Source organism: Thalassolituus sp. (genome assembly GCF_984348125.1).
In genome coordinates, this window is the sequence record NZ_CFHJLR010000001.1 from 230,687 (window position 1) to 288,357 (window position 57,671).

The window sequence follows — 57,671 nt, forward strand, 5'->3', positions numbered from 1 at the left end:
GCTGAAGTCAGCGCTGGACCTGCGCCAGAGTAATTTATGCTCGAGTCGTTAAGCACCCGATGTTCCACCGCGCTTTTGGCGGTGGGGCTGACGTTCGGGGTGTCTGCGAGCGCAGGCGACCAGAAAGCGTTAAGCTTAATGTCAGACATGAGTGAGGCTGTTCGCTCTCAGAGTTATTCAGGCAGCGTAATGTTTGGGTCTCCCGCTCGCTGGGAGTCGGCCCGAATCCAGCAAACCTATCGGAACCAGGGATTGGTGCAAAGGACAGACTATCTGACTGGCCTCGAGCGCTCTCAGATTCGTGCCCACGATGAAATCGTATGTATTCACGAGGGCCAGCATCAATCGGGTATGACGCCCGACGTCATGAAGCCGTTCGGTCATAATTTCCCTTCATCTCTTTCAGCGCTCGATCAGAGCTACGATTTTGCCCTCGCCGATCTTCAATCAGAGCGTGTCGCGGGTCGCCAGACGGTTTCTATCTGGATAACCCCTGAGCGTCCTGACCGTTATGCTTACCAGATCTGGTTGGACAAGGCCTCTAAGCTACCGTTAAAAGCTGAAATGACGAATGAACAGGGTAGAGTGCTGCGACGCTATCAGTTTGTGAGTCTGGATACAGAATTTACCATGCCAGACAACGAGTCTAGGGCTGCTGATGTCGGGCACACCCTCCAATTCAGTAAGAAAAATAGCGTTGATGTGAGTCCTGAGTCGGACTGGTTCCCATCCTGGTTGCCCAAGGGGTTTCACATCCAGCAGGCGATCGAGTCTGAGGATAATATTCGCATGACCTTCTCTGACGGGCTGGCTTCATTCTCTCTGTTCGTTGATCGTGTCGGGCAAGGCAGGTCGTCCTCATCCCGTGTCAGTCGACAGTGGGGCCCGGTTTCGGCTACCGTAGAAGATATTCTTACGCAGGATGGACAGCGCGTTCGCCTGAGCGTCGTTGGGGAGCTCCCTCCCATGACGCTCGATAAAGTATTGGATTCTGCGATTCCTTCGTACTCTCTCAGTATGAAGTGAAACACGCGACTGCGGCCTCGTCCGGCGTCCTCCCGATTGTAGAAAGCTGTAAAGTAAGGTCATAAATGTGAGTCAGGAAGTTGTTCAGGTCGTCGGAACAGGTGACGATGGTATCTGGGTAGAAGGTGTTCAGCAGAGCGCCTGTGGTGCGTGCAGTGCGCGCGCTGGATGCGGACAGCATACGCTCAGTAAAATGGGCAAGCCTGTTCGCTTGTGGGTGCGTACGAACGACTCTTTCAAGGTCGGAGATCAGGTCACGGTTGTGCTTCCCTCCGGGTCTCTCGCCATCAGCGCTCTGGCTATGTACGGATTACCACTATTGGGACTTATTCTGGGGGCCGTTATCGGATTTCAGGGTGGTTCTGAGCCGCAGTCGCTTCTCGCCGGGGGGTTGGGGCTGATCCTTGGGTTGCTCGCCGCACGCCAGCTTGGCAGGAAAATGCAATCTGAGTGGCAGCCAACCGTATTGAAAAAAACACACTCTACCGCAATAAATATAAACGGAGTTTCTGAATAGCGGAGATAGCCCTCGATGAAAATGACATTGGCGATTAAACATTCGCTGAGCCTTCTGACTTTCTTTTTAGCGGTGTCGTGGACTTCGGCACATGCAGACCTTCCGGATTTCCGTGATCTGGTGAAGGAGACCTCGCCCGCGGTGGTAAACATCAGCACCGTCCAACATGCCCAACAGAAAAGTGCGTTATCCGGGCAATATGGTATGCCAGACGATATGCCAGAAATATTCAGGCATTTTTTCGGACGTCAGTTCCCTCAGGGGCCTGTGCCGCGCCGTGACAGCAACTCCCTGGGGTCTGGCTTTATCGTCTCTGAGGACGGTTATATCCTCACCAACAACCATGTTGTCCAGGGTGCCGATGAAATCATCGTACGCCTGAATGACCGTCGAGAACTTGAGGCCGTACTAATTGGTGCTGACCCAAGCTCTGATCTCGCTGTGCTGAAAGTAGATGCCGATGATCTGCCGACGGTAGAGCTTGGTGATTCCGATAAGCTTGATGTCGGTGAATGGGTTGTCGCCATTGGTTCACCTTTTGGGTTTGATTATTCTGTGACTGCCGGCATTGTCAGTGCCAAAGGGCGAAGCTTGCCCAACGAAAACTACGTGCCCTTTATTCAGACTGATGTTGCCATTAATCCGGGGAACTCTGGTGGTCCTCTCTTTAATCTTGAGGGGCAGGTCGTAGGCATTAACTCCCAGATATACACGCGCTCGGGCGGCTTTATGGGTGTGTCATTTGCGATCCCGATTAATGTTGCAATGGATGTCGCAGAGCAGCTCAAGAGCAAAGGTAAGGTCAGTCGTGGTTGGCTCGGTGTGGTCATTCAGGAGGTCAATAAGGATCTGGCTGAATCGTTCGGACTTGATCGTGCTGCTGGTGCTCTCGTCGTTCAGGTAGTGGACGGTAGTCCGGCCGAGAGTTCGGGCCTGGTCAGTGGCGATATTATCGTGAAGGTGAACGGTAAGGACGTTCAGCTTTCGTCAGACCTGCCACATCTTATCGGTCGTTTACGGGCCGGTGATACCGCGAAACTCTCGGTGGTTCGTGCGGGCAAGAGAAAGACCATTGATGTTGAAATTGGTGCGCTACCGGAGTCTGATGATATTCAATTGTCATCGAATACCCCACCTGCAGAGCGCAAGAGCAACCGGTTAGGGCTCGTCGTCAGTGACATTCCTGCCGGTAAGAGTAACGAGCAGGGCGTTGTCGTCACTGATGTGAATCGTGGTCCGGCGTCCATGTCGGGCGTGGTCCGCGGTGATGTTATTACCATGATCAATGGTCAGCGCATCAGTTCGGTGGCGGATTTTGAGCGTGTCGTTAAAGACCTGCCAAGCAATCGCAGCGTGCCGATGCGTATTGTTCGCCGGGGTCAGGCCTCCTTCATACCGCTTCGGGTGAACTGACCCGCGCATGATAGACAGGGCAGGGGCTGACAGGCCCCCGTCATTCATAGCCTTAACCCGGTCCTTCAGGTAAAATCATCCGATTGAATTCACAACCGGATGATTATTCTGTGAGCCAGCTGGACCACATTCGCAACTTCTCCATCATTGCCCACATCGACCACGGCAAATCTACTCTGTCTGACCGCTTTATTCAGGTATGCGGCGGCCTCTCCGATCGCGAAATGCAGGAGCAGGTTCTGGACTCCATGGATATTGAGCGCGAACGTGGCATCACTATTAAGGCACAGAGCGTCACCCTGAACTACACCGCACGGAACGGTGAGACGTATCAGCTCAACTTTATCGATACCCCAGGACACGTCGACTTCAGTTATGAAGTGAGCCGCTCACTGTCTGCCTGTGAAGGTGCTCTTCTGGTGGTTGATGCAGCACAGGGTGTTGAGGCTCAGTCCGTTGCCAACTGTTACACCGCGATTGAACAGGGATTGGAAGTCCGCCCGGTACTGAACAAGATGGATCTCCCGCAGGCCGACCCGGATGCCGTGGCTCAGGAAATCGAAGACATTATCGGCATTGATGCGACCGACGCAGTGCGTTGTTCAGCTAAGAGTGGTCTTAACGTCGAAGACGTGCTCGAAGACCTGGTCGCCAACATCCCTGCTCCCGAAGGGGATCCGGATGCACCGCTGCAGGCTTTGATCATCGACTCATGGTTTGACCCATACCTGGGCGTTGTATCGCTTATCCGTGTCAAGAATGGCTCAATCAAGAAAGGTGACAAAATTCGCCTGAAGTCGACCGGTAAAGACCATATTGTTGATGATGTAGGTTACTTTACGCCGAAGATGACCAAGCGCCCCGAGCTGAATACCGGTGAGGTGGGTTACCTCTGCGCCAGCATTAAAGATATTCATGGGGCGCCCGTCGGTGACACGATTGTGTCTACCAAAAACCCGGACGTTGATGCCCTTCCGGGTTTCCAGAAGGTTAAGCCGCAGGTATATGCGGGTCTATTCCCTGTGTCGTCGGACGACTACGAAGCCTTCCGTGTTGCGCTTGATAAGCTCTCACTGAATGACGCTTCGCTGTTCTTTGAACCTGAAAATTCTGATGCGCTGGGCTTCGGTTTCCGCTGTGGCTTCCTGGGTATGCTGCACATGGAAATTATTCAGGAGCGCCTCGAACGTGAGTACGATCTGGACCTTATCACTACTGCGCCGACGGTAATCTACGAAGTCGTTACCCGTAAGGGCGACGTCGTCAATGTGGATAACCCATCGAAACTACCTGATATTGGCTCCATCGATGAAATGCGTGAGCCGATCGCCGAGTGTAATATTCTGGTTCCGCAGGAATACCTGGGTAACGTCATTTCTCTGTGTGTCGACAAGCGCGGCGTACAGGTCGATATGCAGTACACCGGGAGTCAGGTGTCATTACGTTACGAAATTCCTATGGCTGAAGTGGTCATGGATTTCTTTGATCGTCTTAAATCAGCGAGCCGTGGTTTTGCTTCTCTGGATTACAGTTTCCTGCGTTTTCAGGAAGCACCACTGGTTCGTCTGGACGTTCTGGTAAACGGTGATCGTGTGGATGCACTGGCAGTGATTATGCACAAAGACAGCGTGCGTCGCCGTGGTAACCTCCTGACTGAGAAAATGAAAGAACTGATCCCTCGTCAGATGTTCGACGTAGCGATTCAGGCCGCTGTAGGCAACCAGGTGGTTGCACGTACGACTGTAAAAGCACTGAGAAAAAACGTGACGGCCAAGTGTTACGGTGGTGACGTGAGTCGTAAGAAAAAACTGCTGCAGAAGCAGAAAGAAGGTAAAAAACGGATGAAACAGATCGGCAGTGTAGAGATTCCGCAATCGGCGTTTCTTGCTGTCCTCAAAGTGGACGATTAAATATGAAACGAAACCAGCACGGTATGACAACAGCGACTGCGCTATTATTAATTCTGATTGGCATCGTATTGCTGCGTGCCGTGATGGTCATCGTTCCTATCTATTTTGATGATACCGAAATCGGTATCGTTCTGGACAATATGGAAGAGAGCGGCAAAGTGAACGCGCGCAGCTCTGAGCGCTCAGTGAAAGATGAACTTGAGCGACGCCTCCGTAATAATAATATTCAGGTTACGACGGACAAACTGATCGTTAAACGTAACCGGAATACTCTGACCATCGACTGGACTTACGAAAACCGAGGCCACTTCCTGGCGAATATCGATTTCGTACTTACCTTCCAGCACCAGAAAGTTATCACCAGTGAATAATCCCCTGTTAAAACTCTCTCAGCGCCTCGGCTATACCTTCAGTGACGAGGCGCTGATTAACTTAGCGTTAACCCACAGAAGCCTGTCGGGAACCAACAACGAACGTCTGGAATTCCTCGGTGATTCCATCCTGAATTTTGTTATTGCCGAAGCACTGTTCCGTAAATTTCCTCATGCGAAAGAGGGCAAGTTGAGCCGCCTGCGCGCGAGACTGGTAAAAGGTGACACGCTGGCGGAGATCGCGAAAGAATTCGACCTTGGTGAATTTTTACTTCTGGGTTCTGGCGAAATGAAAAGTGGTGGTCACCGCCGTGATTCGATTCTCGCTGATGCAGTGGAGGCAATTATTGGCGCTATTTATCTGGACTCAGGGCAGACGTCTGCATCAGAACGTATTCTGGCGTGGTATGAGTCGCGGCTGAATGCACTGACTCTCGAAGACCCGATTAAAGACCCTAAGACCCGCCTTCAGGAGCATCAGCAGGCCAACCGTCTGAGTTTGCCGAAGTACACTGTAGTCAGTGTCGGTGGGCCCGGTAATGAACAGGTATTCACGGTCAGCTGTCGCATTCCACAGCAGGAAGATGTTGTCACGGCAGAAGGCTCAAGTCGCCGAGCTGCTGAGCAGGCTGCTGCTCAGGTATTTCTGAAACGTCTTGGGCTTGAGGAGTCTGCATCATGAGCACACGCACTGGTTTTGTGGCGATTGTTGGTCGTCCGAATGTTGGCAAATCAACGCTGATGAACCGTATTCTCGGCCAGAAGCTTTCTATTACATCCCGTAAGCCGCAAACGACTCGTCACCAGATTCTGGGTATTCTCACAGAAGAAGATACTCAGATCGTTTTTGTTGATACTCCCGGGATTCATAAAGCGCACGATAAGGCGATTAACCGCTACATGAACCGTGCGGCTACAACGGCGGTAAAAGACGTTGATTTAGTGGTGATGGTTGTCGACCGGATGCGCTGGACGGATGAAGATGAAATGGTGCTCCAGACCATTAAGCAGCAGCGTGCGCCGGTGATTCTGGTCGTGAATAAAATCGATTTTGTACGAGATAAAGACGAGCTGCTTCCTTACCTCGAAGAGCTTGCTGGCAGGCACCCGTTTGATCAGATCATTCCTCTGAGCGCGAAGACAGGCCATAACGTCGAACGTATTGAACACCTTATTCGCAGCTATCTGCCTGAAAATCCATATTTTTACCCTGAAGATCAGATTACTGACCGCAGTTCACGTTTTCTTGCCGCCGAATTGGTTCGCGAGAAAATCATGCGACAACTGGGGGATGAGTTACCGTACGAAATGACGGTCGAGATTGAAGAATTTGCGCACACAGGAACGCTGATCGAAATCAGTGCGCTGATCATGGTCGAGCGTCAGTCGCAGAAGCGCATTGTGATTGGTGATGCAGGTTACCGCATAAAACAGATTGGCATCGAAGCACGCAAAGATATGGAATCACTGTTTGACTGTAAGGTCATGCTGAATCTTTGGGTAAAAGTGAAATCAAACTGGTCTGACGATGAGCGGGCCTTGCGAAGTCTGGGGTACGACGACAGAGAAATATGAGGCACTGGTGGCTACTGAGACGCGAGCCGCTCGGTGGTGGCTCGGACTGGCTTTGTACCTTATTCACGAGACATAGTGGGCTGGTCAAGGTCGTATGTCGCGATGGGCAGATCCCGGAGATGCATCAGCGATGCCGTGGCGACTGGTCCATGCGTGGCGACCTTGCGCGGCTTAAAGTCAGTGAGGCGGAGCCTGCGTTGCATTTGTCTGGCGAAGCACTCGTCTGTGCTTTGTACATGGATGAATTGCTGACAACGATCCTCCCTTTAAACGACCCTTCAAGCGAATTATTTGATTTATATTCGACCATACTGACGACTCTGAGAGAAAACGAACGGGTTGATATCTGGCTTCGCATGTTCGAGCAACGCCTTCTCACTCATTGTGGGCAAGGTATACACTGGACTCAGACCGCTCATGGTGCGCCCGTGCTTGCCGGGACACATTATCTTTTTCGCGGTGGGGAAGGCCTGATCGAAGACCCGGATGGGTGGAATGGTGAAGTGTTACTTGCCATTGATGCCGGGGAGTTCCGAGTGCCAGGGGCACTGACGGTTGCTCGCCAGGTGTTGCGTATCGCAATCGACTTTGCAGCTTCAAGGCCGCTTATCAGCCGTGAACTTTTAATACATCGCTCCTGAAACAGGAAAGAAATATGACTAATACACGCGTACTGCTTGGCGTTAATATCGACCATGTTGCGACACTCAGACAGGCTCGGGGAACCCGCTACCCAGACCCGGTTCAGGCCGCTTTTATAGCTGAGCAGGCGGGCGCGGATGGTATTACGATTCATCCTCGAGAAGATGCCCGTCATATTCAGGTTCGTGATGTCAGGATGCTCGCGGATACGCTTCAGACCCGGATGAATCTTGAGATGGCGGTTACTGAAGCCATGATTCAGCTGGCAGAAGAAGTAAAGCCCGAAGCCTGTTGTCTGGTGCCAGAGAAGCGGGAAGAACTGACCACCGAGGGTGGGCTGGACGTTCTTGCCCAGGAGGACACGATCAAGAATGCGGTCGCGCGCCTCGCCGCCGTGGGGGCTGAAGTTTCGCTCTTTATTGATGCTGATTACGAACAGATTGATGCGACGGTTCGTACCGGTGCTCCGGTGATCGAGTTACATACCGGCGGTTATGCTGATGCTGAGACTCCTGCGGAGCAGGCCCGGGAGCTTGAACGTATCCGCGATGCAGCGGCGTACGCTGCAGGTAAAGGGCTGATCGTTAATGCCGGGCATGGATTGCATTATCACAATGTCGAAGCCATCGCGCAGATCCCGCAGATGAATGAGCTGAATATTGGCCACGCGATCATCGCTCAGGCGCTTTTCAGCGGTCTGGAAGGTGCGGTGCGCGACATGAAGCAACTGCTCGTTGAGGCGCGTGCCTGAGTGGTTGATCGCCCTGTAACCGGTTGTACTGCGCCCGGATTTTCTGTAGCAGGGAGAGATACTCTGCTTACAGCCGCTGGCGTAGGTACTGATTTACTCGCTGTGGGCCGAATTAAAGAGGCCTATGAACGACACTCCGAGCGGCTTGTAAAACGGTTATTGACGCCTGCCGAACAGCAGGTATTTTCAGAACATCCTGATCCCATAAATTATCTGGCTAAAGCGTTCTCTGCAAAGGAAGCATTGGCCAAGGCATTGGGAACGGGTATTGCCTCTGGTGTCAGTTTTCAGGATTTTTCTATTCAGCGTGATCGCGCTGGCAAACCACTGGTGCACGTCAGCGGTCGTGCTGAAGAGATTATGCGATCAGTCGACGAACGGGCCCAATTATTATTGAGTCTGAGTGACGACGATGGCTGGGTTCAGGCATTTTCAGTATTGGCTTTGGTACCAGACGCATCTTCAAACTGAGCTTGCCAGTCATTGTCTCCGGCCCATTTTAATAAGCGTTCCGTTTCGGTCATCAGCACCCTGAGAAGTTCTGGATACGCTTCAGAGTTCTGTTCTTTCAGACAGGTTTCAAATGCTTCCAGTGCTGATCTCAATGCGGGGACGCCACAGTAACGTGCTGCACCGTGTAGCTTGTGAGTTGCCTCCAGAAGCTCGGGCATTTTTTCTTCTTCCCATAGCTCCAGAATCACGTCTTTTTCTTTACGCAGCATATCGATCAGCATGCTGAACATATCGGTTGCTAATCCGGGGTTTCCGTTAGCTTGATGCAAGGCCAGTTCTGTATTAAAAATGCCGGTTGCTGCCGGAGCTTCATGTCGAAGTGGCGGGCTCTCTTCGCTGTCTGCTTTAAAACCGGTCCAGCGCTCAATAATCCGTGCCAGTTGTTCCATGGATACTGGTTTCGTCTGGTAATCGCTGAAGCCGTTCGCAATTAATGCCTGACGTTCGTCGGACATCGCGTGGGCGGTGAGCGCAACGATAGGTAGATTGCGTTTACCCGGTAGCTTCCGGATGCGGGCGGTTGCTTCATTGCCTGACATCCCTGGCATCTGAATGTCCATCAGAATCAAATCCGGACAGTCACGGGTTGCCATGGCAACTGCATCAAAACCGGAGGGTGCCTGAAGAGTATTTACGCCGAGCTCATTCAGTAATGTCACTGCTAGTTTGAGGTTTGCTTCGTTGTCATCGACGGCCAGCACTGTCGGAACTTCTTGAGGTGCTGGTGTATCGGGCGCCGCCAGTGGCTCGACATTATGCCCGCATAACTGCAACACCTGTCTGACCAGTTGTGTCTGGGTGTAGGGTGCAGTGAGCAGAGGTGTCGTTACTGTGGCGCGCATACGTTCAGGCAGAGCGTTCCTGCTGATATTCAGAACGGGAATCCCCTTACCGGAACAAATTGTCAACCACTCGTCCATTCCTCCCTGGCTGATCATATGGCGATCGCAAAAAATGATCGCGACATCCGTCTTTTTTTCACCACAGGTAACAGGAACTTCGGCAGGACTATGATATTCCTTCAGGGTTGCACCGCGTTTTTCCAGCAGCTCAATCGTATCTCGTGATGGTGCGCCGTTCGGGTTGATCAGGGCAATTTTGCAATCGGCCAGCGATTGAGGAAGTTGGGCATTTTCTTCATCAATTTCGGCTTCGATAGTAAATGAGAAGGTCGAGCCTGCACCTTCGTCACTGTGTACCCGTATATCGCCGCCCATAGCTTCGACCAGAGCGCGTGAGATAATCAGCCCAAGACCTGTTCCGCCATACTGACGGGCAATGCCAGGGTCCGCCTGAGAAAATGCCTGAAACAGGCGCGCCTGTTGTTCTGAGCTGATACCAATACCTGTATCTGCAACATCGAACTGGATACTGATATGACCGTTTTTCTGTTGAATCGGAACGACACTGATCGACACGCCGCCTTCGTGAGTAAATTTCACGGCGTTACTGCAAAGGTTGGTGAGTACCTGCTTGAGACGTAACCGGTCAGAAACGATCAGGTCAGGCATATCTGGCGAAATATACTGGTAAACCTCAATGCCTTTCGAATAAGCATTCGGTGTTAGAACCTGAAGTACCTCTTCAACGAGATCGCGGAGGTCGAAGTTTTCTGCCTCCAGAATCAATTTTCCGGCATCAATTTTGGAGAGGTCGAGAATATCGTTAATGATGTTGAGCAGGTCTTCTGAGGATCGACGAATCGTATCAACGTACTCGCCCTGGCGCTCATTTACCTGAGTTCGGGCAAGCAGGTCGGAGAAGCCAATGATGCCGTTAAGTGGCGTTCTGATTTCATGGGATACGTTGGCCAGAAACTCGGATTTTGTGCGGCTTGATTCAAGCGCATTGCGGTGCTCAATCATCAATTCGTGGTTGCGGATTTCCAGCTCATCAATGGTTTCCTGACTTTCGCGTGCAGACTGCTCCATCGAGTGTTGGTGCTCAATATTGGCTCGCTGAATGGCGGCAGCCATCGCATTGACGCCTGCGGCGAGATCCTGCAGTTCACCGGTAGAGTTAACGTGAATTCGGGTATCGAGTTTACCGCCTCGAATTTCGTTCAGGGCGTTCAGGATGTCCTGTACCGGGCCTGAGATATTACGGCTGATCCGTATGGCGAAAAACGATCCTAACAGCAGAACAACCGCGATAATTGAAAACGAGGATGCAAGGAGCTGGTATTGCATCAACCGGGTATTGCTGTTCGACAGTTCTATTTCTGCCCAGCCCAGAAGGCGCAATTCGGTATCCTGAGCCTGAGCATAAAATTGCTCTGTGAGCTGATCTGAGATCACCAGATTCTGGGCAAATATGGGAGCTTTTACCCTGACAGAGCCTGTTGTTCTGGCAAGCTGTAGCTGATTTTCCTTCAGCTCTGTGGCACTTATCCGGTCAGTTATCATACGTGGCCCCGAGTGAGCCAGTAGGTTCATCTCTTGGTCAAACATATTGACGGCACGTACGTCCCTTTCTTCGAGCATATTGTTAGCAATGTTCTGGAGAATACCCGTGTTCCCGGTCATAACACCGTACTCACAGGTGGGAGCAAGTTGTTTGCCCATGGCCAGGGCGCGCGCTTCGAGAAGGTCACTGAGGTCGGATGCTCGCCCGACGATAAAGAACATCCCAAGTACCAGCGAAACCATGACACCGGGTAGTAGTGCCATCAGAAGGATGCGATTGCGGATGCTCCAGTTATTCATAAGGACGGGTCTGATAAAAATCCCAGAATATAGGTCGGGCTGTCGTGGTGCAAATCTGACATGCACTACCTTCGGCTCTTGGTTAGAATAGCGCGCCATATGCATACGCCTGATTTCCGGAGTACCTATGACTGATCCTGTTTACCCTACTATCGCAGATTGCGTTGGTCAGACTCCGCTGGTGCGGTTGCAGCGGATGCTCGAAGCCGATAACGGCAGTCAGGTTTTGCTGAAACTTGAAGGGAACAATCCCGCGGGCTCAGTTAAAGACCGACCGGCGCTGTCGATGATCCAGCAGGCCCAGGCGCGCGGGGATATTAGCCCGGGCGATACCCTGATTGAAGCAACAAGCGGCAACACTGGTATTGCGCTGGCCATGGCTGCCGCCATCATGGGATATCGGATGATTCTCATCATGCCAGACAACGCCACGATGGAGCGTCGTTGGTCGATGGAGGCTTATGGCGCTGAGCTGATACTGGTGTCCAAAGAGGAGGGCATGGAAGGTGCCCGCGATCTTGCTCTACGGATGGAGAGCGACGGACAAGGGGTGGTGCTGAACCAATTCGGTAATCTGGATAACCCTGAGGCGCATTACCTTGGAACCGGCCCAGAAATCTGGCAGCAGACCCATGGACGTGTCACCCACTTCGTCAGCTCCATGGGTACAACCGGAACAATTATGGGGACGTCGCGTTACCTCAAGGAACAGAATCCGGACGTGCAGATCATTGGCCTGCAACCATCCGACGGTGCGGCGATTCCGGGAATACGCCGCTGGCCCCAGGAATATCTACCGACGATTTTTGACAGTCAGCGCGTCGATACCGTGAAAGATATCAGTCAGGATCTCGCCGAGAATACGATGCGCGAACTGGCGCGTCGCGAAGGTATCTTCTGTGGCGTTTCATCAGGCGGCGCAGTCGCTGCCGCGATTGATATTGCTCGTTCAAACCCAGGGGCAACCGTGGTGGCGATTGTCTGTGATCGCGGTGATCGTTATCTGTCATCCGGTGTCTTTGCGACATCTTGAATCGAAGAAAAATGCCCCAATTTAGTGCTTCACGAGATTATCTGCCTCAGGCATTGAAGCGGTTTTACTGAATAAACTATAACGGATGGAAGACGCGTGAAGCAGTCAGGAAAAGGCCGTGAACTCAGCTTGGTCATCGACAATCTGAATTCTGAAGGGCAGGGAGTTGCCCGCTCTGGGCGCGATGTCTATTTTGTGCCAGGCGCACTGGTCGGAGAAAAAGTCCGGGTGCGTATGCTCGAGCGTAGTAAGAAAATCTGGCATACGCAGCTGCTGGAAATTGAGTCTGAGGAAGCTGTATCCCGTCGTACGCCGGACTGCCCACACTATCAGCGCTGTGGCGGTTGTGACCTCCAGCATATGCAGTATGACGCTCAGGTTCTTTTCAAACAGGGCCGGGTTGAGCGCGAGTTCGGGCGCCAGAAGGTCCCAGTCGATAGCTGGGCAGCCCCCCTTACCAGTGATGAGTGGCATTACCGGCGTAAAGCGCGTCTGGGCGTGCGCTTCAGTAAAGAGCAGCAAAAGAACTTTATTGGTTTCCGCGAGGCTGCCAGTTCCCACCTTACCGACATAGACCGCTGCTTTGTGCTGCCTGACCACCCTGCACTGGACTGGTCCGAGTGGCGTCAGGTTATCAGTTCACTTGAGGCTGCCTCTCTGATTACGCAGATTGAGCCGCTCTGGGCAGACAGTGCACTGGTATTTATCCTTCGGGCGCTGAAGCCGCTTTCTGGCAATGATCATCAGGTTCTGGTTCAGACATTTGAGCGTTGGCAGGCAGGCTCTGACTTGCCTCTGCAATTATGGGTACGCACAGAGAAACATGCTTCACCTGTGGCGTTATGGCCGGATAACCCCGACGAAATATGGCATGAAGTTGATGGTCTGAAGCTGCGCATTCAGGCCGACGACTTTATTCAGGTTAACCGTAGTATCAACCAAAGCATGGTGGCTCAGGCGCTGGAGTGGTTGGAGCCAGCGGAAAATGAACAGATCTGGGACTTATTTGCCGGGCACGGAAACTTCTCAATGCCCCTGGCAAAGCGTTGCAAACAGGTTATTGCCGTTGAGGGCCAACAGGCTATGACGGACAGCCTTCAGGCACAAGCGGAAAACTTGGCCCTTTCTTTGCAAACTAAGTGTGCTGATTTATCGGCATCAGGCACCCTTGAGTCACTACCTGAGCCTGATGCTGTGTTACTCGACCCGCCGCGCGCTGGTGCAGACACGGTCATGACGGAGCTGATTCGACGAAAAGTTGGCAGGATTCTTTATGTATCCTGTGATCCGGCAACTCTGGCGCGGGATCTTGCACAACTGGTGCCCGCGGGCTATGAGGTTATTAAGGCAGGAATTATGGATATGTTCCCGCAGACGCATCATGTCGAAACCATGGTGCTACTGAAGTATCGGGGAAAATAATGGTTAAGGTACGCGAAGATCATCCACTGTTACATGATGGTTCACTGGATATAGATCGCTGGTTAGAGGAAATTTCTCATACTTCTGATCTGCACAATCCCGAGGAATTGCGTGAAGCACTGGAGCTGGCAAAGAAATTGTCAGACGAAGCGATTGCAAACCGCACATACTGGTCGATTGACAGCGTCCAGATGGGTATCGAAATGGCGCAGACATTAATCGATCTGCGCCTCGATAATGCGTCGATCATTGCGGCGATTCTTTATCGTGCTGTCCGAGAAGGCCGTCTGGCACTCCAGAAAGTGGAGCGACAGTTTGGCCAGGAGGTCGCAAAATTAATTGAGGGTGTTCTACGGATGGCTGCTATCAGTGCTATCCAGAATTCCAGCGATGAAGTGGTACTCGGTCAGCGTCAGGCGCAGGTAGACAATCTGCGTAAGATGCTGGTGGCTATGATTGATGATGTTCGTGTCGCACTGATTAAGCTGGCAGAAAGAACATCAGCCATTCGTGCTGTAAAAGATGCGCCCGAAGAAAAGCGACGCAAAGTTGCAGAAGAGGTTTTCAATATATATGCCCCCCTTGCACATCGTCTTGGTATTGGTCATTTAAAGTGGGAGCTCGAAGATCTTTCTTTTCGTTACTTACAGCCGGACGCCTATAAAAAAATTGCCTCGTTAATCGATGAAAAACGACTCGCGCGACAGGACTACATTGATAGTGTTGTTAAAACTTTACGTGATGAGCTGACTGCTGCTGACATTCACTGCGATGTCTATGGTCGGGCTAAACATATCTACAGTATCTGGCGTAAGATGAGCCGGAAGAATCTCGATTTTTCCAAAATCTATGATATTCGTGCGGTGCGAATTCTGGTTCCAGAGCTCCGGGATTGCTATGCAACCCTGGGGATTGTGCACTCACTATGGCGGCATATTCCGAACGAATTTGATGACTATATCGCGAATCCCAAAGAAAATGGATATCGCTCCTTGCATACTGCTGTGATCGGGCCTGAAGGCAAAGTCCTTGAAGTCCAGATCCGCACGAATGCGATGCACGAAGATGCAGAGTTGGGTGTTTGTGCACACTGGTTATATAAGGGCACAGACATCAGTGCAAAAGACCAGGGCTATGAGCAGAAAATTGCCTGGCTTAGACAGGTACTTGAATGGCAGGAAGATCTGGATGATTTACCGCGATTCTTTGGTGAATTGCGCAGTGATATCAACCCTGACCGCATTTATGTATTTACCCCGGACGGTCACGTCGTTGACTTACCGACTGCGGCTACCCCGGTCGATTTCGCCTATCGGGTTCATACTGAAGTAGGTAACAAATGTCGGGGCGCGAAGGTCGATGGCCGTATCGTTCCTCTCACCTATCGACTGAATACGGGCGAGCAGGTAGAAATTCTTACACATCCAGCAGCACATCCAAGCCGGGATTGGTTATATCCGGACTCAGGGTATATTCATACAGCGAGAGCCCGGGCAAAAGTAGCGCACTGGTTCAAACTTCAGGACCGCGACAAAAATATCGAAGAAGGGCGCCAGCTTGTCCTGCATGAAATGGATCGTCTGGATCTCGTCGATGAACCTCTGCACGATGTCGCACGCCAACTTAATATGAAGGCCGTGGAAGACATGTTTGCTGCAGTCGGTGCGGGTGATCTGCGTCTTGGTCAGATTATTCATCAGTTGCTCAAGCAAGCGGATACAAATACGCATCGCCAGCAGGAGTTACCACTGCTGCGTCGTCACGAAGCCTCAAAGTCAGATGCGGCAGACGATGTATTCATTGAGGGTGTGGGTAACCTCATGACACAGATGGCGCAGTGCTGTCATCCTGTGCCCGGCGATGATATCCGCGGCTATGTGACCATAGGTCGCGGGGTCACGGTACACCGTAGTGACTGCGAAAACCTGCTGCATCTTGCAGCGGTAGAATCGCGTCGCGTACTGCAGGTGAGCTGGGGGCGTCGTCCTGGCAAGCTGTACCCGGTTGAGATGGTAATCAGCGCTTATGACCGGACTGGCCTGCTCAGTGATGTCAGTGCGTTGCTTGCAAACGAAAAAGTGAACGTTGTTGCGGTGAATACGCGCTCGGATCAGGGTGATAATACTGCCTCCATGAGCCTGACTGTCGAAGTGGATAGTCTCGAGCGACTCGCACGGGTCATGAATAAAATTGAGCAACTTCCGAATGTAGTGAAAACCCGTCGCGTGCGGGCAGGAAGCTGAAATGGCCTTTTCTGTAAGAGACCTGACTTACGTAATGAGTCGTCTGCGTGATCCTGACACGGGTTGTCCCTGGGATATTAAACAGGATTTCGCCTCCATCCTTCCGCATACACTGGAAGAAGCGTATGAAGTTGCTGATGCCATTGAACGTGAAGATTGGCCGCATCTGGAAGAAGAGTTAGGGGACCTACTGTTTCAGGTCATCTTTTATGGTCAGATGGGCAGTGAAAAACAATACTTCAACCTGGAAAGTATTGTTGATCGTCTTGTTGCTAAGTTAATCCGTCGCCACCCGCATGTTTTCCCAGAGGGGACCATCGACAGTCAGCGAGCGCCAGGCGAGGACCCGGATGAAGAATGGATTAATCAGCGTTGGGATGAAATAAAAGCGGAAGAAAAGGCTCACGCTCCGCAGGCTATAGACAAAACTTTGCTATCAGACATACCTGTTACTCTGCCTGCAATCACACGTGCTGTTAAACTTCAGAAGAAAGCATCGTCGGTAGGATTTGACTGGCCCCAGAAAGATCCGGGGGTTGTCAATAAAATCCGGGAAGAGCTTGATGAAGTTATCGTCGAATTAGAGGCGGGTAATAACGCATTGCTGGAGAAAGAGATCGGCGATCTTCTGTTTGCTGTTGTGAATCTTGCACGTCATCACAAAATCAATCCTGAGGTTGCACTGCGTGGCACTAACGAAAGATTTCAGAAACGATTTGACGTTGTTGAACAGGCTTCCAGCAGCGCCGGTGGTTGGGAGAATATGACCCCCGACAGCATGGAATCCGCCTGGCAGAAGGCCAAGCGACTTACTGATTGAATTTACTCAAAGCACAGAAGGCAGCTGTCAGCTGCTCTCTCTTCTGTACTTAATTTGAAGCCTGATTAATGTCTGTCTTCAGACAGCACTTCCCGGTACTTGCGTGCTAACTCAAGAAAGCGAGGGGTCAGCCCAATATCTTCATACAGAGGAAAGCCATCCTCGTCTTCAGCAACCACCTTGTCCCCCGCGATGTAAGGAAAGCCCGACGCCATGTCATCCAGTGCAGCGCTGATCAGGTCCCGCAGAATCTGTTCCTTCGACATTGAAGGGAACATTTCAGCCAGCGCCTCAATACGGGCAGCGTCATTAACACTTAACGGCAAAGAGTAGCTTTCCTCGGTCAGTTCAGCTCCAAACTCAGAAGCCCAGTGTTGCATTAGTTCATTCACTTTCACGTCATACTCCTCACGCTATTGCCTATACTGTTCTGGCAATAAAGTTATGGCAAAAGTTTCTGTTTTTTTCATCCTCTTCTGGAAACTTTGGCAGGGAAATAAATCTGAGCGATGGCGAGCGACCGCAGTGGCCTTGAGTTTCCGCGGATTTAGCGCACACTGAAGTATCCACTTTTTACAATCTACTTACGCCGTCAGGGCAAATCAGAACCGGTCAGCACGCTGTGTGGGCCACAGGGAGATGATAATGAAAGAACTCGACGCGCTGCTTCGCGATAAAGTAAGAATGCTGGGAAACGCGCTGGGCAATACCATACGTAATGATCTCGGTGAAGACACGCTGGCCCAGATCGAGACGATCCGTAAGCAGGCTAAACGCGCCCGTACCGGTGATGAAAACGACCGGGATAAACTGCTCGATCTGCTTAAAGGATTGTCTGATGATTCTCTGGTGCCGGTGGTACGGGGCTTTAATCAGTTTCTTAACCTGGCCAACCTTGCTGAGCAACAGCACGGCATCAGCTGGCGGCGGGAGGATGTCGGTGAAGAGAGCACCGATACCATGTTCCCTGACCTGATTAAACGCCTTGTTGAGGCCGGAATCGAAGGCGAAGATCTTACCTCCAAAGTGGCAGCGGCTAATGTCGAGCTGGTACTCACCGCACACCCTACGGAGGTCACTCGCCGTACCCTGATCCAGAAATACGATGAGCTGTCGCACCTCCTGCAGCAGCGTGATGATCTTCATGACGAACATCCATCACTGGCCTCGATTGAAGAACGTATCTCCCGATTGATTAACGAAATCTGGCACACCGATGAAATTCGAAAAGTTCGTCCGACGGCGGTTGATGAAGCCAAATGGGGCTTCGCGGTCATAGAAAACTCTCTCTGGTATGCCATTCCTGAAATGTTACGCAGCATGAATGTAGATTTGATGGAAAGAGGCGCTCCCGCCTTGCCGCTGGATGCCGTACCCGTCCGTTTCTCTTCCTGGATGGGGGGAGACAGGGACGGGAACCCGAACGTTACTTCGACCGTCACCGAAGAAGTCCTCTATCTGGCTCGCTGGATGGCTGCCGACCTGTACTTGCGGGATATTGAGCTTCTGGGCAGCCAGCTTTCTATGTATGCAGGCACCCCAGAATTTAAAGAAAAATATCCCGGTCATGAGCCGTATCGAGAATGCCTGCATGGCCTGAGAACCCGCCTCGAAAATACCCGGGAATGGGCCCAGGCAAATGTTGATGGCGAAGTTTGTGAGCTCGAGCCACTGCTTGACGACGCAGACCTTATCGAGCCGCTGCAAGCCTGTTATGACAGCCTGGTTGGATGCGGATTGAAGTCAATTGCTGACGGTGACCTGCTGGATACACTTCGTCGCTGTGCCTGTTTCGGTCTGGCTCTGGTGCGACTGGATGTTCGCCAGGAATCAACACGTCATAGTGCGGTGCTTGCAGAAATATGTGACTTCTATGGCTGGGGAAATTACCTGGAATGGTCCGAAGATAAAAAGCAGGAGTTTCTGTTAAAAGAACTGACTTCCCGACGCCCACTCATTCCTGAGTTCTGGGAGCCATCTGATGAGGTTGCAGAAGTTCTGGCGACGACCCGTATTCTGGCGCAGCCGATTGGGCAGGGCGTATCCTGCTACATCATTTCTATGGCGAGTGAGCCGTCTGATATTTTATCCGTCGCACTCTTGTTACAGGCCTCTGGTGTCCGTCACAAATTACCTGTGGTGCCTTTATTTGAAACGCTCTCTGATCTTGAGCAGTCAGGCCCCCGAATGGAAAAGCTATGGCAGGTTCCCTGGTATCGGGAATACAGCGAGTGCCGTCAGCAGGTTATGATTGGGTACTCAGACTCTTCCAAAGATGCAGGTCAGCTTGCAGCGGTCTGGGCTCAGTATCAGGCGCAGGAAATTCTTTCCCGCGTCGCTGATGAACAAGGATATTCACTGCGATTATTTCATGGCCGGGGTGGTACTGTTGGTCGCGGTGGTGGCCCAGCGCACCGGGCAATTCTGGCACAGCCACCGGGCTCTGTACGTGGCGGCTTACGTGTCACTGAGCAGGGCGAAATGATACGTTTTAAATTCGGGCTTCCCGAAATAGCAGAACGAAACCTTAAGATTTATATCTCTGCTGTTCTTGAGGCGAATCTTTTACCGCCACAGACTCCGGTGCAGGAATGGCGTCAGACCATGAGTGAACTTGCTGAGGTTGGTGTCGGTTCCTATCGTGCAATGGTTCGTGATAATCCCGATTTTGTGAGCTATTTTCGTGCTGCTACTCCGGAGCAGGAACTGGGTAAACTATCCTTAGGGAGTCGCCCTGCAAGAAGACGAAGCGGTGGTGGAATAGAAACACTTCGCGCTATTCCATGGATTTTCGCCTGGACTCAGATCCGTTTAATGTTGCCAGCCTGGTTAGGAGCAGACAGTGCACTGGAAGATCAGATACAGCGTGGCAAACTCACGACTTTAAGGCAGATGTATTGTGAGTGGCCATTTTTCAGAACCTACATAGATATGTTGGAAATGGTGCTCTCGAAAGCAGATACGGCGATTGCGGGATATTACGAAGCGCTACTGGTTGAACCCGATATGCAGCCCCTCGGCAGTCTGCTGCGACAGCGCCTGGGTAATGTGACCGCACTGGTATTACAGGTTAAAGAGCAGAGCGAATTGCTGGAGCATAATCAGAGTCTTCAACAGTCGATGCAGGTTCGTGATCCCTACACTGACCCGCTTCACTATCTACAGGCTGAGCTGCTGTATCGCGAGCGCCAGTCTGCCGATGTAGTCAGTACTGAAGTCGAGAAAGCGCTCATGGTTACCATGGCGGGCATTGCTGCTGGGATGCGTAATACGGGCTGATTGCCCGTGTTCTCTGGCTCTCAGAAGGCCCCGACCAAGGTTGTGCTGGTTGTACAGGTGATTTCATCTAGAATCACTTGAGCAATAGCTGGCTAAAGAGTAAGGTTAGGCCTATTTTTCTCTCTGGCTGATCAAATATTAAACAATAATGAACAGTCCAGTACCGATTTTGTTTATCGAGGAGCAGGCTCATGCGCGTCATTCTTCTAGGGGCTCCGGGTGCGGGTAAAGGTACCCAGGCCCAGTTCATCTGTGAAAAATTCTCAATTCCCCAGATTTCAACCGGGGATATGCTGCGAGCTGCAGTAAAGGCAGGCAGTGAGCTTGGCCTTAAAGTGAAAGAAATTATGGAAACAGGTGGCCTGGTATCTGACGAGATTATTATTGATCTGGTTAAAGAGCGTATCCAATCTGACGATTGCGCCAATGGTTTCCTGTTTGATGGCTTCCCGCGTACGATTCCTCAGGCTGAAGCCATGATCGAAGCCGGTGTTGATATCGACTACGTTGTCGAGATCGATGTCGATGACGAAGAAATTGTTAAGCGTCTGAGCGGCCGTCGCGTTCACCCGAATTCAGGTCGTGTGTACCACGTGATTTATAACCCTCCAGTAAATGAAGGGAAAGATGACGAAACTGGTGAAGATCTGATTCAGCGCGATGACGATCAGGAAGACACTGTGCGTAAGCGTTTATCAATCTATCATGAGCAGACCGCTCCATTGGTAAGCTTCTACAAGAAGCTGCGTGAAGAGAAGGGCGAATCAGCTCCAGAATACGTTCATGTTCCAGGTGTAGGTTCTTTGTCTGACATCACTGAAAAAGTTACGAGCGCTTTAAGTTAAGTTCTCAAATAACTCTAATGAAAGGAGCCGCAAGGCTCCTTTTTTGTTTCTATAAGTTAATACCCGAATAAGAAATAAAGTTCAGCCGGTGTTCCTGTTGCGCTTAATTCGCTCTTCCTCTTACCGACTTCCTTCCAGAAATTTTCAATTCATATGGCCATTATTGATCCATCAACCATGTGTTAATGATTCATAGTCTCCGGGATAAATCTCGATTAGCCGAAGATTCATTGAAACTGACACCCGATAGATGGCGTCGGGAACTCAGCCGGATTTTGTTCTCTAATTAACGGTATGGGCCCTGAAATTTCACTCATTTGGGCCAGATATGCATTCTGCATTTAAAAAATCGAGGATTTTTTTGTTTTTTTTATGAAAAATACTATTATTCCGTCGGTTACTTTATATACTGTATTGAAGTATGAAGATTTACTTATGTGAATTATCACTACTAAGTAAGTCCACAACGAATCGGGGATTCACTGATTATCAGCCCCACCGCTTTTATAAACAGGTAAGTAAAAGAGGAAATACCTATGGCTAAAACTAAAGCACCTGCCAAGCGCGGCCGGAAGCCTGCGGCGAAAAAGCCGGTTGAGTCTGCGGTACCTGCTGCTGTTGCAAAGGCAACGAACGCCGTTGAAAAAGCGGTGGCAGCTCAGTCCAAGCAGAAAGAACGTGTCACTGCCGCTGAAACCAAGCTGAAGCAAGCAAAAGTGAAAGCTGCTGGTCCAAAGGCCACTGCCGCGACTAAGCGCTCAGTAGCGACTGCTACTAAGGCGGTCAAAACTCAGAAAGAGAAACTCTCTGAATTGACGCAGAAGGTTGCTGAAGCCAAGAAAGACCTCAAAATTGCAGAACTGAAAGCCCGCATTGAAGCGACTGCTGCGAAGGCTGAAGAAACTGTTAAAAGTTATGCTAAGACACTGGCTGATAAAGCAGAGGCCGATCTCGAGAAAGCTCTGACTAAATTTGCTACTCAATGGCGTAGCAAGCGCGATAAACAGGACGCCCGTAAAGTTAAAGCTCGCACTACTGCAGAGAACAAAAAAGTAGCTACTGCTTCTAAGAAAATAGAATCTTCGATTAAAGCACTTGAAGCTAAGCCAGCGGCCAAACGTGGTCGCCCTGCAAAAGCGGCTGCACCAGCGAAAGCAACGACTGCTCCGAAGAAGCGCGGTCGTCCTGCTAAGGCGACAGCACCAGCAAAAGCTGCACCGAAAAAGCGCGGTCGCCCAGCTAAAGCGGCTACAGCAACTAAGGCAGCTACCACCGCAGCGCCAAAGAAGCGCGGTCGTCCAGCTAAGGCGACTACAGCCAAAGCGGCACCTAAAAAAGCAGCTGCTAAGAAAACAGCAGCCGCTAAGCCGGCGGCAGCACCTAAGAAACGGGGTCGTCCAGCTAAGGCAGCGACGACAGCAGCGAAAGCACCTGCTAAGCCAGTGGCAGCAAAGGCAGCGCCAAAGAAGCGTGGTCGTCCACCTAAGGCAGCAGCTTCGAAGCCAGCAGCGCCAGCACCAGCCCCAGCTGCTGAAGAGAAGAAAGATTCTTCAGAATCTTAATTCTCCGCTTTGTGAAAGAACCCGGCTCGTCCGGGTTTTTTTATGCCTGACGTTCCTCGCTGTCCGACAGTGAGCTGCGGCATTCTCCCGCTGAATCCTGATATACTCCCCGCATCATTGATCGGTGGTATTCAAATGTCTGTAATTCTCACAATCGACGCATCTTCCTCACTCTGCTCTGTTGCGCTGAATATCAACGGCGAACTGGTCTGGAATACAGAAGAACAGCCAAGACGTCACGCCCAGCGTCTGCTCCCGATGATAGACGATATTCTGGCTGATTCAGGTATTTCCAGGCATCAGCTTGATGGTCTGGCGTTTGGTCGTGGCCCAGGGTCATTTACCGGAATACGGATTGCCGTATCTGTGGCACAGGGGCTTGCTTTAGGATTAGATCTTCCTGTCTGTGGTGTATCGTCTCTTGAGACTGTAGCACTCGCTGCTGCTTCAAATGATGAGACTGCAAGCAAGGTGCTTGCGATTATGGATGCACACATGGGAGAGGTGTTCTGGGGGCAGTTCGACGTTATAGATGGAATGACTCAGGCCGGTGGTGTTGAGCAGGTGGGGTCACCGGAATTATGCCTGACGCAGGCAAGTGAATTCGGAGGGCTGCTTGCTGGTGATGGCCTCAGCTTAGCGCCTTTTAGTGAGTTGAATTCAGCATACGCAACGATTCAGCCGGAAGCTCGCATCATGGCAGCACTGGCGGACCGGGAATGGAATAATGGCAATTTCGGCTCACCCGATAATCAATTACCGGTATATCTGCGTAACTCTGTTGCATGGAAAAAGCTGGATGAACAGCCAAGCCTTCTGAAGCGAAATTAACATAGGAAGTTATTACCCGTGGATCTACTCGAAATTATTGTCCTTGCAGTATTACAGGGCCTGACCGAATTTCTTCCAATCAGTAGCTCTGCGCATCTGATTCTGCCTTCCCGCATGTTGGGTTGGGAAGATCAGGGGCTCGCATTTGATGTGGCTGTTCATGTTGGAACACTCGCGGCTGTTATTGTCTATTTCCGTGCAGAGATTATACGTCTGTTACAGGGCTGGTTAACGACCGGCTTTACCCGACATCCCAATGCCGATGGGCGGCTGGCTTGGTACGTCGCGTTGGCAACTATTCCGGCAGGGCTTGCTGGTTTATTGCTGAACGACTGGATTGAGGTGAATCTTCGTTCTACGGCGGTAATAGCAGCGACTACTATAGGCTTTGGCATTCTTTTGGGGGTTGCGGACCGGGTCAGGCATGGCCGCGCAGGTCTCGGGGAAATGACCCTGTTGATGGCGTTGGTGATCGGTGTGGCACAGATGTTCGCGCTGATTCCGGGAACATCACGTTCGGGGATTACCATCACCGCAGCCCTTCTGATTGGTATGCAGCGGGTTGATGCTGCGAAGTTTTCGTTCCTGCTGTCGATTCCATTGATTCTTGCGGCGGGTGGTTTGAAGACGTTGGAGTTGGCAGAGCAGTCGACGGCTGTTGACTGGCAGTCGCTGATATTGGGTATTGTTATCTCTGCGGTCAGTGCCTGGATTTGTATCTATTACTTCCTCGCCTTTATTAACCGCATTGGCATGATGCCATTTGTTGTTTATCGATTAATTCTGGGCGCTGTTCTGCTTCTGTTTTTCGTATAGATATGACTGAATTATACTGCGCTTCTGATTTTGCTCCTCACCTGCACGAGTTCGCCGACGCGTTTGGATTAGGTGTCTCAACAGCGAACATGCCTCAGAATTCGGAGTATCACCTTCATCATGATGGGCATGCTTTGGGGCTGGTCCGTGGTGATGCGCCCAAGGCCAGAGTGATTGTTGATTTCTGTGCCGGTGCTACAGCGCACAGACGTAAGTTTGGCGGCGGAAAAGGGCAGGATATCGCGAAAGCGGTCGGCGTCAGCTCTGCGTATTTACCGACGGTCGTCGATGCGACGGCTGGCCTCGGTCGTGACTCGTTCGTACTCGCGACACTGGGCTGCCAGGTGACCGCTATTGAACGTCAGTCTGTCGTCGCAGCGCTGCTTCAGGATGGCCTGGAGCGTGCCCGTCTCGATAGTGAAGTTGGGGATATTGTTGACCGTATCCACTTAGTTCACACGTCTGCACATCAGTGGCTTGCTGCACAGGCCGAGAACTCAGTTGATGTCGTGTATCTGGACCCTATGTTTGATCATGACCCTAAGCAGAAGGCGGCTGTCAAAAAAGACATGCAGGCGTTTCGTGAGGTTGTTGGTCAGGATGTCGATTCCGATGACCTGTTAGGTCCGGCGTTAGATGCAGCGCGATGCAGGGTGGTTGTAAAGCGTGCGCGCAAAGCGCAGCCGCTTGCAGGGCGTGCGCCTTCTTACAGCATTACGGGTAAGTCGAATCGGTTTGATGTGTACGCTCTGGCCAGAGTAGAAGCTCCGGCCTGAGAGGTATCAGCCTTACAGGCTGATCAGAATGGTTTGCCTCAGGTTGGCATCCAACAGATTTTCAAGGATGCTCATGAGAGGGTTCAGGTCTTCGTCGAAAGACAACACGTCATCTTCACCGCAGCTGATCATTCCACTATCAATCAATTGACGTATAAGTGCACGAAATAATGCTTTGTCGAAGAATTCTGGTGCATTAATTCCATAAAGTAAGCTCAGGCGCTGGGCCAGCAGTGTCGATTGCTCTTCCAGCTGTTGAGCGGTCAGGTTTCCACTGCCCTGATGCTTCAGGCGGGAAATCGACAGGAAGTAACGCTGGAGTGTCTGAGAGATCGGATCAGCGAGGCTCTGCAACATCGGTAGATTGTCGCCATCAATGCGGCAATGATAACAACCGTCACTCACTTCCAGATAGCCGCGCTGCTCCAGTACATCCAGCCAGCTGTTAACAGCTTGTTCGAGAGTGTCTTCTGTCCAGTGAAGGAAGAGTTCTGCTTTCAGGAATGGATACAGGGCCTGACAACTTTCGAGGATATCCGCCTGAGTGCAGCGACGATTATTGAGTAGCAGGCATGCAATCAAAGATGGTAGTGCAATGATGTGGAGAACATTGTTGCGGTAGTACGTCAGGGTAACCGCCTGGCGCTCATTCGTCTGAATCAGGTCGCCCATGTCGTGCTTGCTACGGGAAACCGATCCAAGCTCTTCGGCGTGGGCAAGCCAGTCGCTCGCATGTCCGTCAGGTAAAACCGTCATATCGGAATACGGAACCATGGCCAGCAGGTCACGATAGGCTTCCATATGACGCATCAGCTGATTTTCATCCATGGCCTGGCGGGGCGACGCAAGAATAGCGAGTGCGATCAGGTTGATAGGGTTAACCGAGGCTGCGCGGTTGATTTCGGTGACAACGGTAGTGGCCAGCTCATCAACCAGTTCCGGTGCCCAATCAGGGCGATAGTTACATGCTTCGTAGTCCTGATTACTCCAGCCTGGGTGGCGCTCTTCAAGGTATGGTGAGAGATGTATCGGTTCGCCAAAGGTAACGTTGACCTTACCAAACGACTTCTTGAAAGAACGCAATGTGCCCAGTACGTCGAGAAGGCTTTCCTTCTTTTTCGCTTTTCCGCGCAACTCACCAAGATAGCTCTTTTCTTCGAATACTTTTTCATAACCCGTATACACAGGCACGAACACCATTGGCTTTTTTGAGTCGCGCAGGTATGAGCGAACCGTCATTGCAAGCATCCCGGCTTTCGGGCTGAGGGTACGGCCGGTACGGGAGCGGCCACCTTCGACGAAATATTCTGACGAATATCCATGGGTAAATACCGAGTGCAGATATTCATCAAAGACGGCTGCATACAGCGGATTACCACGGAAAGTTCTGCGCATAAAAAATGCACCGCCGCGGCGGAGTATCGAGCCAACCACTGGCATATTGAGGTTAATACCCGCAGCAATTTGTGGAAGCTGTAGGCCATGGTGGTAAAGAACGTAAGACAGTAATAGATAATCGATGTGGCTTCGGTGGCAAGGAACATAGACGACAGTGTTGTCTTTGCCGACTTCTTTTACCTGTTCGATATTGTGGATAGCCGTGCCGTTGTAGATTTTGTTCCACACCCAAGTCAACAAAATATCCAGGAAACGAACGTTGGTATACGAAATGTTTGAGGCAATTTCATCCGCGTATTTAAGAGCCCGCTTTCTCAGCTTCTCGCGTTTTAAGCCGTTCTCTTTCATTTCACTTTCAATGGCGTGACGGACCATTGGGCGATTCGGGATCTGATGAACCAGTGTGCGTCGGTGAGACAGTTCTGGGCCCAGTACCGATTTTGTTACCTTGCGATTGTGAACACGCAAAACACGGGCGAGTTTACGGGCGACCAGCTCCGGAGAGGTTTCGCCTCCCGCCAGTTCGCGTAACGACAGGGGCTCGGAGAAATGAACAAAGGTATTACGTCCGTTAAACAGAATCGCAAAAAAAGTCATCACGCGGCCGCCGAGGCTACCTGCATTCTGCAGCCAGATACGAAGGAAAGAACGTTCGCGCTCCGGTGAACGTCCCCACATAACCCGCACGGGCATCACCTGAATGTCACGACTGTCATCCGCAAGCATCCATTCAGCTTGTCTCTTCAGATGACGGGGAATTGTAGCGAGCCCATCTTTGCGGAATGGATTTCCGGGGCGGCGATAAATGCCGAAATAAGGATTGCCAGGTAAGGTACCATTCAGCCGTTGCTGAAATGGTGCCTGCCAACCACGCTCGGAGACTTCTTTGTTAATAACAATCTGCTCGGCATATGAGGGATAGAGCATGGCGTAAATAACGGGCTGCACTGGGTCCAGTTCGATCTTGTCTTTATCAGCACCAATAATCTTTGTCTTGACCAGCTTATAAAGCAGCTTCTGTTGCCACTGATTGATTCGGATACGTAATTTTCGGATGACGCTCATAGATGAACCTGTAAAAAAGAACCATTTCAGGCGGCGGATTATATGTTATCCACGTGACAATTACTGGTGCTGTACCGCCAATTAATAGTGCGGTGGTGGCGGTTCGTCCGCTGGATTTGCAATCCCGCTGTCGGTTGTCTGGATTTGCTCCATGCGCCGATACATATGCTGCAGTGCTTCTTTTGCTAACCGGAACTCTGCTGATATGGTCGCAAGTTCTTTATTCAGAGTCTCCACCGTATCCTCGAGATATGTAATCCGCGTTTCAAGTTGAGTGACTCTTTCGGCCGCAGGCGGCAATTTATTTTCCATGATTGCAGTCTCCATGCGCTATCGTGTTGATTTTTTTGGTTAATTGGGCTTTCATAGCCCACTTGTCAATGGTCTGCGACGGTATTTTTACGTATATCGGGCATCCCGTCTCTGGCCGGCATAATAACAACGAGTGATTCGGGATAACACATGGGTAAGTTAATGGTTCGTAAATTAATCGTAGCAGTCGTATTTGCAGTAATAGCGCCGTTTGTTGTCGTCGCGCTGATTGCAGGTCTGGCTAAAGATATTCAACTGGCTGGTGGTGCTGCCACTAGCTTCTCTACTCTGCTGAACTCAGAAGGCATGGCGGTCGCACTGATTGTTATGGCAATTCTGGCATTCATCATCAGCTTTGTGTCTGCTCAACTGGTTCCGGCGCGTCGCCGTCGCCAGCGCAGCAGTGGCACTATGGTTGAGAGTGACGTAGAAGATGGCCGTGAGCGTGGCGTCGTTAAGTGGTTCAACGTGAAGAAAGGCTTTGGCTTTATTACCTGGGACGAAGGCGAGGATGTGTTTGTTCACTTCCGCTCTATCCGTGGTCAGGGGCATCGCTCTCTGACCGAAGGTCAGCGCGTTAAGTTCAGCGTTGTTCGTGGTGAGAAAGGCCCTCAGGCGGAAGATGTATCGGCGATACGCTGAGTCTGATGAGTATAAAAAAAGCGGCTTGAAGCCGCTTTTTTTGTATCTGTCTTCAGCCCTGATATGGGCTACTGGATCTTCTCTCGATGAAGCGAGAGCTCGTCGCAGCTCTGCGACTCGCACAGCCAGCAAAGCGTAATTTTCAGATGAGACCAGAGCATAGGCTTACCTCCTTTCTATAACTGCAGTATAGACAGGAGGTTGTACTGTGCTCTGCACTGACCTGAAAGTCAGGCGACTAAGCCAACCAATCTCAGAGTTTCAGAAGAGATTTAAGCAGTCGTGGGTTCGCTACTGCAATGTTGGCTGGTGCAGAAACACGCGGTGCGCCATCAATGGCTGCAAGCAGGCAGCCCGCTTCTGAGGTCAGAAGAGTGCCGGCATTCAGTGCGATGGCGTCGAGATCAGACACCAGTGCCGCCTGGAAGCGGTCCGCAGCAACATAAGCCATGGTCAGAATGCCCGAGCCAATAGAGCGTACGTCGTAGTTTGATTCCATCAGGCGCATTACTTTCGCGCGCTGGTCAGCCGCGTTGTCACTCAGGCCCATAGGCTGAGTGAACGCAGTAATTGCGTCGGTTAGGGTAGTCACGCCACCACAACGGATACGGCGACCATTAAGTTGGGTACCCCGACCACGTGAAGCGCTGAACTCATCACCATTCATTGGGTTGAGGACAACGCAATGCTCAGTGCGGTCTTTGTGCAGGCAGTTGATGATGATAGCAAACGCCGGAATACCTACGCGGAAGTTAGCGAGATCATCGATCACACAGATCTGCCAGACTGGCTGACCTTCTTTGCCGGCATTGAAACCGGTTTCGCGGCCTTCGAAGTTATCGTCGGCAAGTGACTTCTTCAGCTCGAAAATAATGCTCTTTTCGAGACCAATGGTGCAGTCAGCAATAAACTTAGCTTTTTCCTGATCAGTACTCTGAGCAGCATCAAAACGGTCAAGACGACGAACCAGATCCTGACCGGCGTTGCGCGCAGCGCGCAGCGCCAGATTCACCATGGGTTGCATAGGGTATTCCTGTTGCTTTAAAGAACGTAAGGCAGGGCGAAAAGCCCAGCCTTTAAAAAACGGCCGCGAAGTATAACAGCGTAAAACTGGTTGGCGAAGTCCCTTTTGCGCTACACTTTCGGCCTTTACATTTCTACCACGTCGGGTCTTACATGCTGAACAGAATCTGTGTCGTGATGGTCAACACCACACACTCCGGGAATATAGGTGCAGCGGCGCGGGCGATGAAGAACATGGGGCTGAGTCGCCTGTTGTTAGTAGATCCGATTGCCAGTATCGATGAAGAGGCCATTCAACGGTCCTCACGTGCCGAAGACATACTGCACAATGCTGAAATTCATCCGACACTGGAAAGTGCGATTGCCGGTTGTGGTCTGGTGGTTGGCACCAGTGCCCGCAGTCGCAGCGTTCCCTGGCCATTGATGACCCCAAGGCAGTGTGGTGATCGCGCAGCTCAGGCGGCAGCAGCGGGGAATGATATCGCGCTGGTTTTTGGTCGCGAAAGCCGTGGTCTCACCAATGAAGAGCTCCATCTGTGTAATGCACACGTGCATATTCCAACGGATGAGAACTTCTCTTCGCTCAATGTAGCCCAGGCGATTCAGGTCATGGCGTACGAAATGCGACTTGCACTGACCGAGGTTGAAAACGCTGAAGCTGGGCAGCGGTGGGGCGTGGATTGGGATTACCCCATGGCAACGCACGATCAGTTGAACGGTATGTTGCAGCATATGGAGCAGACTCTGGTTGAGATTGGCTTCCTTGACCCCAATACTCCCAAGCAACTGATGACACGTGTGCGCCGGCTGTTTCAGCGGGCGGCTCCGGATCGCATGGAAATTAATATTCTCAGGGGCATGCTGGCGGCCATTCAACGGCGCACAGATGCCTCAGAGTCTGATAAAAAAGGGGATAAGGCTTGAGTATCCGTCAATTGCGCGAAGATATCGCATGTGTGTTCGACAGGGACCCGGCGGCACGGAATACCTTCGAGGTACTCACAACCTATCCGGGTGTCCATGCGATCATGCACTACCGGCTGGCCAACTGGTTATGGCGTCGTGGCCTGAAATGGTTCGCGCGTGTGCTTTCTACGTTCAGTCGCTGGATGACGGGAATCGAGATTCACCCGGGCGCAACCATTGGTAACCGCTTCTTCATTGATCACGGTATGGGCGTGGTGATTGGTGAAACCGCTGAGATTGGCGACGATGTGACCCTTTACCATGGTGTGACTCTTGGTGGCACAAGCTGGAATAAAGGTAAGCGTCACCCAACCTTGCACGATGGTGTTGTGGTCGGTGCAGGCGCTAAGGTGCTAGGCCCGATTACTGTAGGCGCTGACGCTCGTATTGGTTCTAACGCTGTGGTGACCAAGGACGTGCCTGAATCTGTCACTGTGGTGGGCATTCCAGGGCGTATTATCCGCAAGGCGAGTACGGATGCTGAGAACCGCCGGCGGGAAATGGCTGCGAAGATAGGGTTTGATGCGTACGGTATGACCGATGATATGCCCGACCCGATCGCGCGCTCGATCCACAACCTTATGGATCACATGCATCACGTCGATAAGAAAATCGACAATATGTGCCGGGCGCTGAGTAACCTTGGGGATCACAGCTGCGAAGATGCACTTCCTGAGCTGGAAGAAGAAACCTTCGTCAGCCTGCATGAGCGCCTCGAGGCAGAAAGAGAGAAGTCCTCCGGAGACTGACAAAAGCTTTCGCAACATAGTTGACTGTTTTAGTCGGAAATACGCATAATCAATCCAGTACTAACGAGGTGAGATTATGCGTTTAACGACTAAAGGCCGTTATGCTGTGACAGCAATGCTGGACCTGGCTATCCATGCACGTCAGGGGCCAGTCAGCCTGAACGATATTTCCGGTCGTCAGGGAATATCTCTGTCATACCTCGAACAGCTGTTCGCCAAGTTGCGGCGTAATGGTCTGGTATCCAGTGTGCGCGGGCCGGGTGGTGGTTATCAACTTAGCCGTGCTGATGCTGAGATTAACGTTGCTGAGATTGTGGATGCGGTCAACGAATCCATGGACGCCACACGCTGCAACCGCAAAGGTGACTGTCAGGATGGCGAAGAGTGCCTGACTCATCATTTGTGGATGGATCTGAGCGATCAGATCCACAGTTTCCTGAAGAACATATCCCTGTTTCAGCTTATTGAGCGTCGTGAAATCAAAGACATCGCCAGTCGTCAGGAGCGTGGAGTCCGCGACCGTATCGATAGTCTGTTGATTACCGACAGCATGGACACCAGTCGCTCGGCTTGACGCCAGAGATCCGCTGAGGACAATGCGCGTTAAAACCCAGTGATGCGGATACAGCAATGAAATCAATTTATCTCGATTACGCAGCGACGACTCCCTGTGCTCCGGAGGTCGCGGAAGCAATGACTGCCTGCCTGACTCTGGACGGCAACTTTGCGAATCCTGCGTCACGTTCGCATCGCTACGGCTGGCAGGCTGAGCAGGCGGTAGAGAATGCCCGTGGCCAACTGGCCCGTCTGATCGGCGCTGATACCCGCGAAATTGTCTGGACGTCGGGCGCGACTGAAAGTAACAATCTGGCAATCAAAGGCCACGTCGAAGCGCTTCGACGCGAACAGCCGGATACTCCACTTCACATCATCACCTCCGCCATTGAACATAAGGCGGTTCTGGATACGGTGGCCTACCTTGAACGTTGGCACCAGGTTCACGTCAGTTACCTTACGCCGGATGCGGGTGGCCTTATTCAGCCGTCGCAGGTGGCGGATGCTCTGACCGACAATACGTGTCTCGTCACGCTAATGGCGGTTAACAATGAACTGGGCACAGTGACTGACATTCCAGCGATCGCGAAGCTACTCAAAGGTCACAAGGCTTTGCTGCACGTCGATGCAGCCCAGGCTGTTGGTAAAATGGCTGTCAATATCAGTGACTGGGGCGTTGATATGATGTCCTTGTCGGCGCACAAGTTTTACGGCCCTAAGGGCATTGGCGCCTTATATGTACGTCGCGACCCTCAGGTGCCTTTAGTCAGTCAGATCCATGGTGGTGGTCATGAGCGTGGCATGCGCTCAGGCACTTTGCCAACGCATCAGCTGGTGGGCTTTGGCGAGGCTGCTCGCCTGGTCAGTGAACAGCTGGTGACCGATGAAGCACGTATCCGCGAATTGCGTGATCGTCTCTGGGCAGGAATCTCATCACTGGGTGATGTCTGGGTGAACGGTGACCTTGATGCGCGCGTCGCTAACCATCTCAATGTGAGTTTTGCAGACGTGGATGGTGAAATCCTGCTTGCCAGCCTGGCGAAAGTGGCCGTGTCTTCCGGCTCTGCCTGTACCTCGGCGAGTGTGGAACCATCCTACGTTCTGAAAGCAATCGGACGCAGTGATCAGTTGGCTCACGCGGGTTTGCGAATGAGTGTTGGCCGTTACACAACGGAAGAAGAGATCGACTTCGCGATTGCTGAAGTTTCGCGTGTTGTAAGCCTCCTTCGTAAACAGTGAGTGAGTTGCGGCATCCTTTATACAACTTTCATAGAAAGGTGCGTATAATCCGCGGGTTTTGAACCCTAAACACACACAAACACCTACTTTGGAGCTAAAAAATGGCTGTAGAACGCACTCTGTCCATCATCAAACCAGATGCTGTTGCTAAAAACGTAATCGGCGAAATCCTGACTCGCTTTGAAAAAGCTGGCCTGCAGGTTGTTGCTGCTAAAATGCTGAAGCTGGACGACGAAAAAGCTGGCGGTTTCTACGCTGAGCACAAAGAGCGTCCTTTCTTCGGTGATCTGGTTGGTTTCATGACTTCTGGTCCTGTTGTTGTACAGGTTCTGGAAGGTGAAAACGCGATCGCTAAGAACCGCGAACTGATGGGTGCGACTAACCCTAAAGAAGCTGACGCTGGCACTATCCGCGCTGACTTCGCTGAAAGCATCGACGCTAACGCTGTTCACGGTTCTGACTCTGCTGAGTCTGCAGCACGTGAAATCGATTATTTCTTCAATGCTGAAGAAATCTGCGCACGCTAAGTGATGCAGTGGGGCAGTAGCAACGCTTGCTGCCCTGTTCACCCTGCCGGCTAGCCCGGTGCTGTACTTCAGGTATTCCAACATGTCCGACACTTCAGAAAAAACCAACCTGCTGGGCCTGTCACCTGCGAAGATGGAAGAGTTCTTCCTGAGCATTGGTGAAAAGAAATTCCGTGCGCAACAGATGCTGAAGTGGATTCACCAGTATGGCGAATCGGACTTCGAAAAGATGACGAACATGGGCAAGGCGCTGCGCGCAAAGCTGGCAGAAGTCAGTGAAATTGTCCTGCCTGAAGTCGTATATGAAGATTTCTCAAAAGATGGCACCCGCAAATGGGTGATGCGTATGCCGGGAGGCAGTGCCGTCGAAACCGTTTATATCCCTGAGAAAGATCGTGGCACCCTGTGTGTCAGTTCGCAGATTGGCTGCGCACTGGACTGCAGCTTCTGCTCCACGGGCAAACAGGGCTTTAACCGTGATCTGACTGTGGCAGAGATCATTGGTCAGCTTTATGTTGCCGCCATGAGTTTTCATGAGCCAGGTGAGCGCCGTGAACGCCGCATCACGAACGTCGTTATGATGGGAATGGGTGAACCTCTGCTCAACTTCGATAACGTTGTCGACGCCATGAATCTGATGATGGACGACAACGCTTATGGCTTGTCCAAGCGTCGCGTCACGCTGAGCACGTCGGGCGTTGTCCCTATGATTGATAAGCTCGGTGATGTCACGGATGTCTCTCTGGCTATTTCTCTGCACGCGCCTAACGATGAGCTGCGCAATACACTGGTACCTCTCAACAAAAAGTACCCGCTCAGCGAACTGATTTCTGCGACTAATCGTTACCTTGGCAAGTTGCCAGACAAGCGTAAAGCCACGATTGAATATACCCTGATCGACGGTGTGAATGACGAGATGGCGCACGCCGAAGAACTGGCTGAGTTGATGAAGCTGGTGCCGTGCAAAATTAACCTGATTCCGTTTAATCCGTTTCCTAATTCAGGCTATCGTCGCCCAAGTAATAACCGCGTATATCGCTTCCGTGATTACCTTATCAGTCAGGGCCATGTGGTCACTATCCGCTCTACGCGGGGGGATGATATCGACGCGGCCTGTGGTCAGCTGGTCGGTAAAGTAGAGGATCGCACGCGTCGTAGTCAGCGTTATATTGATGCCGTTCAGATTGACAGCGAACAGGGAGGTCGAGCTTCGTGATGCCAGTATTCAGACTATTGACAGCTATCACACTGGTAATTGGTTTACAGGCGTGTGTCACCGTCGAAGAAAGTCGTTTCAGTAAAAAAGCGTCTCCTGAGAAGGCCGTTGATAATTACACTCAGCTTGGCCTTGGTTATTTGCAGAAAGGCCGGCCTGACTGGGCGCGTGATCGTTTACAGCGGGCGCTCGAAATTAATCCGGATGACCCACAGGCAAACGATGCTATGGGGTTGGTCTGGCAAACCGAAGGCGAGCTTGATCTGGCGGAAGAATCATTCAAAAAGGCGCTGCGAGAAGACCCTGACTTTACGCTGGCCCGTCACCACCTTGGTCGCCTCTATGCACGCATGAAGCGTCATAAAGAAGCGCGCGATTTGTTGTCCGAGGTTGCTAACGACCGTTACTACAATAACCGGGTTGGTGCATACAACGATATGGCCCTGAATTTCTATCGTATGGAAAATTCTCAGGGAGCCATCGAGGCATATAGTCAGTCGCTGCGTCTGGCCCCTTATAACGTCGATGCGCTGGTCAATATCTCAACTCTGTTATTTGAGGCTCAGCGGTATGACGAGTCTCTCAAATATTTTGATCGCTTTGATCGTCTGGTCGAACGTGATCAGACCGAGCATACAGCGCACAGCCTGTGGCTGGGTATTAAGTTACTGACGATCCATCAGCAGACCTCACGAGGCGTTGCGCTGGCGGCTCAATTGAAACAACGTTTTCCGCAATCTGAAGAATATCGGATGTATCAGGAATCTCTGAACGGTGCTCAGTCATGAATAAAAACATGGAAAACCCGATTAAGCGCAGAAAAAGTCGCAAAATCTGGGTGGGCGATGTCCCGGTAGGTGGTGATGCGCCTATTGCGATTCAGACCATGACGAATACAGAAACGACGGATGTTGCTGCAACCGTAGCTCAGATTCGCCGTGCGCAGGATGCCGGCGCAGATATTGTTCGTGTATCCGTCCCTACGATGGATGCCGCTGAGGCGTTTGGTGAAATCCGCAAACAGGTGGATATTCCACTCGTCTCAGACATTCATTTTGATTATCGCATTGCGCTCCGTGTTGCAGAGCTGGGCGTCGATTGTCTGCGCATTAACCCGGGTAATATCGGTCGTGAAGATCGTGTGCGCGCGGTAATTGATGCGGCGAAAGATAAAGGTATTCCGATCCGCATTGGCGTTAACGCGGGCTCTCTCGAAAAAGACCTCCAGAAGAAATACGGCGAACCGACGCCAGACGCTCTGGTCGAATCGGCTATGCGCCATATCGATATTCTGGATCGTCTTAACTACCCGGATTTCAAACTGAGCCTGAAAGCGTCAGATATTTTCATGACGGTGGCGGCGTATCGCAAAATAGCGGATCAGATTGAGCAGCCTCTGCACCTGGGTATTACCGAAGCGGGTGGTTTGCGAGGTGGTACGGTGAAGTCCTCTATCGGCCTTGGTTTGCTTCTTTGGGATGGTATTGGCGACACTATTCGCGTGTCTCTTGCTGCTGATCCGGTAGAAGAAGTGAAGGTGGGCTGGGATATGCTCAAGTCACTGAAGCTGCGCTCCCGTGGTATTAACTTTATTGCGTGCCCAAGCTGTTCACGTCAGAACTTTGATGTGATCAAAACCATGAACGAGCTGGAAATGCGCGTCGAAGATATCCGTACCGATATGGACGTTGCTGTCATTGGCTGTGTCGTGAACGGACCGGGCGAAGCCAAAGAAGTCGATCTGGGTTTGACTGGTGGTCAGCCGAATCTCGTATACATCGATGGTAAACCAGCTGGCAAACTGACCAACGACGGTCTTGTCGATGACCTGGAGAGAATGATCCGGGAACGTGCGGCGACCCTCGACGAAGAACGCAAAGACCTGATTACCAGCGTTAAATAACTGGAACAGGCAAAAAAGAGTTAAACATGGCAAAGAAAATTCAGGCAATCCGCGGTATGAACGACATACTGCCAACACAGAGCCCGGTCTGGCAGTATCTTGAAGGCACGGTAAAAGATGTACTGGCTGGTTATGGATACGACGAAATTCGTATGCCGGTGCTGGAGCAGACGGCGCTGTTCAAGCGTTCTATCGGTGAAGTGACCGATATCGTTGAAAAAGAAATGTACACCTTTGAAGACCGTAACGGCGACAGTCTGACGCTGCGTCCGGAAGGCACGGCCAGTTGTGTGCGTGCGTGTGAAGAGCACGGTCTTCTGTACAATCAGACGCAACGCTTGTGGTACACAGGCCCCATGTTCCGCCATGAGCGTCCACAAAAAGGCCGCTATCGCCAGTTTTATCAGATTGGTGTTGAGACCTATGGAATTGCGACACCGGATATCGACGCCGAACTGATTCTGATGACTGCGCGTCTGTGGGAGCAGCTGGGTCTTGCTGACTCGGTAACGCTGCAACTGAACACACTGGGTAGCAATGATGCGCGTGCGCGTTATCGCGATGCACTGGTTGATTACCTCAGCGCGCGTAAAGACCAGCTGGATGAAGACAGCCAGCGTCGTCTTGAGACTAACCCTCTGCGAGTGCTCGATAGTAAAAACCCGGAGACCCAGGCTCTCTTGGCTGATGCGCCAGAGTTACATGACTATCTGGACGATGAGAGCCGCTCGGATTTTGACGCCCTGCGTGCGGTACTCGACGCCGCTGGTGTAAAGTACGAAATCAACCAACGCCTGGTGCGTGGTCTGGATTACTACTGCAAAACCGTCTTTGAATGGGTAACGGATAAGCTGGGTGCACAGGGAACTGTCTGTGCCGGTGGTCGTTACGACGGGCTGGTCGAGCAGCTGGGCGGTAAGCCAACACCTGCGGTGGGTTTTGCCATGGGTGTTGAACGTCTGATATTGATGCTGGAAACGCTCGAAGTGATTCCTGCTGAAGTGATGCAGACTGTGGATCTGTACGTATGCGGTGTCGGTGAAGGTGCGAGTCTTGCGTCACTGATGCTGGCAGACAGCCTGCGTGCTGAGCAGCCATGGTTGCGGGTACAGACCCACTGCGGCGGTGGCAGCTTCAAGAGTCAGATGAAGAAAGCAGACAAGAGCGGTGCATTGTTTGCGCTGCTGTTGGGTGAAACCGAGATCGCTGAAAAGCAGGTGACGGTGAAAGACCTTCGCGGTGAAGCAGGACAACAAACCATTGCCCAGAGTGAACTGGGTCAGTGGCTGACAGATAACCTGAGCTGATTAACAGACAATAAAAATAGCTTGTCGGAGACGAGATAATGACCGATTTAAGAACGGATGAAGAACAGGCAGAGATCATCAAAAAGTGGTGGTCAGAAAACGGCACCAGTCTGGTATCAACGGTTGCTGTTGCTATCGCTGGTGTGGTTGGTTGGAACTACTGGCAGGACAGCAAGCAGGCGACCGGTGAAGCGGCCTCTGCGGTATACACTCAGCTGGTTGAACTGGCAGCTCAGGAAAACAGCGACGCAACTGCCGATATGCAGCGTCTTGCTGAACAACTGAAAACAGACTTCAGTGATACTGCATACTCTGATTTCGGCAGTCTCTTTATTGCACGTATTGCCGCAGAAAATGGTGACTATGAAGCAGCGGCTGCTGAGCTTCAGGCGCTGGTAAACGACGCCGATGCAGAGCCGGTTAAGCTGGCCGCGCAAGCGCGTCTGGCGGCTGTGCTGACACAGCAGGGTAAAGCGGATGAAGCTCTGGCAGCATTGCCAGAGAAAGCTGATCCAGCCTTTGCTCCACAAATTGAAGAAGCGCGCGGTGACGCTCTGTTCCGTAAGGGCGAGCTGGCCAATGCGCGTGATGCCTATCTGCGAGCTATGGATGCTGCACAGGCGTTGGGACAGAACAACAGCATTCTGCAGCGCAAAATAGATAGCCTGAATACACCGGATACTACTTCCTCTGAGGACGCCTGATGCATTTGCGCCACTGGTTTAAGTCTCTTTTAATCACTGCATGTGCGGCGGCTCTGGCGGCCTGTGCATCCACCAATGATCGGGTATTGCCTGATGTGTCTGGCGAAGCAAAGCCGGATGTTGTCTGGCGTATCAATCTTGGTGAAGGGCCGGGGGTTACTTACACCCGTCTCAAAGCAGCGGTTGATGGTGATACCGTGTACGCAGCGGACACCGGTGGCACGGTAACGGCAGTTGAGCTGGCGTCGGGTGACCGACTCTGGACGAAAGACCTGGAACAGCCAATTCTTGGTGGTGTCTCTTTCAGTGATAATCAGTTATTTGTCAGCCTGCGGGAAGGCACTCTGGTTGCTCTGTCAGCAGAAGATGGGTCAGAGCAGTGGCGCGCTATGCTGCCAAGTGAAGCTGTGGCGCAGGCGGCTGCCGACGATCAGCGGGTATTTATCCAGACGGTTGATGGGCGCGTTACGGCGCTTGAGCGTGATAATGGCGCTCAGGCCTGGTCCTACGAAGCGGGTATGCCGGTTCTTTCGGTACGGGGCACAGGTACGCCGTTAATTACAGATCGTCTGGTGATTACCGGATATGCGACGGGCAAGCTGGTCGCGCTCGATAAAGTACTTGGTATTCCGCGCTGGGATATTCGTCTCGGTGTACCTGATGGTCGTTCTGAACTTGAGCGTCTGGTCGATGTTGATGGGTCTCCGGTGTCTGACGGGCGCATTATTTTTGCGGCTGCGTACCACGGCAACGTGGCAGCGGTCAGCGAGATGGGGGAGACCATCTGGCAGGAAGAAGGCTCAACCTACACCAGCCCTGAACTGGCACTCGGCAGCGTTTATCTGACGCTCGACGATGACAGTATCCAGTCGTATGACATGATGACGGGCGCTAAGGCCTGGTTGCAGACTGAACTGATGGGACGTGGCCTTGGCCAGGTAACAGCTACCGGGACCTATCTGGCCGTTGGCGATGAAGAAGGTTACGTTCACTTCATCAGCCAGGTTGATGGCGGTATCGAAGGGCGTATCATGCTTCGCCCGCGACCTCTGCATATAAATTATCCGCACCAGCCTGAGGCAACTAACTGGCGCCTCTCCCGTGGCCGCGATTTTGGTATCCGCAGCAATATGCTGGACACAGACGAAGGCCTTCTGGTGTATACCAATGCCGGCGATCTGGCGCTGATCGAACTGCGTTAATGCCATCCACTTTCTTATCTGAGGTTTCCTGACATGGTACCTGTTATCGCTCTCGTCGGACGCCCGAATGTTGGTAAATCGACGCTCTTCAACCGGTTGACCAAAAGCCGTGACGCGCTGGTGGCTGAAATCGCAGGTCTTACCCGTGACCGTAAATACGGTGAAGGGAAAGTGGGTGATCATCCTTTTATTGTGATTGATACCGGCGGTATCAGTGGACAGGAAGAAGGGATCGATTCCGCAATGGCGGGCCAGAGTTTTCAGGCTATTCAGGAAGCGGACATCGTATTCTTTCTGGTCGACGTCGGCGCAGGTATCACTGCTGGCGATCGCATGATTGCAGATCACCTGCGTCGCAATGGCAAAGCAGCCTATCTGATTGCTAATAAAATCGACGGTAAAAACCCCGACATCGTTCTGGGTGAGTTCTTCGAGCTGGGTATGGGGGAACCCCTGCCTATCGCTGCGGCACATAACCGTGGCATTTCGGCGCTGATTGATTACGTCATGGACGAATTAATCGAAGAAGAAAAAGTCGAGCAGGAAGAGACCGGTTACTACTACGAAGAGGGTGAAGAAGAAGTTCATCACGAAGAGCTTGATATTAAAGGTATTAAGATCGCCGTAGTCGGGCGTCCGAATGTTGGTAAATCCACACTTGTGAATCGCTTTCTTGGCGAGGAGCGGGTGGTCGTCTATGACGAAGCCGGCACGACCCGAGACAGTATTTATATTCCCTACGAACGCCATGGTCAGGAATATACTCTGATCGATACAGCGGGTGTCCGTCGCCGTAAGAATATCTCCGAAGCTGCTGAAAAGTTCTCGATTATTAAAACCCTGCAGGCCATTCAGGACTGTAACGTCTGCATACTCGTACTGGATGCACGCACGGGCATTGTCGAGCAGGATCTGCACATGCTGAGTTTTGTACTGAACTCAGGCCGCGCTCTGGTCATCGCCATCAATAAATGGGATGGCATGGATGCAGACGACAAGCAGCGTGTAAAAGACGAGATTGATCGTCGTTTCGACTTCCTGACCTTTGCCGATATGCACTTTATCTCAGCCTTGCACGGAACAGGCGTGGGCCATTTGTACGAGTCCGTTGATCAGGCTTATGAGTCGGCCATGGCGAAATGGCAGACCAACATGCTGACCCGTATTCTTGAAGATGCGATCGCGGCGCACCAGCCACCGATCATCAGAGGGCGTCGCCCGAAACTGAGATACGCTCACCAGGGTGGCTCAAACCCGCCGCGTATTATCGTGCATGGCACTATGGTGAATGAGCTTCCGGAAGATTACCGACGTTACCTTGCCAATACGTTCCGCCGTGTACTCAATATTTCAGGTACGCCGATTCGCTTCGAATTCCGCCAGGGTGATAACCCGTTCTCTGAGAAGAAGAAAGAAGTACGACATTCAAGTAAGCGCCGTGCCCAGGCCGTAGAGCGCACCGACAATAAACGTCGGATTAAGCGTGATAAAGCGCGCAAGCAACTCAAAAAGTCCTACCGTAAGCCCGGCGGCTGACACTTGTTAATCCGTGCTGAGGGAGGCAATATAAGCTCTCTTAGTGTGGAACGTGTCATATGCATAACGTTGTTATAACAGCCTTTCCGGGTGCCATGTCATCTGCTATCGCAGGTGTTGCAGACCTTCTGGTATCTAGTGGCGTGCTGTGGAATGTTATTCAGGGCGAACCCCATGAGCGTTATTTCAGCGTAAGAATTGCCTCCGAGGACGGTCAGCCAGTCCGTTGTGTGAATGGCATCGAGATCTCGGCGCATATGAGTTTTGCTGAAATCGATCACACAGATATTCTGATCGTTCCTACCATTGCTGTTCATATCAATGACGTACTGAAGAAAGAGCAGGCACTGACGGAGCTTCTGCGCAAAGCAGATACGAAGGGTTGGACGATCTGTGGTAACTGCACCGGAAACTTTCTGCTGGCCGAATCTGGTGTGCTCAATGGTCGCAAAGCAACCACGCACTGGGGGTATCGGGATACCTTTGCAGAACGCTATCCCAGTGTTGAACTGGCGGCAGATCAGTTAATTACCCGGGATGGCGATATTTACTGTGCAGGGGGCGGGCTTGCCTGGTTCGACCTCACGTTGCACCTGATTGAGCGTTTCGTAAATCACGAAGTGGCAATGCAGACGGCAAAAGCTTTTGTGTTTGATTACCGCCGCGATAGTCAGCTTTCTTATTCGCTGATGCGTCTCGCTAAGCCTCACAAGGATGACCGCATCAGCGAAATCCAGGAATGGTTGGATACCCACTACGCCGAAAAGGTACTTGTCGAAGAGCTGGCGGCTCAGTTTGGTATGTCCAAGCGAACACTTATCCGGCGTTTCAACAGCGCTTTGGCGATGTCTCCTAACGCCTATATTCAGACAGTGCGCATCGAGGCGGCACGAAAACTTCTGGAAGAAACCGAGCGAACGGTTGATGTCGTAATGAACGAAGTGGGCTACGAAGATGGCAGCTCCTTCCGGCGTCTGTTTCGTTCTAAAACGGGTCTTACGCCAACCGAATATCGACGCCGTTTCAGCCGTAGGTTGTAACCACTGATGAGCAGTGAACATACACCCCGTAGAAAAGTGATCCGCAACCCTGTCGTCAGGCATCTGGTGTTGGCTGTGGGCTGGCTGAGTGTCGCTCTTGGGTTTGCCGGAATATTTCTGCCAGTACTTCCGACAACGCCCTTTCTCTTATTATCTGCTGCGTGCTTTGTGCGTACCTCTCCACGGTTTTATCAGTGGCTGGTTGAGCACCCAAGACTTGGGCGTTACCTCATTTACTATCTGGATGGGAAGGGGATGCCACTGAAAGCCAAGGTATACACTTTGTTGCTGATGTGGAGCATGCTCCTGCTCACCGCCTTTGTTATTCTGGAGCGCCCTATGTTGCACTATCTTCTTCCGGCCATTGGGTTGGGGGTCACGGTTTATATTCTGCGGCTGCCAACGCTGAAAGTAGTGCCAGAAGCTTCAAGCGAAAAGAGTTAATACCATGCTAAATATTTTAAAAGTACATGCTGACTGGATCAGCTTTGTTCTTCTCGCCATCCTGTTTGTCGTGTTTCCGCAAATCGATCTGGCGGTCAGTAGCTGGTTCTATGACCCGGCTTCTGGCGAGTGGTGGGGCAGTGATAGCGCCGTGGCAGACTCGATTTATGGCATTTTCCGCTATATTCCTTATTTCCTGGTACCTGTGCTGCTGTTTTCTGTGATTGCCGGATTCTTTTCCTTTGGTCCAGATAAGGCAAATCGCAAATTACTTACTTTTTTGCTGGTCACCTTGCTCGCGGGGCCAGGTATCCTGGTTCATAGTGTCTTTAAGGAAGGCTTCGATCGCGCTCGCCCCAAGAACGTCGAGCAGTTTGATGGGCACAAAACCTTTACACCAGCTTTTGTTATTAACGAGACCTGCAGTAAAGGGTGTAATTCATTTGTCAGTGGCCACGCTGCCATGGGCTTCTGGTTTATGACGCTCGGTTGGCTGTTCAGCAGTCGCAAGTGGTTCTGGGCCGGGCTGGTTACCGGTGTCGTTTTAAGTGCGACACGTATCATTCAGGGGGGGCACTTTCTGAGTGATACACTCTTTGCTGGGTACGTCTGTTATTTCACATTCCGTCTGTGTGGTTGGTGGATTCTTAGACAGAGCAAGCCAGCGATTTGAAAGCCGTAATAGATTAAGAATTTGATTCCGCCATTTTTAAGAACTGGCGCGAATTGTTACTGATCTGGCTATATTACACCTGTATAACGTTTGTATTACAGACTAATATCAGTACAAAGGTTCTGACATAGGGATCTTTATCTCCACTTTTAAGCCCGGTTCCACCGGGCTTATTTTTTCTTCCTCATTCCTTTTCTCTCTATTTATCGTCCTACGCAATGTCATCTCCTGCGCTTCAGCCTGGCGTTTTCGCGTGTGCAATCAGCGTTCAGACTTTTCTGGTGGTATAAAAAAACGCCGGACGAACCGGCGTTTTTAAGCGAGAAGCTAAGCATTACTCAGCTTCAATACCGACAACCAACCAGGGCGCATTGTCGTCACGGAGGTCGCGTTCAAGATGCCATACATCGAAGATACCATCTTCAGATTTTTCCAGATCATCTTTGCAGCGGCCACGGAACAGAACACTGATTTCGCGGTGGGTTGGCGTCTCATCAGCGCGCACAATTTCTGCGTTAAGGTCCAGAATTTCCGTCTTTGGCGGAACCATCAGACGGTTGCGTTGAGCGGCCAGTGCATCGTACAGCTCAGGGCTAACATACTCACGAATCAGGTCGAGGTTGCCGTCGTTCCAGGCTTGTTGAACAAGGTGATAGTGCTCCAGTGCGCCTTGTGTGAAGGCTTCTGCATCAAAGTCAGCAGGCAACGACATAGGTTGATCAGGAGCCACGGTTGCACTCGCAGTCTCGTTCGCTGACTGAAAGCTCTGATGAGTTGCCGGACCGTGCGCCGCGGCGGCTGCCTGGCGCTGCTGAGCTTGCCCGGCTCCACGCAGAAGGCGAATGATGACGAACGCAGCAAGACCCAGCAGAAGGATGTCCATAATCTGAATGCCTTCGAATGCGCCGCTACCCAGCAGATAAGCGAACAGACCGCCGGCCAGCAGGCCGCCCATCATTCCACCCATCATACCGCCTCTTGAAGGGGCAGCCTGAGTGTTACCTGAGGTCTTGTCTGATTGCTTTGCCGGTGCGCTGCGCTGCTGTGTAGGGAAGCTTTTACCAAAGCCGCCGCTACCAAACCGTTTCGCGTGCGCTTCACTCACTACACCTAAGGTCAGCAGCATGGCCGACAATACCGTGATTAATGCTTTCATTACATTACCCTCATGCCCGGTTGGGCGCCGTCGTGCGGTTCAAGTAGGTAGATTTCGCTGCCGCCAGGGCCGGCGGCAAGCACCATGCCTTCTGACAGACCAAACTTCATTTTACGCGGAGCCAGGTTCGCGACCATTACAGTCAGTTTGCCTTCCAGGTCTTCTGGCTTATAGGCCGCTTTAATACCTGAGAATACGTTCCGGGTTTCGCCATTGCCAATATCCAGAGTCAGCTGCAGAAGTTTATCTGCACCCTCAACATGGTCGGCTTTGATAATGCGGGCGATACGAAGATCGACCTTGGCAAAGTCCGGGAACTCGATAGTGTCGGCGATTACTTCGTTGCCGTCTTCTCTGAGCTCAGGTCCTTTGTTTTTTGCCTTTTTCTCAGTCTTCTTGTCTGTTTTCTGATCTTTAGCAGTTGCAGCTCCACCGTTCTCTTTTTCGAGTTCGGTTTTTGTTTCTTCCAGAATGGCGGTGACCTTGTCCATTTCGGCACGGGCCAGCATTGGCTTGAACTTATTGATCGCATGGCCAGTCAGGATGCTGCGGCGATCTTCCCAACCGAGTGATTCAAGGTTCAGGAAGGCTGCGGTTTTTTCAGCAAGTTCAGGCAGCACGGGTGACAAGTAGGTCATCAACTGACGGAAAAGGTTCACCGCAACGGAGCAAACTTCGAGTACTTCCTGTTCGCGGCCTTCTTCTTTCGACATTGCCCATGGCGCTTTTGCCTGAATGTATTCGTTAGCGCGGTCGGCTAGTGTCATGATTTCTTTCATAGCACGACCAAATTCGCGTCTTTCGTACAGCTCGGCGATGTGATCACCTGCGTTGATAAAATCATTCACCATGGCTTCTTCAGCACAGCTCTCGCTGAGTACGCCACCGGACTTCTTGATGAAGTTCGCGGTGCGGCTGGCAATGTTAATCAGCTTGTTCACCAGATCCGAGTTAACACGTTGTACGAAGTCTTCGAGGTTGAGATCGAAGTCATCGACGCTGCTACCCAGCTTAGCCGCAAAGTAGTAGCGCAGATACGTGGGATTCAGGTGGTTCAGGTAAGTACGGGCCTTAATGAAGGTGCCACGTGACTTAGACATCTTGGCGCCATTAACAGTCACAAACCCGTGAGCGTTGACCGCGGTTGGCGTACGGAAGTCTGCAGCTGACAGCATGGATGGCCAGAACAGCGCGTGGAAGTTAATGATGTCTTTACCGATGAAGTGATAAACCTCTGCATCGGAATCCGGCTTCCAGTAATCATCGAAGCTCAGATCATCGCGGCGATCACACAGGTTTTTGAAGCTTGCCATGTAGCCGATAGGAGCGTCGAGCCAGACGTAGAAATACTTGCCGGGTGCATCTGGAATTTCAAAACCGAAGTAAGGTGCATCACGGGAGATATCCCACTCCTGCAGGCCCGAGTCGAGCCACTCTGACAACTTGTTAGCGACTTCGTCCTGTAAGGTGCCAGAACGTGTCCATTCTTTCAGGAAGTCCTGGAAGTCGGGCAGCTTAAAGAAGAAGTGCTCCGACTCTTTTTCTACCGGAGTGGCGCCTGAGATAACAGAGTATGGCTTTTTCAGTTCGGCAGGGGTGTAGGTCGCACCGCAGACTTCACAGTTGTCACCATATTGATCTTCGGCATCGCACTTAGGGCAGTTACCCTTGATGTAGCGATCTGCCAGAAACAGCTCTTTAACGGGATCATAAAGCTGTTTGATGTTGCGGGTAGCGATATGGCCTTTGTCGCGACATGCTTTGTAGATAGTCGCAGACAGTTCCCGGTTTTCTTCACTATGAGTGCTGTGAAAATTATCGAACGCGATCTGGAAGTCGGCAAAATCGGTTTCGTGTTCTGCTTTTACGCGTGCAATCTGCTCTTCTGGCGTGATGCCTTCTTTTTCTGCACGCAGCATGATAGCTGTGCCGTGGGCGTCATCCGCACAGACATAGGTACACATGTGTCCGCGCGCTTTCTGAAAGCGGACCCAGATGTCTGTCTGAATGTATTCAAGCAGGTGGCCAAGGTGAATGGAGCCGTTTGCGTAGGGCAGGGCACTGGTAACTAATATTTTGCGAGCGTTCTGATCGGTCATGACAATTCGTTTCGGTGGCTCTGAAAAAGTGGGGTCATATTGTAGCGGCTCCGCTGGGGCAGTTATACCCCAGCGGCATAGGCGGACAGTTGCAGGTCAGAAAAAACCGTCAGTCGTCTTCCCGGATATTCGGGTCAATCGTTACTTTGGCGCTGCGTATCGTATTGTCTTTGATCTGCATGATTTCAATACGGTAGCGGCCAATGCGAAGGCAGACGGGCGATTCAGGAATGTGCTCCAGGTATTCGACGATCAGGCCGCTCACGGATTTCGGCCCATCAATCGGCAATTCCCAGTGCATCGACTTGTTTACATCGCGGACGAACGCGGTGCCATCAATGATGAAGCTGCCGTCTTCCTGCGGATGAACATCCGGTGAGCTGGCTGCAGCAACATCGGTCGTAAACTCGCCGACGATCTCTTCGAGAATATCTTCCAGAGTACAGATGCCATGAACATCGCCATATTCATCGACCACTAGTGCAATGCGACGCTGATACTTCTGAAAGTTAAACAACTGGGTATGCAGAGGCGTGCTCTCAGGAATGAAGTAAGGCTCGCGCGACAGCTTTTCAATGTCTTCTTTCAGGTATTCACCGGATGAAAGAAAGCGGCTGATATTCCGGGTATGCAGAACGCCGACGACGTTGTTGATGTCTCCGCGGAAGACAGGCAGACGCGTGTGTTGCGTGGTGCGCAGTTGCTGAATGATATCACTCAGAGGGTCGTCGAGATCGATACCCACCACCTCGTTACGCGGCACCATAATGTCGTTCACCGTCATCTTCTCCAGATCAAGAATGGAGATCAGCATATGCTGGTGACGTTTCGGGATCATAGAGCCTGCTTCACGGACAACGGTACGCAGCTCTTCGGTACTCAGGTTATCTGGTGTCGCATTGGCGACGTCGACACGAACCAATTTAAGCAACCAGTTGGCAATAGTATTAACAAACCACACCGCTGGATGAAGAGCCCATTGCAGCCACAAAAGAATCGATGAGGCCGGGAAGGCGATTTTCTCCGGCGCAATCGCTGCCAGAGTCTTCGGTGTCAGTTCTGCGAAGATAAGTACAATCAGGGTGAACAGAATGGTGTTTACGAACACCGCCAGGTCCGGGTTGTCCGGCCATAGCCGCTGGCTGATGATGGTTGCTAAGGCAGCCGCAGCAAAGTTCACCAGATTGTTGCCAGTGAGAATGGTGCCGATCATCCGGTCTGGCTTCTCAAGAAGCTTAACTGAGCGCATGGCTCCTTTGTGCTTACTCTTGGCGAGGTGGCGCAGACGGTAGCGGTTGAGAGACATCATGCCGGTTTCAGAGCTTGAGAAGAAACCTGACAACACGATTAAAAGAGCAAGTATGCCGAAGAGCACACTTAAGGGAACGTCGTTCAAGACGGTGTCCTATAACTGATACGATTCCGCCATCATAGGCACTGACGTTAGGGTGTCAAGCGGCTGGCTGACCGGTCTGAAGGCTCAGGCCCGGTCGAGCACATACTCCAGTACAAACTGAGTACCAAAGTAGGCGAGAATCAGAAAGCCGGTGCCGGTCAGAGTCCATTTGCTGGCGACGGGGCCGCGCCAGCCAAAGCGGTATCGACCGAAGAGCAGAGTCGCAAAGACAATCCAGCCGACCAGTGAGAATGCCACTTTATGGATCAGGTGTTGACTGCTCAGGCTCTCAACGGCTGGCAAGCCAACAACGAAAGAGGCGGTCAGCAGTAGCATCGCCAACCACAGAATTTCGAATAACAGGGCATCCATGGTCTGCAGCGGCGGTAGGGAGCGTATTAGGCCCCGGGTCTGATGCTTCCGCAGGTTTCTGTCCTGAAGAATAACCAGAATTGCCTGCACCGACGCGATGGTGAACAGGCTGAAGGCAACGATCGATAGCAGTATGTGCCAGATCAGCGCGTAACTAAGGTCGGTTAACAGTACCTGATGCTGGATCACAGCCGCCAGTACGGCGACAACCGCCCCCATCGGTAGCAGGCCAGTGAACAGATTGTCGACGGGTTTGCGCCAGGCTGAAAACAGAAGAAGCAGGGTAATAATCAGTGCGATCAGCGAACCGACCTGAAACATGGCCATATTGAGAGCATGTTCACTGACCAGCGTGACAGACAGTGATGCCAGGTGCAGAAGTGCGCCAATTGATGCAAAGCCCAGCAACAGGCCTCGCTGTGGTGCTTTGCTGCCCTTGATGACAAGTAGCTGGCGCAAAGCGGCAAACAGATAAAAACCGGCAGCCGGTACTGCCAACGCTAATGCTGTCATGAAACTTCCCCAACACGAATAGCGCCAGTGTCGCATAAGGGGCCACCTCAAGGAAGTGCAATCATGCCAGCCCGGGCTACTTGTAAAGCTGCAGTGTTGCAGCATTGGGAACCTGAGGGGCAACGCGGTATACTCACCTACTTATTTATTTACCGTCAGACAGAGTCATCAAGATGTTTGAAAGCCTTACCGACCGCTTGGGCAGTGCCTTAAAAGGCATTACTGGCCAGGCGAAGCTGACCGAAGAGAATATCAAAGGCACCATGCGTGAAGTGCGCATGGCGCTGTTGGAAGCCGACGTGGCCCTGCCGGTCGTAAAAGATTTTACCGCGCAGGTCAAAGAGCGTGCTGTCGGTACCGATGTACTGAAGAGCCTCAACCCTGGTCAGGTATTCCTGAAAATCGTCCATGAAGAACTGCAAAGTGTCATGGGCGAAGCCAACGAAAAACTGAACCTGGCGACACAGCCTCCAGCCATCGTGATGATGGCGGGTCTGCAGGGCGCAGGTAAAACAACGACCGTTGGTAAGCTTGCGAAGTATCTTGCTGAGCGCGAGAAAAAGAAAGTGATGGTGGTTTCTGCGGACGTGTATCGTCCTGCGGCGATCAAACAGCTTGAAACTCTGGCGAATGAAGTCGGTGCTGGCTTTCACCCATCGACGGCAGATGAAAAACCGATCGATATCGCTAAAGGCGCGATCGATGCTGCCCGCCGTGGTGCGTACGATGTTCTGTTGGTGGATACCGCGGGTCGTCTGACAGTCGATGAGCAGATGATGGGTGAGATCAAAGATCTCCACGCTGCTATTACGCCGATTGAGACTCTCTTTGTCGTCGACGCGATGACAGGTCAGGACGCTGCGAATACAGCCAAGGCATTTAATGATGCCTTGCCTCTGACCGGTGTTGTACTGACCAAGGCAGATGGTGATGCGCGCGGTGGTGCAGCTCTGTCAGTGCGTCATATTACGGGTAAGCCGATCAAGTTTATGGGGATGGGCGAAAAGACCGACGCGCTCGAGCCTTTCCACCCTGACCGTGTTGCTTCACGTATTCTCGATATGGGTGACGTTCTCACCCTGATCGAAGAAGCAGAACGTAAGATCGATAAGTCGAAAGCCGACAAGCTTGCCAAGAAACTGAAAACAGGCAAAGGCTTCGATCTGGAAGACTTCCTTGATCAGATTCAGCAGATGAAAAACATGGGCGGCCTGACAGGTATGCTGGATAAGCTGCCGGGTATGGGTAACCTGGGTGCTATGGCCAAGCAGACGACCGCTGCGGAAGGCCAGTTTAAGCAGATGGAATCCATCATTTTCTCTATGACCCTTGATGAACGCCGCTTCCCGGACAAAATCAACGGCTCACGCAAAAAGCGTATTGCAGCGGGTTCTGGTACGCAGATTCAGGATGTGAATCGCGTTCTGAAGCAGCACAAGCAAATGCAGAAAATGATGAAAAAGGTCACGGCCAAAGGTGGCATGAAGAAAATGATGCGCGCTATGGGCGGCATGGGAGGACCAGGTGGTCCGGGCGGTGGTGGTATGCCGCCGGGTGGGATGCCTCCTATGATGCGCTAAGCAGCTGGCCCGAAGCTAGCTGCGTTGCAACAACTGTGTTGCAGAGTTTTCCGGAATGCTCACGTATTACAATACGCTCCGCTTCCATAAAATTCTGCGCCATGTTGTTGCGGCCTCGCTGACGCTTCTTCATTTCATAGATATATCCCGCTCCGAATATCACTTATTTTCTGACACAAGGTGTCGCCTATGTGGACCCAGAAAACCATCCAGTTAAAAGCTCGCGCTCGCGGCTTTCATTTAATTACCCGTGAGATTGAACAGGCGTTGCCTGAGCTTGCCGATGTTTCCGTTGGTCTGCTTCATGTGTTTATTCAACACACCTCAGCGTCTCTGACAATTAACGAAAACGCTGACCCGACAGTGAGAGTGGACTTTGAAGAAGTGTTCAGCCGGTTGGTGCCTGAAAATCAGCCATACTACAAACACAATGACGAAGGCCCTGACGATCTGCCCGCCCATATTAAATCCAGCTTACTTGGACCATCTCTTACCATTCCAGTGACGAATGGCAGGCTCGCTCTGGGGACTTGGCAGGGAATATACCTGTGCGAGCACCGTGATTACGGTGGTAGTCGTCGGTTAGTACTTACTCTGCAGGGAGAGTAGTGCCGGAATCGAATGATCAGGCACTTTCAGTTGTTCTGGCTTTGTCGATCTGAGCCTGAATCTCTGGAGAGAAGTCGATGCGGATGGATTTGATGAAATCGAAAAGGTCGTTTTCAGCCTCAAGTAGCATGGCGTCGCTATGCCCGTCGGGTAGCTCAAAGTTGTAATCCCCTGTGTCTCCTTCAATCATCAGCAAAGTATTTGAACTAAGCGGAGTAACGAAACACAGATCTGGTGGACCAAGCTCAGCATATCCTGTACGCATATATGCCCAATGGATACCATTTGATTTAAGTTCCACGGCTTCATCAATTGAACTCGGAAATACAAAAAAATCTGGATTGAAATCATTTTCAATCAGTTTTTCTTTAAGGTGATCTCTTATCTCTATTAAGTAGCGCTTTGCATCATCCACGGATAGCCTTGTCACAGTGGCACTCGCTTTACTGACCTGAAAGATTTGTACCATGAGATGGGTAGAAGATAGTTCTAAACCGGAGCTCTTCCGGTAGTATTGAAAAGAACTCCTCATAACACGCTTATAAGACATCCAGTCTTCTGACGGTACATCGTACGTTGCATGGTCCGACAGTGAGCCAATTTCTGTGTCACAGGACTTGGTTTTTTCTATGCTCGCAGTCGGAACAGGGATGTATATGCTGGCAACGTCCGTAGTGAACGTGAATATTACCTGGTCCGAGAAATCTGGTCCTGTAAGAAGTTTTACCATGCCAGTGTCCCAGTTAAATTCTTAACGTATTCAATAAAGCTGGATTTTATGCTTCCAGTACTTGAGTTGTAGTTTGAGAGGGCCGTGTTTGAACCTGATCCAGCTTTGGCCAATGCCTCCTTCAGATCGGTATTAGACGAACTTATTTCTGATGATACTTTTGCCGATGCCAGCGCTCTTTTATTATCGGTGAATTTACCCTCTATTTTGGCACCTCGGCGCTGAAATGCATTAACGACCTGAGCGGTGTCAGCGACGGGGTTTGTCAGTATAAAGTGGTGTTTATCTAGTAGATTGGGTAAGTGCTCTACGGCTAATTGCAGTAACTTAACCGTGTCACCCTCGATCTGCCATTTTATCGGTTTACCATTACTACGGTGCTTCTGTGTTTCACTTAATACACTAGCAAGCTCTTTCGCAACCACGGCCGGGCGCATGGCTCTTGAATCCGGTGTCATCCATAGCCCCATCTCATTCTCAATCGCAGCTGGAATATAGAAAAAATTAAAACTGTTTGGAACCTCCCAGCCGTCAACCCCGGCAAGAGTTTGAAGTACCCTTGCTGCCCGCGTTGCTTTTGCATGCGCTTTGATAAAGCCTTGCTCGTGTTCAGCAATTTTCGTGAGTACCTCAGCTGATTTACCTTCAAAGCTTTGATATAGCCCAGCTTGGTCTTCACCTTCTTCAGAAGCCCGTTGAACACCTGTGATATACACCCCGGCAGGAGTTTGATTGTCTTCAGAGCCTTGATGAATCTGATAGTAAATCGCCAGCTTGCCAATACTCTCCATATATTCGAATGGCGTACCTGTGTTCTGGTTGGCAGTGACATTGCCACCTAAAGCGCCCAGCTGCTCAATTTTGGAGGTCATTTGTAATGCGCTGGCTTCATCCGATTGAAAGGCATGAGCAAACAAAGGCGCCAGAGCAGCGTCGATAAATACTTTGCGGCCTCGGTTGGTATTGGTGTTCTTTGAAAATGGAATAAACTGGCGTGTGTCGGCTTTGCTGCCCAGAGTGTAGGCGAGTTTACGGCGGTGATGTACGATCATTGACACTATTGAGGCTCCCTGTCAGCTTTGCTGTCCTATTGGTGTGCAAGAATACCAGTCGGTCTGGCCCCAAACAACACACACTCAGGATTCGTTGGACGTTTTTTTGCAGAGCAACTTCTTATGAGACTGTTAAATTACGACACTCTGGATATCGTCGGTTTTGCGGGCGTGAGAGAACGCATTCTGGTGATGGACTCGCGTCAGTTCGGATATCAGAAGCGTGAGGATACCTGGGAGGGCTTGGGCCAGTTAATGTATCTTGCGCACGCGTACTTTAAGCCGGGTGGCAGCACTGGGCGTCATCAACACAGCGACATCGATATTGTCAGTATCGTTACCCGCGGGCGTCTTCATCATGAAGGCTCGGCAGAGGTACAACCGGATAGCGTAGCTGAAGACAGTACTCAAGGCTTAGTCGAAATTAAAGCCGGGCAGGTTATGGTGCAACGCTCGGGAAAATCCGGTTTTATGCACAATGAAATCAACCCAGATGCTGATATTGTGGGTATGGTACAGCTTTGGCTTCAACCGGCAGGTAGCGTTTCCGAGAGGGCGAGCCAGACTGTCATCGATGTTGGTCGTGGCCTGACAACTGTGTATCAGGGTATAGATACCGAACTAAGTATCTCTTGTCTCATGGAAAAGGAACTGCTGTCACTTCAGGACGGCTGGCTTTGCTACTTATTTCAAGGTGAACTGGAAGCAGGAAATCATACGATTCTCCGCGGCAGTCTTTTCTATCCTGATGAAGGTGAGTATCTGGCCAAAACCGATGACACCCGATTACTTATAGTTAAATCTGTTTTAGCGGAATAATGACTCCCAGAAATAATGAGGACAACAATGTTCAGAACTCTATTGATGCTATGTGTGTGTATTGTACTCACAGCCTGTAGCGGCACACCTTCAGACACCCTGATTGAAGAGTCTGTTGCACAGCAGAAGACAGTCAGCAATATGATTCGCGTGGTAAGTGTAGAAAAGTTAAATGGCTGGAAGGATCAGGAGTTTTATGTAGCCGATGTCCGCTATGAGTTGGAATTTCTGACCGACTATAAAACCTTCAGTGAGTCTTTAAAAGACGAAACCCCAGATTCTCTGGTGGGCAGTTTCTTTAACGGTTTCGGGTTGCTTGCACTATCAATGCAATATGGGAAATTCGAGAAAGGGCAGAAAGTAACTGAGCGAGCCGAATTTCGTTTTCGTGATACTGAAAACGGCTGGCAGTTGGCTGATTAAATGAGGTGCAGCATCACGACTCTGTGATGCTGCTCTGATGAACTTATATTAATTCCATCAATGCTTTCTTACTGTAATCCGTCAGTTCGTCAAAGCGACCTTCACGAACTTTTATAACCCACTCAGGGTCTTGCAGCAGGGCACGGCCTACAGCGACGAGGTCAAACTCGTCATTGCCCAAGCGCTCGGCCAGTTCATTAATGTTGCCGTGGGCAACGCCCGATGCATCAATCATGTCGCGTTTATCTTCATCAATAAAGCCGGCATTCAGACCCACACTGCCGACAGTAATCGCAGGCTTTCCGGTCAGTTTTCTGGTCCAGCCAGCAAGATTCATATCAGAACCTTCGAATTCTTTTTCCCAGAAGCGACGAGTAGAGCAGTGGAAGATATCAACGCCAGCATTTACCAGCGGCTTCAGGAACGCATCAAGCTCTTCCGGCGTATTGCACATGCGTGCGCTGTAGTCTTGTTGCTTCCATTGAGAGAAGCGGAAAATAATCGGGAAATCAGGCCCGACCCGATCACGGATTGCCTGAACGATTTCACAGGCAAAACGGGTACGTGCTACCTGGTCACCACCGTACTCATCATCGCGCTGATTTGTTCCTTCCCAGAAGAATTGGTCGATCAGGTAACCATGAGCGCCGTGAATCTCAACCGCATCAAAGCCAATGCGTTTTGAATCTTCAGCGGCTTGAGCAAAGGCTTCGATGACGTCGTTGATATCGTCTTTTGTCATTGCGAAGCCGGTTTCGCGACCGGGCTTGAACAGGCCCGATGGACTGTAGCCGGGCACGGATGGATCAGGCTCGGTACCTTCTTTGCGGACAGCGCCCACGTGCCATAGCTGAGGAGCGATTTTGCCGCCCTTAGCGTGCACAGCGTCTACCACTTTCTTCCAGCCGGCTAAGGCTTCTTCACCGTAGATAAATGGAACGCGGGCATAGCCGTTTGCGCCTTTATGTCCGACACAGGTGCCCTCGGTAATGATAAGACCGACTCCGTTTGCTGCACGTCGTTCGTAATAGGCGACGTTCAGGTCGTTAGGCACGTTTCCCGGCGAGTAGGTGCGGGTCATGGGCGCCATGACGATACGGTTGCTGAGTTCGAGCTTGCCAAGCGTTATCGGTTGAAACAGTGCATCTGTGGTACTCATGAGGGCTCCGTTTTTTGCTGTTATCGGTAGTGAGTGATGGCACTCTGACATTGGACTCTAACACTGCATTCCCGCCCGGTATCGAGCTATTTGTGCCATATAAGAGTGAGGTGATCTGAAAAACACTGTTGCGAATGCGTTCGGGGCGGTTACGATGCCGGCGTTAAACAGAGAGTTAACCGGACAAGTGTGAAACTGAGAAAATATGAAACTGAAAAAAATCGACAAAGCACGTTATCAGGAGCGTCGTTCACGCATCCAGTGGGCAATGATCGCAGGCTTGTTCGCAACGAGTCTGGGGTTCGCAGAATTATACCGTTATATTTTTGTCGGCGGAGAATCCAGTCTGGCGCTCAATGCTGCGGGGGTGGCGACCGGCGTAGCCATCGTTACTTTCGTGTTGTTCAGGCTTTGCGATACGCCGTATTTCGATGAGGTTAATTATGTCTGGAAGCTTAAACAGGAGCTGAACCGGATTTATCGTAAGACGAAACCATTGGATCAGGCGCTGGAAGCGGGCAGTCGCGACGCGTTGATCATCAAGTTGTACAGCCTTGAGGGCTCGCGTCAGGTATACGATCTTGATGACAACACTCTGACGATGTCTGAGCTTGTTAAACAGTTGGATGAGTTGAAATCCCGCATTGAAAACGAGACGCCGGGCGTTACCCATGACGACTACCGGCCCGAACTGTTAGAGCGGCTGTCGTGACCGCCGCGCGGGTGCGCAACGCTGTCAAAGCATGTAAACTACGCGCAATTTTCTGAGCACCAGTTTAGGTTCTACAACCATGATGAAATATATCTCCACGCGCGGTAATGCGCCGGAACTTACTTTTGAGGATGTCCTGCTGACAGGGCTGGCGTCTGATGGCGGCCTTTACGTACCAAAGGAAGCACCGCACTACACGCTTGAAGAGATCGAATCATGGCGTGACCTGCCATACACCGAGCTGGCGCATAAGATTGTTTATCCGTTTGTTGAAGGTTGTGTTGATTCAGATGCCCTGAAAGGCATGCTCGAAGACGTATACAACAACACTAACTTCGGTCACAAGGCGATTGCTCCGCTGCAGCAGCTGGATCATAACGAGTATGTTCTTGAGCTGTTTCACGGTCCGACGCTGGCGTTTAAGGATTTCGCACTGCAGTTGCTTGGGCGCTTGCTTGATTACGTGGTAACGCGTCGTCAGGAGAAAGTCGTGATTATGGGTGCGACGTCGGGTGATACCGGTTCAGCGGCCATCGAAGGCACCAAAGCCTGCGACAATGTCGATATCTTTATCCTTCACCCATATGGCAAGGTATCAGAAGTTCAGCGTCGCCAGATGACGACCGTTGAAGGTGACAACATTTACAACATCGCCATCGAAGGTAACTTCGATCAGGCTCAGGACATGGTCAAAGCCAGTTTTGGCGATCAGAGCTTCCTTCGTGGTGAGCGCAAACTGGTTGCGGTCAACAGCATTAACTGGGCACGCATCATGGCCCAGATCGTTTACTACTTCTATTCAAGCCTCAATCTGGGCGGTCCTCTGCGTCCGATGGCGTACTCTGTGCCGACCGGTAACTTCGGTGATATTTTCGCGGGTTACATGGCGCGTAAGATGGGTCTGCCGATCGAGCAGCTGATCATTGCTACAAATAACAATGATGTACTGCACCGCCTGATGAGCAAGAACCAATACGAAGTTCGTCCTCTGAAGCATACGATCACACCTTCTATGGATATCGCGGTGTCCAGTAACTTTGAACGTCTGTTGTTCGACCTGTACGACCGTGACGGTGCCAAGCTTGCTGGCCTGATGGCGAAAATGAATGCCCGTGATGATGTTGTCTCTCTCGACGAAGATAAATTGGCGAAGGCTCGTGAACTGTTTGACAGTCTTGCGGTCGATGAAAAGACCACGGTTGAAACAATGCAGCTGGTCTTTAACGAGACAGGCTATCTGCTTGATCCGCACACCGCGATTGGTGTTAAGGCTGCGCGTGAGTGTCGCCGTAACCCGAATATCCCGATGATCACGCTCGGTACTGCGCATCCGGTGAAGTTCGAGGATGCCGTAGGCCGTGCAGGATACGAGATGCCAGCGCTGCCACATCACCTGACGGATCTGATGGAGCGTGAAGAGCGTTTGTCAGTATTGCCAGCAGATCTTGAAACGGTACAGCAGTTCATCGCCGACAACACGTTCCGCGACTGATCAGAAAT

55 protein-coding genes (1 of these 55 cut by a window edge) are annotated in these 57,671 nt (G+C 51.5%); 43 read left to right on the plus strand and 12 right to left on the minus strand.

Going from position 1 to position 57,671, the window contains the following annotated elements; translation table 11 throughout:
* From AC5E51_RS01025 to acpS, 11 genes are all read left to right on the plus strand, one after another.
* On the plus strand, positions 1-33 hold the final stretch of the coding sequence (locus AC5E51_RS01025; RefSeq protein WP_491777970.1) for a sigma-E factor negative regulatory protein. 669 nt of this gene lie to the left of the window's left edge; 33 of the gene's 702 nt are visible here — the last part of the coding sequence; its start codon lies beyond the left edge, outside the window; its stop codon occupies positions 31-33.
* Positions 34-36: 3 nt separating this feature from the next.
* Entirely contained in the window at positions 37-1,026 is a 990-nt protein-coding gene (locus AC5E51_RS01030) for a MucB/RseB C-terminal domain-containing protein (protein WP_491221625.1), read from the plus strand.
* Positions 1,027-1,093: 67 nt separating this feature from the next.
* Entirely contained in the window at positions 1,094-1,543 is a 450-nt protein-coding gene (locus AC5E51_RS01035) for a SoxR reducing system RseC family protein (RefSeq protein WP_068440729.1), read from the plus strand.
* Between the two features lie 21 nt (positions 1,544-1,564).
* Positions 1,565-2,956 carry a DegQ family serine endoprotease gene (locus AC5E51_RS01040; RefSeq protein ID WP_273087579.1) on the plus strand — a complete coding sequence of 464 codons (1,392 nt, stop codon included), beginning with the start codon at positions 1,565-1,567 and terminating at the stop codon, positions 2,954-2,956.
* Between the two features lie 110 nt (positions 2,957-3,066).
* Positions 3,067-4,866: a translation elongation factor 4 gene (gene lepA / locus AC5E51_RS01045; RefSeq protein WP_068440724.1), complete on the plus strand. Its 1,800-nt coding sequence runs from the start codon at positions 3,067-3,069 to the stop codon at positions 4,864-4,866.
* 2 nt (positions 4,867-4,868) lie between these two features.
* Positions 4,869-5,237 (plus strand): DUF4845 domain-containing protein, encoded by a 369-nt coding sequence (locus tag AC5E51_RS01050; RefSeq protein ID WP_068435715.1) that lies wholly within the window; start codon positions 4,869-4,871, stop codon positions 5,235-5,237.
* On the plus strand, positions 5,230-5,919 hold the full coding sequence (gene rnc, locus AC5E51_RS01055) for a ribonuclease III (RefSeq protein WP_068440721.1): 690 nt from the start codon (positions 5,230-5,232) through the stop codon (positions 5,917-5,919). Before AC5E51_RS01050 ends, rnc begins: the two co-directional genes overlap by 8 nt.
* Complete coding sequence (gene era, locus AC5E51_RS01060; protein WP_068436972.1) at positions 5,916-6,812, plus strand: GTPase Era; 897 nt, start codon at positions 5,916-5,918, stop codon at positions 6,810-6,812. The genes rnc and era overlap by 4 nt, the downstream gene beginning before the upstream one ends.
* Before the next feature lie 119 nt (positions 6,813-6,931).
* Positions 6,932-7,453, plus strand: coding sequence for a DNA repair protein RecO (recO, locus tag AC5E51_RS01065; protein ID WP_068440718.1), 522 nt, complete (start codon positions 6,932-6,934; stop codon positions 7,451-7,453).
* 14 nt (positions 7,454-7,467) lie between these two features.
* Positions 7,468-8,205 carry a pyridoxine 5'-phosphate synthase gene (pdxJ, locus tag AC5E51_RS01070; protein WP_068440715.1) on the plus strand — a complete coding sequence of 246 codons (738 nt, stop codon included), beginning with the start codon at positions 7,468-7,470 and terminating at the stop codon, positions 8,203-8,205.
* Entirely contained in the window at positions 8,206-8,676 is a 471-nt protein-coding gene (acpS, locus tag AC5E51_RS01075) for a holo-ACP synthase (RefSeq protein ID WP_301388973.1), read from the plus strand. It abuts the gene before it with no gap.
* Here the strand turns inward: acpS and AC5E51_RS01080 are convergent.
* Positions 8,628-11,423 carry an ATP-binding protein gene (locus AC5E51_RS01080; protein WP_068440709.1) on the minus strand — a complete coding sequence of 932 codons (2,796 nt, stop codon included), beginning with the start codon at positions 11,421-11,423 and terminating at the stop codon, positions 8,628-8,630. The two genes, acpS and AC5E51_RS01080, sit on opposite strands and share 49 nt — an antisense overlap.
* Positions 11,424-11,550: 127 nt before the next feature.
* On the opposite strand from AC5E51_RS01080, the gene cysM reads away from it, so the two are divergent.
* The 4 genes from cysM (at position 11,551) to mazG (ending at position 16,941) form a co-directional block, all read left to right on the plus strand.
* Positions 11,551-12,456, plus strand: a complete 906-nt coding sequence (gene cysM / locus AC5E51_RS01085) for a cysteine synthase CysM (RefSeq protein WP_068440297.1) — start codon at positions 11,551-11,553, stop codon at positions 12,454-12,456.
* 96 nt (positions 12,457-12,552) lie between these two features.
* Positions 12,553-13,878: an rRNA adenine N-6-methyltransferase family protein gene (locus AC5E51_RS01090; protein WP_068440706.1), complete on the plus strand. Its 1,326-nt coding sequence runs from the start codon at positions 12,553-12,555 to the stop codon at positions 13,876-13,878.
* The gene (relA, locus tag AC5E51_RS01095; protein ID WP_068440704.1) at positions 13,878-16,121 is read left to right on the plus strand and encodes a GTP diphosphokinase; all 2,244 of its coding nucleotides are present in this window, start codon (positions 13,878-13,880) and stop codon (positions 16,119-16,121) included. The genes AC5E51_RS01090 and relA overlap by 1 nt, the downstream gene beginning before the upstream one ends.
* A 1-nt stretch (position 16,122) precedes the next feature.
* A complete protein-coding gene (mazG, locus tag AC5E51_RS01100; RefSeq protein WP_068440702.1) occupies positions 16,123-16,941 on the plus strand; it encodes a nucleoside triphosphate pyrophosphohydrolase in 819 nt (272 codons plus the stop codon).
* A 65-nt stretch (positions 16,942-17,006) separates the two neighbouring features.
* On the opposite strand, the gene AC5E51_RS01105 is transcribed toward mazG, so the two are convergent.
* Positions 17,007-17,339: a hypothetical protein gene (locus AC5E51_RS01105; RefSeq protein WP_068440699.1), complete on the minus strand. Its 333-nt coding sequence runs from the start codon at positions 17,337-17,339 to the stop codon at positions 17,007-17,009.
* 247 nt (positions 17,340-17,586) lie between these two features.
* Here AC5E51_RS01105 and ppc point away from each other — a divergent pair, with 247 nt between their 5' ends.
* The 6 genes from ppc (at position 17,587) to AC5E51_RS01135 (ending at position 25,050) form a co-directional block, all read left to right on the plus strand.
* Positions 17,587-20,220 (plus strand): phosphoenolpyruvate carboxylase, encoded by a 2,634-nt coding sequence (gene ppc, locus AC5E51_RS01110; protein WP_491777971.1) that lies wholly within the window; start codon positions 17,587-17,589, stop codon positions 20,218-20,220.
* A gap of 191 nt (positions 20,221-20,411) precedes the next feature.
* Positions 20,412-21,065, plus strand: coding sequence for an adenylate kinase (gene adk, locus AC5E51_RS01115; protein ID WP_297533234.1), 654 nt, complete (start codon positions 20,412-20,414; stop codon positions 21,063-21,065).
* Between the two features lie 536 nt (positions 21,066-21,601).
* On the plus strand, positions 21,602-22,627 hold the full coding sequence (locus tag AC5E51_RS01120) for a hypothetical protein (protein ID WP_491777972.1): 1,026 nt from the start codon (positions 21,602-21,604) through the stop codon (positions 22,625-22,627).
* A 135-nt stretch (positions 22,628-22,762) separates the two neighbouring features.
* A complete protein-coding gene (gene tsaB / locus AC5E51_RS01125; RefSeq protein WP_297533232.1) occupies positions 22,763-23,458 on the plus strand; it encodes a tRNA (adenosine(37)-N6)-threonylcarbamoyltransferase complex dimerization subunit type 1 TsaB in 696 nt (231 codons plus the stop codon).
* 18 nt (positions 23,459-23,476) lie between these two features.
* Positions 23,477-24,274 (plus strand): undecaprenyl-diphosphate phosphatase, encoded by a 798-nt coding sequence (locus tag AC5E51_RS01130; RefSeq protein WP_491777973.1) that lies wholly within the window; start codon positions 23,477-23,479, stop codon positions 24,272-24,274.
* 2 nt (positions 24,275-24,276) lie between these two features.
* A complete protein-coding gene (locus AC5E51_RS01135; protein WP_491777974.1) occupies positions 24,277-25,050 on the plus strand; it encodes a class I SAM-dependent methyltransferase in 774 nt (257 codons plus the stop codon).
* 12 nt (positions 25,051-25,062) lie between these two features.
* Here the strand turns inward: AC5E51_RS01135 and plsB are convergent, their stop codons facing one another.
* Together plsB and AC5E51_RS01145 are read right to left on the minus strand one after the other, a co-directional pair.
* Entirely contained in the window at positions 25,063-27,513 is a 2,451-nt protein-coding gene (gene plsB / locus AC5E51_RS01140) for a glycerol-3-phosphate 1-O-acyltransferase PlsB (protein WP_491777975.1), read from the minus strand.
* 81 nt (positions 27,514-27,594) lie between these two features.
* Positions 27,595-27,825 (minus strand): SlyX family protein, encoded by a 231-nt coding sequence (locus AC5E51_RS01145; protein ID WP_068439695.1) that lies wholly within the window; start codon positions 27,823-27,825, stop codon positions 27,595-27,597.
* Positions 27,826-27,975: 150 nt separating this feature from the next.
* Here AC5E51_RS01145 and AC5E51_RS01150 point away from each other — a divergent pair, with 150 nt between their 5' ends.
* Complete coding sequence (locus AC5E51_RS01150) at positions 27,976-28,467, plus strand: cold shock domain-containing protein (protein ID WP_068439693.1); 492 nt, start codon at positions 27,976-27,978, stop codon at positions 28,465-28,467.
* Positions 28,468-28,720: 253 nt separating this feature from the next.
* Here the strand turns inward: AC5E51_RS01150 and AC5E51_RS01155 are convergent, their stop codons facing one another.
* Positions 28,721-29,491: an inositol monophosphatase family protein gene (locus tag AC5E51_RS01155; RefSeq protein WP_068440683.1), complete on the minus strand. Its 771-nt coding sequence runs from the start codon at positions 29,489-29,491 to the stop codon at positions 28,721-28,723.
* Positions 29,492-29,643: 152 nt separating this feature from the next.
* Between AC5E51_RS01155 and AC5E51_RS01160 the strand changes: the two genes are divergently transcribed.
* From AC5E51_RS01160 to AC5E51_RS01230, 15 genes are all read left to right on the plus strand, one after another.
* Positions 29,644-30,414, plus strand: coding sequence for an RNA methyltransferase (locus tag AC5E51_RS01160; protein ID WP_068440680.1), 771 nt, complete (start codon positions 29,644-29,646; stop codon positions 30,412-30,414).
* On the plus strand, positions 30,411-31,205 hold the full coding sequence (gene cysE / locus AC5E51_RS01165) for a serine O-acetyltransferase (protein ID WP_084188495.1): 795 nt from the start codon (positions 30,411-30,413) through the stop codon (positions 31,203-31,205). The genes AC5E51_RS01160 and cysE overlap by 4 nt, the downstream gene beginning before the upstream one ends.
* A gap of 76 nt (positions 31,206-31,281) precedes the next feature.
* Positions 31,282-31,779: a Fe-S cluster assembly transcriptional regulator IscR gene (gene iscR, locus AC5E51_RS01170; RefSeq protein WP_068440678.1), complete on the plus strand. Its 498-nt coding sequence runs from the start codon at positions 31,282-31,284 to the stop codon at positions 31,777-31,779.
* Positions 31,780-31,835: 56 nt separating this feature from the next.
* Positions 31,836-32,999: an aminotransferase class V-fold PLP-dependent enzyme gene (locus AC5E51_RS01175; protein WP_301388959.1), complete on the plus strand. Its 1,164-nt coding sequence runs from the start codon at positions 31,836-31,838 to the stop codon at positions 32,997-32,999.
* Positions 33,000-33,100: 101 nt separating this feature from the next.
* Positions 33,101-33,526, plus strand: a complete 426-nt coding sequence (gene ndk, locus AC5E51_RS01180; RefSeq protein ID WP_068440673.1) for a nucleoside-diphosphate kinase — start codon at positions 33,101-33,103, stop codon at positions 33,524-33,526.
* Between the two features lie 82 nt (positions 33,527-33,608).
* The gene (gene rlmN, locus AC5E51_RS01185; RefSeq protein WP_076513862.1) at positions 33,609-34,742 is read left to right on the plus strand and encodes a dual-specificity RNA methyltransferase RlmN; all 1,134 of its coding nucleotides are present in this window, start codon (positions 33,609-33,611) and stop codon (positions 34,740-34,742) included.
* The gene (locus AC5E51_RS01190; protein ID WP_297533228.1) at positions 34,742-35,530 is read left to right on the plus strand and encodes a tetratricopeptide repeat protein; all 789 of its coding nucleotides are present in this window, start codon (positions 34,742-34,744) and stop codon (positions 35,528-35,530) included. Before rlmN ends, AC5E51_RS01190 begins: the two co-directional genes overlap by 1 nt.
* The gene (gene ispG, locus AC5E51_RS01195; RefSeq protein WP_068440665.1) at positions 35,527-36,645 is read left to right on the plus strand and encodes a flavodoxin-dependent (E)-4-hydroxy-3-methylbut-2-enyl-diphosphate synthase; all 1,119 of its coding nucleotides are present in this window, start codon (positions 35,527-35,529) and stop codon (positions 36,643-36,645) included. The genes AC5E51_RS01190 and ispG overlap by 4 nt, the downstream gene beginning before the upstream one ends.
* A gap of 26 nt (positions 36,646-36,671) precedes the next feature.
* Positions 36,672-37,952 (plus strand): histidine--tRNA ligase, encoded by a 1,281-nt coding sequence (gene hisS / locus AC5E51_RS01200; RefSeq protein ID WP_297533227.1) that lies wholly within the window; start codon positions 36,672-36,674, stop codon positions 37,950-37,952.
* Between the two features lie 38 nt (positions 37,953-37,990).
* Entirely contained in the window at positions 37,991-38,656 is a 666-nt protein-coding gene (locus tag AC5E51_RS01205) for a YfgM family protein (protein ID WP_297533226.1), read from the plus strand.
* A complete protein-coding gene (gene bamB, locus AC5E51_RS01210) occupies positions 38,656-39,858 on the plus strand; it encodes an outer membrane protein assembly factor BamB (RefSeq protein ID WP_301377991.1) in 1,203 nt (400 codons plus the stop codon). The genes AC5E51_RS01205 and bamB overlap by 1 nt, the downstream gene beginning before the upstream one ends.
* Before the next feature lie 33 nt (positions 39,859-39,891).
* The gene (der, locus tag AC5E51_RS01215; RefSeq protein WP_068440653.1) at positions 39,892-41,394 is read left to right on the plus strand and encodes a ribosome biogenesis GTPase Der; all 1,503 of its coding nucleotides are present in this window, start codon (positions 39,892-39,894) and stop codon (positions 41,392-41,394) included.
* A 59-nt stretch (positions 41,395-41,453) separates the two neighbouring features.
* On the plus strand, positions 41,454-42,434 hold the full coding sequence (locus AC5E51_RS01220) for a GlxA family transcriptional regulator (protein WP_068435646.1): 981 nt from the start codon (positions 41,454-41,456) through the stop codon (positions 42,432-42,434).
* Between the two features lie 6 nt (positions 42,435-42,440).
* Positions 42,441-42,878 (plus strand): YbaN family protein, encoded by a 438-nt coding sequence (locus AC5E51_RS01225; RefSeq protein ID WP_301377990.1) that lies wholly within the window; start codon positions 42,441-42,443, stop codon positions 42,876-42,878.
* Between the two features lie 4 nt (positions 42,879-42,882).
* Positions 42,883-43,551, plus strand: coding sequence for a phosphatase PAP2 family protein (locus tag AC5E51_RS01230; RefSeq protein ID WP_297533224.1), 669 nt, complete (start codon positions 42,883-42,885; stop codon positions 43,549-43,551).
* 334 nt (positions 43,552-43,885) lie between these two features.
* On the opposite strand, the gene AC5E51_RS01235 is transcribed toward AC5E51_RS01230, so the two are convergent.
* From AC5E51_RS01235 to AC5E51_RS01250, 4 genes are all read right to left on the minus strand, one after another.
* Positions 43,886-44,707 carry a Tim44 domain-containing protein gene (locus AC5E51_RS01235; RefSeq protein ID WP_297533223.1) on the minus strand — a complete coding sequence of 274 codons (822 nt, stop codon included), beginning with the start codon at positions 44,705-44,707 and terminating at the stop codon, positions 43,886-43,888.
* Positions 44,707-46,806, minus strand: coding sequence for a methionine--tRNA ligase (gene metG / locus AC5E51_RS01240; protein ID WP_297533222.1), 2,100 nt, complete (start codon positions 46,804-46,806; stop codon positions 44,707-44,709). The genes AC5E51_RS01235 and metG overlap by 1 nt, the downstream gene beginning before the upstream one ends.
* 109 nt (positions 46,807-46,915) lie before the next feature.
* Positions 46,916-48,202 (minus strand): HlyC/CorC family transporter, encoded by a 1,287-nt coding sequence (locus AC5E51_RS01245; RefSeq protein WP_273091456.1) that lies wholly within the window; start codon positions 48,200-48,202, stop codon positions 46,916-46,918.
* Between the two features lie 84 nt (positions 48,203-48,286).
* Positions 48,287-49,087: a cytochrome C assembly family protein gene (locus AC5E51_RS01250; protein WP_301377989.1), complete on the minus strand. Its 801-nt coding sequence runs from the start codon at positions 49,085-49,087 to the stop codon at positions 48,287-48,289.
* Positions 49,088-49,260: 173 nt separating this feature from the next.
* Here AC5E51_RS01250 and ffh point away from each other — a divergent pair, with 173 nt between their 5' ends.
* Together ffh and AC5E51_RS01260 are read left to right on the plus strand one after the other, a co-directional pair.
* Positions 49,261-50,667, plus strand: a complete 1,407-nt coding sequence (ffh, locus tag AC5E51_RS01255; RefSeq protein WP_297533220.1) for a signal recognition particle protein — start codon at positions 49,261-49,263, stop codon at positions 50,665-50,667.
* A 189-nt stretch (positions 50,668-50,856) separates the two neighbouring features.
* On the plus strand, positions 50,857-51,276 hold the full coding sequence (locus AC5E51_RS01260) for a secondary thiamine-phosphate synthase enzyme YjbQ (RefSeq protein WP_068440633.1): 420 nt from the start codon (positions 50,857-50,859) through the stop codon (positions 51,274-51,276).
* Between the two features lie 16 nt (positions 51,277-51,292).
* Here AC5E51_RS01260 and AC5E51_RS01265 read toward each other — a convergent pair whose 3' ends face one another.
* A complete protein-coding gene (locus AC5E51_RS01265; protein ID WP_068440630.1) occupies positions 51,293-52,006 on the minus strand; it encodes a hypothetical protein in 714 nt (237 codons plus the stop codon).
* On the minus strand, positions 52,000-52,878 hold the full coding sequence (locus AC5E51_RS01270; RefSeq protein ID WP_301377988.1) for a hypothetical protein: 879 nt from the start codon (positions 52,876-52,878) through the stop codon (positions 52,000-52,002). The genes AC5E51_RS01265 and AC5E51_RS01270 overlap by 7 nt, the downstream gene beginning before the upstream one ends.
* A 303-nt stretch (positions 52,879-53,181) precedes the next feature.
* Here AC5E51_RS01270 and AC5E51_RS01275 point away from each other — a divergent pair, with 303 nt between their 5' ends.
* Both AC5E51_RS01275 and AC5E51_RS01280 read left to right on the plus strand, forming a co-directional pair.
* Entirely contained in the window at positions 53,182-53,877 is a 696-nt protein-coding gene (locus tag AC5E51_RS01275) for a cupin domain-containing protein (protein WP_301377987.1), read from the plus strand.
* 27 nt (positions 53,878-53,904) lie between these two features.
* Positions 53,905-54,300: a hypothetical protein gene (locus AC5E51_RS01280; RefSeq protein ID WP_301377986.1), complete on the plus strand. Its 396-nt coding sequence runs from the start codon at positions 53,905-53,907 to the stop codon at positions 54,298-54,300.
* Positions 54,301-54,343: 43 nt separating this feature from the next.
* On the opposite strand, the gene AC5E51_RS01285 is transcribed toward AC5E51_RS01280, so the two are convergent.
* Entirely contained in the window at positions 54,344-55,459 is a 1,116-nt protein-coding gene (locus AC5E51_RS01285) for an NADH:flavin oxidoreductase (protein ID WP_491777976.1), read from the minus strand.
* A 205-nt stretch (positions 55,460-55,664) separates the two neighbouring features.
* On the opposite strand from AC5E51_RS01285, the gene AC5E51_RS01290 reads away from it, so the two are divergent.
* Positions 55,665-56,171, plus strand: coding sequence for a DUF3087 family protein (locus AC5E51_RS01290; RefSeq protein WP_491777977.1), 507 nt, complete (start codon positions 55,665-55,667; stop codon positions 56,169-56,171).
* 82 nt (positions 56,172-56,253) lie between these two features.
* Positions 56,254-57,663: a threonine synthase gene (gene thrC / locus AC5E51_RS01295; RefSeq protein WP_273088439.1), complete on the plus strand. Its 1,410-nt coding sequence runs from the start codon at positions 56,254-56,256 to the stop codon at positions 57,661-57,663.
* Positions 57,664-57,671: the final 8 nt, after the last annotated feature.

Coding starts and splice junctions, on each gene's coding strand:
- ffh (WP_297533220.1), top strand. CDS start 49,261: ATGTTTGAAAGCCTTACCGACCGCTTGGGCAGTGCCTTAAAAGGCATT.
- thrC (WP_273088439.1), top strand. CDS start 56,254: ATGAAATATATCTCCACGCGCGGTAATGCGCCGGAACTTACTTTTGAG.
- ndk (WP_068440673.1), top strand. CDS start 33,101: ATGGCTGTAGAACGCACTCTGTCCATCATCAAACCAGATGCTGTTGCT.
- iscR (WP_068440678.1), top strand. CDS start 31,282: ATGCGTTTAACGACTAAAGGCCGTTATGCTGTGACAGCAATGCTGGAC.
- era (WP_068436972.1), top strand. CDS start 5,916: ATGAGCACACGCACTGGTTTTGTGGCGATTGTTGGTCGTCCGAATGTT.
- relA (WP_068440704.1), top strand. CDS start 13,878: ATGGTTAAGGTACGCGAAGATCATCCACTGTTACATGATGGTTCACTG.
- AC5E51_RS01235 (WP_297533223.1), bottom strand. CDS start 44,707: ATGAAAGCATTAATCACGGTATTGTCGGCCATGCTGCTGACCTTAGGT.
- AC5E51_RS01030 (WP_491221625.1), top strand. CDS start 37: ATGCTCGAGTCGTTAAGCACCCGATGTTCCACCGCGCTTTTGGCGGTG.
- metG (WP_297533222.1), bottom strand. CDS start 46,806: ATGACCGATCAGAACGCTCGCAAAATATTAGTTACCAGTGCCCTGCCC.
- adk (WP_297533234.1), top strand. CDS start 20,412: ATGCGCGTCATTCTTCTAGGGGCTCCGGGTGCGGGTAAAGGTACCCAG.
- AC5E51_RS01260 (WP_068440633.1), top strand. CDS start 50,857: ATGTGGACCCAGAAAACCATCCAGTTAAAAGCTCGCGCTCGCGGCTTT.
- AC5E51_RS01250 (WP_301377989.1), bottom strand. CDS start 49,087: ATGACAGCATTAGCGTTGGCAGTACCGGCTGCCGGTTTTTATCTGTTT.
- AC5E51_RS01120 (WP_491777972.1), top strand. CDS start 21,602: ATGGCTAAAACTAAAGCACCTGCCAAGCGCGGCCGGAAGCCTGCGGCG.
- AC5E51_RS01275 (WP_301377987.1), top strand. CDS start 53,182: ATGAGACTGTTAAATTACGACACTCTGGATATCGTCGGTTTTGCGGGC.
- AC5E51_RS01220 (WP_068435646.1), top strand. CDS start 41,454: ATGCATAACGTTGTTATAACAGCCTTTCCGGGTGCCATGTCATCTGCT.
- rlmN (WP_076513862.1), top strand. CDS start 33,609: ATGTCCGACACTTCAGAAAAAACCAACCTGCTGGGCCTGTCACCTGCG.
- pdxJ (WP_068440715.1), top strand. CDS start 7,468: ATGACTAATACACGCGTACTGCTTGGCGTTAATATCGACCATGTTGCG.
- AC5E51_RS01040 (WP_273087579.1), top strand. CDS start 1,565: ATGACATTGGCGATTAAACATTCGCTGAGCCTTCTGACTTTCTTTTTA.
- AC5E51_RS01285 (WP_491777976.1), bottom strand. CDS start 55,459: ATGAGTACCACAGATGCACTGTTTCAACCGATAACGCTTGGCAAGCTC.
- tsaB (WP_297533232.1), top strand. CDS start 22,763: ATGTCTGTAATTCTCACAATCGACGCATCTTCCTCACTCTGCTCTGTT.
- ispG (WP_068440665.1), top strand. CDS start 35,527: ATGAATAAAAACATGGAAAACCCGATTAAGCGCAGAAAAAGTCGCAAA.
- AC5E51_RS01290 (WP_491777977.1), top strand. CDS start 55,665: ATGAAACTGAAAAAAATCGACAAAGCACGTTATCAGGAGCGTCGTTCA.
- AC5E51_RS01080 (WP_068440709.1), bottom strand. CDS start 11,423: ATGAATAACTGGAGCATCCGCAATCGCATCCTTCTGATGGCACTACTA.
- AC5E51_RS01280 (WP_301377986.1), top strand. CDS start 53,905: ATGTTCAGAACTCTATTGATGCTATGTGTGTGTATTGTACTCACAGCC.
- AC5E51_RS01160 (WP_068440680.1), top strand. CDS start 29,644: ATGCTGAACAGAATCTGTGTCGTGATGGTCAACACCACACACTCCGGG.
- AC5E51_RS01230 (WP_297533224.1), top strand. CDS start 42,883: ATGCTAAATATTTTAAAAGTACATGCTGACTGGATCAGCTTTGTTCTT.
- AC5E51_RS01205 (WP_297533226.1), top strand. CDS start 37,991: ATGACCGATTTAAGAACGGATGAAGAACAGGCAGAGATCATCAAAAAG.
- AC5E51_RS01150 (WP_068439693.1), top strand. CDS start 27,976: ATGGGTAAGTTAATGGTTCGTAAATTAATCGTAGCAGTCGTATTTGCA.
- der (WP_068440653.1), top strand. CDS start 39,892: ATGGTACCTGTTATCGCTCTCGTCGGACGCCCGAATGTTGGTAAATCG.
- bamB (WP_301377991.1), top strand. CDS start 38,656: ATGCATTTGCGCCACTGGTTTAAGTCTCTTTTAATCACTGCATGTGCG.
- AC5E51_RS01265 (WP_068440630.1), bottom strand. CDS start 52,006: ATGGTAAAACTTCTTACAGGACCAGATTTCTCGGACCAGGTAATATTC.
- hisS (WP_297533227.1), top strand. CDS start 36,672: ATGGCAAAGAAAATTCAGGCAATCCGCGGTATGAACGACATACTGCCA.
- recO (WP_068440718.1), top strand. CDS start 6,932: ATGCATCAGCGATGCCGTGGCGACTGGTCCATGCGTGGCGACCTTGCG.
- plsB (WP_491777975.1), bottom strand. CDS start 27,513: ATGAGCGTCATCCGAAAATTACGTATCCGAATCAATCAGTGGCAACAG.
- cysM (WP_068440297.1), top strand. CDS start 11,551: ATGACTGATCCTGTTTACCCTACTATCGCAGATTGCGTTGGTCAGACT.
- ppc (WP_491777971.1), top strand. CDS start 17,587: ATGAAAGAACTCGACGCGCTGCTTCGCGATAAAGTAAGAATGCTGGGA.
- AC5E51_RS01145 (WP_068439695.1), bottom strand. CDS start 27,825: ATGGAAAATAAATTGCCGCCTGCGGCCGAAAGAGTCACTCAACTTGAA.
- AC5E51_RS01225 (WP_301377990.1), top strand. CDS start 42,441: ATGAGCAGTGAACATACACCCCGTAGAAAAGTGATCCGCAACCCTGTC.
- AC5E51_RS01135 (WP_491777974.1), top strand. CDS start 24,277: ATGACTGAATTATACTGCGCTTCTGATTTTGCTCCTCACCTGCACGAG.
- AC5E51_RS01270 (WP_301377988.1), bottom strand. CDS start 52,878: ATGACCTCCAAAATTGAGCAGCTGGGCGCTTTAGGTGGCAATGTCACT.
- AC5E51_RS01155 (WP_068440683.1), bottom strand. CDS start 29,491: ATGCAACCCATGGTGAATCTGGCGCTGCGCGCTGCGCGCAACGCCGGT.
- AC5E51_RS01190 (WP_297533228.1), top strand. CDS start 34,742: ATGCCAGTATTCAGACTATTGACAGCTATCACACTGGTAATTGGTTTA.
- AC5E51_RS01050 (WP_068435715.1), top strand. CDS start 4,869: ATGAAACGAAACCAGCACGGTATGACAACAGCGACTGCGCTATTATTA.
- AC5E51_RS01175 (WP_301388959.1), top strand. CDS start 31,836: ATGAAATCAATTTATCTCGATTACGCAGCGACGACTCCCTGTGCTCCG.
- mazG (WP_068440702.1), top strand. CDS start 16,123: ATGGCCTTTTCTGTAAGAGACCTGACTTACGTAATGAGTCGTCTGCGT.